At 70.7% G+C, this 56,718-nt stretch carries 54 protein-coding genes and 1 pseudogene (1 of these 55 only partly in view); 38 read left to right on the forward strand and 17 right to left on the reverse strand.

Annotated features, from left to right (window positions below):
* Nucleotides 1-594 (forward strand): lytic transglycosylase domain-containing protein (locus ABZS51_RS15365; RefSeq protein WP_355440631.1); only part of this gene is annotated, 594 nt, incomplete at its 5' end.
* On the opposite strand, the gene ABZS51_RS15370 is transcribed toward ABZS51_RS15365, so the two are convergent.
* Nucleotides 585-1,547, reverse strand: a complete 963-nt coding sequence (locus ABZS51_RS15370; protein ID WP_355440634.1) for a ferrochelatase — start codon at nt 1,545-1,547, stop codon at nt 585-587. The genes ABZS51_RS15365 and ABZS51_RS15370 overlap by 10 nt on opposite strands.
* Nucleotides 1,548-1,646: 99 nt before the next feature.
* On the opposite strand from ABZS51_RS15370, the gene ABZS51_RS15375 reads away from it, so the two are divergent.
* Both ABZS51_RS15375 and ABZS51_RS15380 read left to right on the forward strand, forming a co-directional pair.
* Entirely contained in the window at nt 1,647-3,647 is a 2,001-nt protein-coding gene (locus ABZS51_RS15375) for an alpha/beta fold hydrolase (RefSeq protein ID WP_355440637.1), read from the forward strand.
* Nucleotides 3,647-4,435 carry an inositol monophosphatase family protein gene (locus ABZS51_RS15380; RefSeq protein ID WP_355440639.1) on the forward strand — a complete coding sequence of 263 codons (789 nt, stop codon included), beginning with the start codon at nt 3,647-3,649 and terminating at the stop codon, nt 4,433-4,435. Before ABZS51_RS15375 ends, ABZS51_RS15380 begins: the two co-directional genes overlap by 1 nt.
* 125 nt (nt 4,436-4,560) lie before the next feature.
* Here ABZS51_RS15380 and ABZS51_RS15385 read toward each other — a convergent pair whose 3' ends face one another.
* The gene (locus ABZS51_RS15385; RefSeq protein ID WP_310710934.1) at nt 4,561-4,725 is read right to left on the reverse strand and encodes a hypothetical protein; all 165 of its coding nucleotides are present in this window, start codon (nt 4,723-4,725) and stop codon (nt 4,561-4,563) included.
* Nucleotides 4,726-4,953: 228 nt separating this feature from the next.
* Between ABZS51_RS15385 and ABZS51_RS15390 the strand changes: the two genes are divergently transcribed.
* From ABZS51_RS15390 to ABZS51_RS15405, 4 genes are all read left to right on the forward strand, one after another.
* On the forward strand, nt 4,954-5,607 hold the full coding sequence (locus ABZS51_RS15390; protein WP_310710935.1) for a response regulator transcription factor: 654 nt from the start codon (nt 4,954-4,956) through the stop codon (nt 5,605-5,607).
* A 73-nt stretch (nt 5,608-5,680) separates the two neighbouring features.
* A complete protein-coding gene (locus tag ABZS51_RS15395; protein WP_310710936.1) occupies nt 5,681-6,997 on the forward strand; it encodes a HAMP domain-containing sensor histidine kinase in 1,317 nt (438 codons plus the stop codon).
* A 283-nt stretch (nt 6,998-7,280) separates the two neighbouring features.
* A complete protein-coding gene (locus ABZS51_RS15400) occupies nt 7,281-7,580 on the forward strand; it encodes a DUF4193 domain-containing protein (RefSeq protein ID WP_020542847.1) in 300 nt (99 codons plus the stop codon).
* 88 nt (nt 7,581-7,668) lie between these two features.
* A complete protein-coding gene (locus tag ABZS51_RS15405; RefSeq protein WP_355440644.1) occupies nt 7,669-8,541 on the forward strand; it encodes a hypothetical protein in 873 nt (290 codons plus the stop codon).
* On the opposite strand, the gene ABZS51_RS15410 is transcribed toward ABZS51_RS15405, so the two are convergent.
* Nucleotides 8,538-9,137, reverse strand: coding sequence for a TetR/AcrR family transcriptional regulator (locus ABZS51_RS15410; protein ID WP_355440647.1), 600 nt, complete (start codon nt 9,135-9,137; stop codon nt 8,538-8,540). The genes ABZS51_RS15405 and ABZS51_RS15410 overlap by 4 nt on opposite strands.
* 142 nt (nt 9,138-9,279) lie before the next feature.
* On the opposite strand from ABZS51_RS15410, the gene paaN reads away from it, so the two are divergent.
* Nucleotides 9,280-10,932 carry a phenylacetic acid degradation protein PaaN gene (gene paaN / locus ABZS51_RS15415; RefSeq protein WP_355440650.1) on the forward strand — a complete coding sequence of 551 codons (1,653 nt, stop codon included), beginning with the start codon at nt 9,280-9,282 and terminating at the stop codon, nt 10,930-10,932.
* 228 nt (nt 10,933-11,160) lie between these two features.
* The gene (locus ABZS51_RS15420; RefSeq protein ID WP_310710940.1) at nt 11,161-12,594 is read left to right on the forward strand and encodes a trehalose-6-phosphate synthase; all 1,434 of its coding nucleotides are present in this window, start codon (nt 11,161-11,163) and stop codon (nt 12,592-12,594) included.
* Here the strand turns inward: ABZS51_RS15420 and ABZS51_RS15425 are convergent.
* The gene (locus ABZS51_RS15425; protein ID WP_310710941.1) at nt 12,527-12,811 is read right to left on the reverse strand and encodes a DUF4235 domain-containing protein; all 285 of its coding nucleotides are present in this window, start codon (nt 12,809-12,811) and stop codon (nt 12,527-12,529) included. The genes ABZS51_RS15420 and ABZS51_RS15425 overlap by 68 nt on opposite strands.
* Nucleotides 12,812-12,890: 79 nt before the next feature.
* Here ABZS51_RS15425 and valS point away from each other — a divergent pair, with 79 nt between their 5' ends.
* The 6 genes from valS to ABZS51_RS15455 all read left to right on the forward strand — a co-directional run bounded on the left by valS (nt 12,891) and on the right by ABZS51_RS15455 (nt 19,165).
* Nucleotides 12,891-15,410: a valine--tRNA ligase gene (gene valS / locus ABZS51_RS15430; protein WP_355440655.1), complete on the forward strand. Its 2,520-nt coding sequence runs from the start codon at nt 12,891-12,893 to the stop codon at nt 15,408-15,410.
* An 80-nt stretch (nt 15,411-15,490) separates the two neighbouring features.
* A complete protein-coding gene (locus ABZS51_RS15435) occupies nt 15,491-16,726 on the forward strand; it encodes an AI-2E family transporter (RefSeq protein ID WP_355440658.1) in 1,236 nt (411 codons plus the stop codon).
* Between the two features lie 226 nt (nt 16,727-16,952).
* On the forward strand, nt 16,953-17,384 hold the full coding sequence (dut, locus tag ABZS51_RS15440) for a dUTP diphosphatase (protein WP_310711011.1): 432 nt from the start codon (nt 16,953-16,955) through the stop codon (nt 17,382-17,384).
* A gap of 56 nt (nt 17,385-17,440) precedes the next feature.
* Nucleotides 17,441-18,082, forward strand: coding sequence for a DUF3710 domain-containing protein (locus ABZS51_RS15445; RefSeq protein ID WP_355440661.1), 642 nt, complete (start codon nt 17,441-17,443; stop codon nt 18,080-18,082).
* Between the two features lie 29 nt (nt 18,083-18,111).
* Complete coding sequence (locus ABZS51_RS15450) at nt 18,112-18,495, forward strand: OB-fold nucleic acid binding domain-containing protein (RefSeq protein ID WP_310710945.1); 384 nt, start codon at nt 18,112-18,114, stop codon at nt 18,493-18,495.
* A 4-nt stretch (nt 18,496-18,499) separates the two neighbouring features.
* Nucleotides 18,500-19,165, forward strand: coding sequence for a DUF3159 domain-containing protein (locus ABZS51_RS15455; RefSeq protein WP_310710946.1), 666 nt, complete (start codon nt 18,500-18,502; stop codon nt 19,163-19,165).
* Nucleotides 19,166-19,224: 59 nt separating this feature from the next.
* On the opposite strand, the gene ABZS51_RS15460 is transcribed toward ABZS51_RS15455, so the two are convergent.
* Nucleotides 19,225-19,884, reverse strand: coding sequence for a TrkA family potassium uptake protein (locus tag ABZS51_RS15460; RefSeq protein ID WP_310710947.1), 660 nt, complete (start codon nt 19,882-19,884; stop codon nt 19,225-19,227).
* Nucleotides 19,884-20,549 carry a TrkA family potassium uptake protein gene (locus ABZS51_RS15465; RefSeq protein ID WP_355440665.1) on the reverse strand — a complete coding sequence of 222 codons (666 nt, stop codon included), beginning with the start codon at nt 20,547-20,549 and terminating at the stop codon, nt 19,884-19,886. Before ABZS51_RS15465 ends, ABZS51_RS15460 begins: the two co-directional genes overlap by 1 nt.
* Before the next feature lie 101 nt (nt 20,550-20,650).
* Here ABZS51_RS15465 and ABZS51_RS15470 point away from each other — a divergent pair, with 101 nt between their 5' ends.
* Together ABZS51_RS15470 and ABZS51_RS15475 are read left to right on the forward strand one after the other, a co-directional pair.
* A complete protein-coding gene (locus ABZS51_RS15470; RefSeq protein ID WP_355440668.1) occupies nt 20,651-22,693 on the forward strand; it encodes an APC family permease in 2,043 nt (680 codons plus the stop codon).
* Between the two features lie 57 nt (nt 22,694-22,750).
* Complete coding sequence (locus ABZS51_RS15475) at nt 22,751-24,013, forward strand: class I SAM-dependent RNA methyltransferase (RefSeq protein WP_355440671.1); 1,263 nt, start codon at nt 22,751-22,753, stop codon at nt 24,011-24,013.
* Nucleotides 24,014-24,027: 14 nt separating this feature from the next.
* On the opposite strand, the gene ABZS51_RS15480 is transcribed toward ABZS51_RS15475, so the two are convergent.
* Nucleotides 24,028-24,672, reverse strand: coding sequence for a suppressor of fused domain protein (locus ABZS51_RS15480; protein WP_355440674.1), 645 nt, complete (start codon nt 24,670-24,672; stop codon nt 24,028-24,030).
* Between the two features lie 125 nt (nt 24,673-24,797).
* Between ABZS51_RS15480 and ABZS51_RS15485 the strand changes: the two genes are divergently transcribed.
* From ABZS51_RS15485 to ABZS51_RS15515, 7 genes are all read left to right on the forward strand, one after another.
* Complete coding sequence (locus tag ABZS51_RS15485) at nt 24,798-24,941, forward strand: hypothetical protein (protein WP_355440678.1); 144 nt, start codon at nt 24,798-24,800, stop codon at nt 24,939-24,941.
* Nucleotides 24,942-25,073: 132 nt separating this feature from the next.
* Nucleotides 25,074-25,745 (forward strand): DUF6461 domain-containing protein, encoded by a 672-nt coding sequence (locus ABZS51_RS15490; protein WP_355440681.1) that lies wholly within the window; start codon nt 25,074-25,076, stop codon nt 25,743-25,745.
* Between the two features lie 43 nt (nt 25,746-25,788).
* On the forward strand, nt 25,789-26,694 hold the full coding sequence (locus tag ABZS51_RS15495) for a class I SAM-dependent methyltransferase (protein WP_355440683.1): 906 nt from the start codon (nt 25,789-25,791) through the stop codon (nt 26,692-26,694).
* Between the two features lie 219 nt (nt 26,695-26,913).
* Entirely contained in the window at nt 26,914-27,072 is a 159-nt protein-coding gene (locus tag ABZS51_RS15500) for a hypothetical protein (RefSeq protein WP_310710959.1), read from the forward strand.
* 168 nt (nt 27,073-27,240) lie between these two features.
* Nucleotides 27,241-27,651 carry a DUF732 domain-containing protein gene (locus tag ABZS51_RS15505; RefSeq protein ID WP_355440686.1) on the forward strand — a complete coding sequence of 137 codons (411 nt, stop codon included), beginning with the start codon at nt 27,241-27,243 and terminating at the stop codon, nt 27,649-27,651.
* A 24-nt stretch (nt 27,652-27,675) separates the two neighbouring features.
* Nucleotides 27,676-28,518 (forward strand): helix-turn-helix domain-containing protein, encoded by an 843-nt coding sequence (locus tag ABZS51_RS15510; protein WP_355440689.1) that lies wholly within the window; start codon nt 27,676-27,678, stop codon nt 28,516-28,518.
* Between the two features lie 74 nt (nt 28,519-28,592).
* Entirely contained in the window at nt 28,593-29,204 is a 612-nt protein-coding gene (locus ABZS51_RS15515) for a dihydrofolate reductase family protein (protein ID WP_355440692.1), read from the forward strand.
* 62 nt (nt 29,205-29,266) lie between these two features.
* Here the strand turns inward: ABZS51_RS15515 and ABZS51_RS15520 are convergent, their stop codons facing one another.
* From ABZS51_RS15520 to ABZS51_RS15530, 3 genes are read right to left on the reverse strand one after another with little or no spacing between them, the layout of a single operon-like run.
* Complete coding sequence (locus ABZS51_RS15520) at nt 29,267-31,726, reverse strand: polynucleotide kinase-phosphatase (protein WP_355440695.1); 2,460 nt, start codon at nt 31,724-31,726, stop codon at nt 29,267-29,269.
* A complete protein-coding gene (locus ABZS51_RS15525; RefSeq protein WP_355440698.1) occupies nt 31,710-33,188 on the reverse strand; it encodes a 3' terminal RNA ribose 2'-O-methyltransferase Hen1 in 1,479 nt (492 codons plus the stop codon). The genes ABZS51_RS15520 and ABZS51_RS15525 overlap by 17 nt, the downstream gene beginning before the upstream one ends.
* A 42-nt stretch (nt 33,189-33,230) precedes the next feature.
* Nucleotides 33,231-34,145 carry an LLM class F420-dependent oxidoreductase gene (locus ABZS51_RS15530; RefSeq protein WP_355440701.1) on the reverse strand — a complete coding sequence of 305 codons (915 nt, stop codon included), beginning with the start codon at nt 34,143-34,145 and terminating at the stop codon, nt 33,231-33,233.
* Nucleotides 34,146-34,261: 116 nt separating this feature from the next.
* Between ABZS51_RS15530 and ABZS51_RS15535 the strand changes: the two genes are divergently transcribed.
* The 10 genes and pseudogenes from ABZS51_RS15535 to ABZS51_RS15580 form a co-directional block, all read left to right on the forward strand.
* Nucleotides 34,262-35,443: a hypothetical protein gene (locus ABZS51_RS15535; protein ID WP_355440704.1), complete on the forward strand. Its 1,182-nt coding sequence runs from the start codon at nt 34,262-34,264 to the stop codon at nt 35,441-35,443.
* 109 nt (nt 35,444-35,552) lie between these two features.
* A complete protein-coding gene (locus ABZS51_RS15540) occupies nt 35,553-36,743 on the forward strand; it encodes a histidine kinase (protein ID WP_355440707.1) in 1,191 nt (396 codons plus the stop codon).
* Nucleotides 36,740-37,966, forward strand: a complete 1,227-nt coding sequence (locus ABZS51_RS15545; RefSeq protein WP_355440710.1) for a histidine kinase — start codon at nt 36,740-36,742, stop codon at nt 37,964-37,966. The genes ABZS51_RS15540 and ABZS51_RS15545 overlap by 4 nt, the downstream gene beginning before the upstream one ends.
* Nucleotides 37,967-38,060: 94 nt before the next feature.
* On the forward strand, nt 38,061-38,660 hold the full coding sequence (locus ABZS51_RS15550; protein WP_310710969.1) for a response regulator transcription factor: 600 nt from the start codon (nt 38,061-38,063) through the stop codon (nt 38,658-38,660).
* An 81-nt stretch (nt 38,661-38,741) separates the two neighbouring features.
* Nucleotides 38,742-40,142, forward strand: coding sequence for a sugar porter family MFS transporter (locus ABZS51_RS15555; RefSeq protein ID WP_355440713.1), 1,401 nt, complete (start codon nt 38,742-38,744; stop codon nt 40,140-40,142).
* A 73-nt stretch (nt 40,143-40,215) separates the two neighbouring features.
* Nucleotides 40,216-40,716, forward strand: coding sequence for a G/U mismatch-specific DNA glycosylase (gene mug, locus ABZS51_RS15560; protein ID WP_355440716.1), 501 nt, complete (start codon nt 40,216-40,218; stop codon nt 40,714-40,716).
* 186 nt (nt 40,717-40,902) lie between these two features.
* On the forward strand, nt 40,903-41,379 hold the full coding sequence (locus ABZS51_RS15565; protein WP_355440719.1) for a hypothetical protein: 477 nt from the start codon (nt 40,903-40,905) through the stop codon (nt 41,377-41,379).
* Nucleotides 41,376-41,897, forward strand: coding sequence for a hypothetical protein (locus ABZS51_RS15570; RefSeq protein WP_355440722.1), 522 nt, complete (start codon nt 41,376-41,378; stop codon nt 41,895-41,897). Before ABZS51_RS15565 ends, ABZS51_RS15570 begins: the two co-directional genes overlap by 4 nt.
* Before the next feature lie 712 nt (nt 41,898-42,609).
* Nucleotides 42,610-43,134 (forward strand): hypothetical protein, encoded by a 525-nt coding sequence (locus tag ABZS51_RS15575; protein ID WP_355440724.1) that lies wholly within the window; start codon nt 42,610-42,612, stop codon nt 43,132-43,134.
* Nucleotides 43,135-43,608: 474 nt separating this feature from the next.
* Nucleotides 43,609-43,713, forward strand: a pseudogene (locus ABZS51_RS15580) (mismatch-specific DNA-glycosylase); the annotation flags it as partial.
* 106 nt (nt 43,714-43,819) lie between these two features.
* On the opposite strand, the gene ABZS51_RS15585 reads toward ABZS51_RS15580, so the two are convergent.
* Together ABZS51_RS15585 and ABZS51_RS15590 are read right to left on the reverse strand one after the other, a co-directional pair.
* Nucleotides 43,820-46,552: a PQQ-binding-like beta-propeller repeat protein gene (locus tag ABZS51_RS15585; protein WP_355440726.1), complete on the reverse strand. Its 2,733-nt coding sequence runs from the start codon at nt 46,550-46,552 to the stop codon at nt 43,820-43,822.
* Entirely contained in the window at nt 46,510-47,289 is a 780-nt protein-coding gene (locus ABZS51_RS15590) for a hypothetical protein (protein WP_355440728.1), read from the reverse strand. Before ABZS51_RS15590 ends, ABZS51_RS15585 begins: the two co-directional genes overlap by 43 nt.
* Nucleotides 47,290-47,553: 264 nt before the next feature.
* Here ABZS51_RS15590 and ABZS51_RS15595 point away from each other — a divergent pair, with 264 nt between their 5' ends.
* Complete coding sequence (locus ABZS51_RS15595; RefSeq protein WP_355440730.1) at nt 47,554-47,946, forward strand: hypothetical protein; 393 nt, start codon at nt 47,554-47,556, stop codon at nt 47,944-47,946.
* Between the two features lie 32 nt (nt 47,947-47,978).
* Here the strand turns inward: ABZS51_RS15595 and ABZS51_RS15600 are convergent, their stop codons facing one another.
* Both ABZS51_RS15600 and ABZS51_RS15605 read right to left on the reverse strand, forming a co-directional pair.
* Nucleotides 47,979-48,380, reverse strand: a complete 402-nt coding sequence (locus ABZS51_RS15600; RefSeq protein WP_355440732.1) for a peptidase inhibitor family I36 protein — start codon at nt 48,378-48,380, stop codon at nt 47,979-47,981.
* A gap of 151 nt (nt 48,381-48,531) precedes the next feature.
* Complete coding sequence (locus tag ABZS51_RS15605) at nt 48,532-49,092, reverse strand: TOPRIM nucleotidyl transferase/hydrolase domain-containing protein (RefSeq protein ID WP_355440735.1); 561 nt, start codon at nt 49,090-49,092, stop codon at nt 48,532-48,534.
* Nucleotides 49,093-49,264: 172 nt separating this feature from the next.
* On the opposite strand from ABZS51_RS15605, the gene ABZS51_RS15610 reads away from it, so the two are divergent.
* A complete protein-coding gene (locus ABZS51_RS15610; protein ID WP_355440738.1) occupies nt 49,265-51,100 on the forward strand; it encodes a glycoside hydrolase family 15 protein in 1,836 nt (611 codons plus the stop codon).
* Nucleotides 51,101-51,115: 15 nt separating this feature from the next.
* Here the strand turns inward: ABZS51_RS15610 and ABZS51_RS15615 are convergent, their stop codons facing one another.
* Together ABZS51_RS15615 and ABZS51_RS15620 are read right to left on the reverse strand one after the other, a co-directional pair.
* A complete protein-coding gene (locus ABZS51_RS15615) occupies nt 51,116-51,601 on the reverse strand; it encodes a DUF1707 domain-containing protein (RefSeq protein ID WP_355440741.1) in 486 nt (161 codons plus the stop codon).
* A gap of 55 nt (nt 51,602-51,656) precedes the next feature.
* Complete coding sequence (locus tag ABZS51_RS15620; RefSeq protein ID WP_310710980.1) at nt 51,657-52,409, reverse strand: PadR family transcriptional regulator; 753 nt, start codon at nt 52,407-52,409, stop codon at nt 51,657-51,659.
* A 317-nt stretch (nt 52,410-52,726) separates the two neighbouring features.
* Between ABZS51_RS15620 and ABZS51_RS15625 the strand changes: the two genes are divergently transcribed.
* Both ABZS51_RS15625 and acnA read left to right on the forward strand, forming a co-directional pair.
* Nucleotides 52,727-53,455, forward strand: coding sequence for a metal-dependent hydrolase (locus ABZS51_RS15625; protein WP_355440744.1), 729 nt, complete (start codon nt 52,727-52,729; stop codon nt 53,453-53,455).
* A gap of 313 nt (nt 53,456-53,768) precedes the next feature.
* A complete protein-coding gene (gene acnA / locus ABZS51_RS15630; RefSeq protein WP_355440746.1) occupies nt 53,769-56,537 on the forward strand; it encodes an aconitate hydratase AcnA in 2,769 nt (922 codons plus the stop codon).
* 50 nt (nt 56,538-56,587) lie between these two features.
* On the opposite strand, the gene ABZS51_RS15635 is transcribed toward acnA, so the two are convergent.
* Nucleotides 56,588-56,718 carry the 3' end of an ABC transporter permease gene (locus ABZS51_RS15635; protein ID WP_355440749.1) on the reverse strand. It continues 670 nt past the right edge of the window, so only the last 131 of its 801 coding nucleotides appear in the window; its start codon lies beyond the right edge, outside the window; it ends in the stop codon at nt 56,588-56,590.

Below are 56,718 nucleotides of genomic sequence, written 5' to 3' on the forward strand. Positions count from 1 at the left end.
AGCGCCGGACGCGGCCAGGAGCTGCGGATGGCGCGCGGCGTCGCGGTGCTGCTGCACGGCAAGGGCGGCGCGATCAGCCAGGCCCGCGTGCGCCGGCTGCTCGGCGCCGGCTCCCAGGTCGTGTCCCTCGTTCCCGAGAAGGCCCGGGAGAAGAAGAAGCCCCAGGCCCCGGCCACGGCCGCGACCGCCGCCCCCACCGCTCCGGCAAGGGGCCGCCCCGCCAGCTACCTGGACCTGTACAAGCAGTCGGCCACCCGCTGCCCCGGCCTGTCCTGGACGGTGCTGGCGGCCATCGGCCAGGTCGAGAGCTCACACGGCCGCAACAACGGGCCGTCCAGCGCCGGGGCGCTCGGCCCGATGCAGTTCATGCCCGCCACCTGGAAGGTGTACGGCGTGGACGGCGACGCCGACGGCAAGGCCGACATCTGGAGCCCGTACGACGCGGTGCCCGGAGCCGCCAACTACCTGTGCGCGAACGGCGCCGGTAAGGGCGGCGAGAAGCTGCGCAAGGCGATCTGGTTCTACAACCACTCCTGGGACTACGTGAACAAGGTCATGGGCGTCGCCGAGGGCTACGCCCGCGCCTACACCTGAGCCCGGGCCGGTCCTGGCCGGACCGGGGAGGGGCAGCAGGTCAGCGGGCACGGCACGGGCTCCGGCTCGTCCATCAGCTCGCGCACCATCCGCACGAACGCGGGATGGGTGCCGGCCGTCGCCGCCCGCTCCATCGGCAGCCCCAGCTCGGCGGCCACCTGCCGGGCCTCGGTGTCCAGGTCGTAGACGACCTCCATGTGGTCGGAGACGAACCCGATCGGCACCAGCACCACCGCCGGGGCCTCGACCTTGCGCAGGTGGTCGCACACGTCGGGCTCCAGCCACGGCACCTGCGGCGGGCCGCTGCGCGACTGCCACACCAGGTCCCACGGCTGCGTGCGGCCCAGCGCCCGGTTGACCAGCTCGGCGGAGCGGCGCAGCTGCGCCTCGTACAGGCCGCCCTCGGGGCCGGCGGTGCGGGCCATGCTCAGCGGGACGCTGTGCGCCGTGAACACCAGGCGGGCGTCGTCGCGGCCCAGCCGGTCGAGGGCCTGCCGGGTGTGGTCGGCCATCGCCTCGACGAAACCGGGATGGTCGCCGTAGTGCCGCATCTTGACCAGCTCGGGGCCGTCTTCGAGGGAGATGCGCTCGATGTCCTCGTAGTACTGGCGGCAGCTGGAGTAGCCGGCGAACGCCGAGGTGGCGAACACCGCCGCCCTGCGGACGCCGTCCTCCTTCATCCGCCGCACCGTGTCCTCGCCGAACGGGTGCCAGTTGCGGTTGCCCCAGTACACCGGCACGCCCGCCACCGGGCGCAGCGCCGCGACCAGGTCGCGGTTCTGCTGGTTGATCGGGCTGACCCCGCCGAAGCCCAGGTAGTGCTCGGCCACCGCCAGCAGCCGCTCGCGCGGCACGCCGCGGCCCCGCACGACGTTCTCCAGGAACGGCATGACGTCGTCGGGACCCTCGGGGCCGCCGAAGGACAGGACCAGAAGCGCGTCGTAGTTCCCCACGTGCCAACCCTATGCCGGAGTCCGCGCGGCCCCCTGCGAGGGATGTGAGTGACCGAGCCGCCGCACGTGGTGCGGTCATGAACAGGTAGGTTCGATCGGGTGAGCGCATTCAACGACATACGTGATTACGTGGCCATCCCTCGGGTTCTCTCGCTGAAGCTCGCGCCGGACGGATCCCGGCTCGTGTCCGTCGTGCAGTCGCTCAACCCCGACGGCAAGTCGTACGGCACGGCGCTCTGGGCGGTCCCCGTCGACGGTGAGCCGTACCGCCTGACGCGGTCGTCCAAGGGCGAGAGCGCGGCCGCGTTCACCCGCGCGGGGGACGTGCTGTTCACCTCCGCCCGCCCGGACACCACGGCCAAGGACGCCGGCGAGGAGGTGCCGGCGCTGTGGCTGCTGCCGCGCGCGGGCGGCGAGGCGCGGCAGGTGGCCGCGCGGCCCGGCGGCATCTCGTCCTTCCGCACGGCGGGCGACGTCGTGGTGTTCGCCTCCGACGTGCTCGGCGGCGAGGAGGCGGCCGAGGAGGAGCGCCGCAAGGCGCGCAAGGACGCCGGCATCAGCGCGATCCTGCACGAGGGCTACCCGGTGCGCTACTGGGACCACGACCTGGGCCCCGGCCGCACCCGGCTGTTCGCCGCCCGCCTCGGCGATGACCGCCTGGAGGACGTGCGCGACCTGACGCCCGACCCGGGCGAGGCGTTGCGCGACGCCACGTTCGACCTGACGCCCGACGGCGCGACGCTGGTGACGACCTGGCGGGTTCCGCTGCCGCGCGGCGAGGTGCGTACCGAGCTGGTCGCGATCGACGTGGCCACCGGCGAGCGGCGCGTGCTGTTCGGCGACGACGCCCACGACTTCGGCGGCCCGATCGCGGTCTCGCCCGACGGCGCCCGCGTCGCCTGCTCCCGTGAACGGCTCACCGCGCTCGACGTGCCGGCCCGCTCCGAGCTGTGGATCGGCGACCTGGCCACCGGCGAGGGCCGCGTGTACGCGCCCGATCTGCTGTTCCACATGGACGTGGAGTGGGCGCCCGACTCCTCGGCCGTCTACGTCGCGGCCGACCACCAGGGCCGCCGCCCCGTCTTCCGCGTCGCGGCCGGCGAGGACCCCGCGGAGCCCGTCCGGGTCACCGAGGACGACGCCTCCTACCTCGGGCTCAACGCCTCGCCCGACGGCCGGTTCCTGTACGCGCTGCGCAGCGGCGTCGGCATCGTGCCCGGACCGGCGCGCATCGACACGGCGCAGGGCGGCGCGGCGGCCGAGATCGCCGCTCTGCCCTCGCCCGCGCCCCGCCCCGAGCTGCCCGGCACGCTCACCGAGATCTCCGCCACCGCCGACGACGGCGTGCCGATCCGCGGCTGGCTCGTCCTGCCGGAGCACGCCTCCGCCGACGACCCCGCGCCGCTGGTGGTGTTCATCCACGGCGGCCCGCTCGGGTCCTGGAACGACTGGCAGTGGCGCTGGCAGTCGTGGATCATGGCGGCGCACGGCTACGCGGTCCTCATGCCCGACCCGTGCATGTCCACCGGCTACGGCCAGTCCATGATCGACCGCGGCTGGGGCGACTGGGGGCCGCGCACGATGGCCGACCTCGACGCGATCGTGGACGCCGCCGTGGCCAGGGACGACATCGACGCCGGGCGGACCGCCGCGATGGGCGGCTCCTACGGCGGCTACATGGCCAACTGGATCGCCGGCCACAGCGACCGCTACAAGGCGATCGTCACCCACGCCTCCCTGTGGAACCTCGAACAGTTCGTCGGCACGACCGACGCCGCCATGTACTGGCAGCGCGAGTTCGGCCCGGCCGGCTCCGAGCGCTACGCCAAGCTGTCGCCGCACCTGTCGCTGGGCGAGATCCGCACCCCGATGCTCGTCATCCACGGCGACAAGGACTACCGGGTGCCGATCGGCGAGGCGCTGCGCCTGTGGTGGGATCTCCAGCGCACCGAGGTCGAGGCGAAGTTCCTCTACTTCCCCGACGAGAACCACTGGATCCTCAAGCCCGGCAACGCCGTCGCCTGGTACGAGACCGTCCTGGCGTTCCTGGCCCAGCACGTGCTGGGCGAGGAGTGGAAGCGGCCGGAGTCGGTGGCGTGATGAACGAGTTCGCGAGGCTGGCCGAGGAGATCGCGCGCGAGGCGGGCGACATGCTGCTCGCCAAGCGGCCGACGATGTCCGAGGTCGTCGAGACGAAGTCCAGCCCCACCGACGTGGTGACCACGCTCGACACGGCGTCGGAGCGGCTGATCCGCGCCCGCATCCAGGAGGCCAGGCCGGGCGACCGCGTCCTGGGCGAGGAGGGCGGCGAGGCGGGCGGCGACTCCGGCGTGCGCTGGATCGTCGATCCCATCGACGGCACCGTCAACTTCCTGTACGGCCTGCCGGAGTGGGCGGTGTCGATCGCGGTGGAGGTGGACGGCCAGGTCGTCGCCGGCGTCGTCAACGTGGTGCCGCGCGGTGAGGTGTTCACCGCGGCGCTCGGCGAGGGTGCCTGGCTGGGCGCCGAGCGGCTGCGCTGCAACACCGGGGTGCCGCTGGCGCAGGCGCTGGTCTCCACCGGGTTCGGCTACGACGCCCGGCGGCGAGCCGTCCAGGGGAGGGTGCTGGCCGAGGTGCTGCCCCGGGTGCGCGACATCAGGCGCGGCGGCTCGTGCGCGGCGGACCTCTGCTCGGTGGCGGCGGGCCGCGTGGACGGCTACTACGAGCGGGGCGTCAACCGCTGGGACTACGCGGCGGCCGGGCTGATCGCCGCGGAGGCGGGGGCGCGGGTGGCGGGCCTGAACGGCAAGCCGGCCTCTTCCGAGCTGCTGCTGTGCGCGGCGCCGGGGCTGTTCGAGGAGCTGCACGACCTGCTCGCGCCGCTCGACCCCGAACGCGACGCCTGACCGCTCCCGGCCGGCCCGCGCAGACGTGGAACGGCCGGCATCGTGGACACGTGAAACGGCCGGGCCCCCTTCAGGAGGGGCCCGGCCGTTCCTACGCGTGATCAGCGGGTGTGTTTCGCGCCTGATCAGCAGGGCAAGGGAATGCCGTGATCGTCCGCCAGCCGGCGCAGGTCCTCGATCTCGGCGGTGAGGGTGTCGGCGAGGTAGTCGTCGCCGGCGCTACGGGCCTGCTGGAGGCCCTGGTAAGCCTGGTCGAGGCGGCGTTCGATCGTCGTGGTGAACTCGCCCATCTCACCTACTTTCTGCGGGGTTCGAGCTTCCCAGGGAGAAGCGGCACCCATACGAGGCCGTGCCCTCATGGCACGTCGATGGATGTCCCGCTGGCATACCCAGGGCCCTCGCTGTCCGAAACATGAATTCTCGGATGCGTTGCGGCAGGTTGTCGGCGCATGCCTTACCGTGCGCTTATCGAAGGCGTGTGCAGAATGAGTGCCGAGAATGGAGAGGGGTGCACGGGCGTGCGAGTGCTGGTGGTTGAGGACGAGCGGGTGCTCGCCGACGCGATCGCGACCGGCCTGCGGCGCGAGGCCATGGCGGTCGACGTCGCCTACGACGGCGGCGGCGCGCTGGAACGCACCTCCTACATCGACTACGACGTGATCGTCCTGGACCGCGACCTGCCGGTCGTCCACGGTGACGAGGTGTGCCGCCGCCTGGTGGAGCAGCGCTCGGCCTCGCGGATTCTCATGCTCACCGCCTCGGGCGACGTGGACGACAAGGTGGAGGGGCTGGGCCTGGGGGCCGACGACTACCTCGCCAAGCCGTTCGTGTTCATCGAGCTGGTCGCCCGGGTGCGGGCGCTCGGCCGCCGCTCGGCCCCGGCGCTGCCGCCGGTGCTGGAGCGGGCCGGTGTCCGCCTCGACCCGGGCAAGCGGCTGGTCGAGCGCGACGGCCGGGAGATCATGCTCACCAAGAAGGAGTTCGCGGTCCTGGAGGAGCTGATGCGCGCCGAGGGCGCCGTCGTCAGCCAGGAGGACCTGCTGGACAAGGCATGGGACGAGAACATCGACCCGTTCACCAACGTGGTGCGGGTCACCATGATGACGCTGCGCAAGAAGCTGGGCGACCCGCAGGTGATCGAGACCGTGCCCGGGGTGGGGTACAAGCTGTGAGCCGTGCCCTCCCGGGCGGTGTCGTCACAGGGCCGGTGAAGGGGCGGGCGAGGGGCCCGGCGGAGGGGGCTGTGTGACCGAGAGGCAGGAGCGGCGCGAGAATCCGGTGCCCACGCACCCCATGATCAGCCCGCATTCGGAGCGCAAGGCCACCCGGCCGAACGAGGCGCCGCCACCGAGCGGCCCGCCGGTCTGGGACGGCCCGCCGCCGCCCAGCTACGCGCCCGTCCAGCGGTCGGCGCGCGAGCTGGTGAGGGAGCTGCCCGGCAGGGTCAGCATCCGCTGGCGGCTCACCCTCACCTACAGCGCGCTGTTCCTGGTGGCGGCCGGCGTGCTGCTGTTCTCCATCTACGCGATCGTCGGGCGGGCCATCGACGAGGCGTGGCTGCCGCTGGACCTGAGCGGCGTCGATCCGATCGACGCCGCCATCACGCAGCGCCGATGGGGCATCGCGCAGCAGCAGGCCGTGCAGACGGCGCGCGACGTCCTGCTGAGCAGCTCCGTACTCGCTCTGGTGGGCGTGGGCATCCTGGCCCTCATTCTCGGCTACTTCGTCGCCGACCGGGCGCTGCGCCCGGTGACCCAGATGACGACCACGGCCCGCAAGCTGTCGGAGAGCAACCTCGCCCACCAGCGCATCGACCTGCGGGGCCCCGACGACGAGCTGAAGGAGCTGGCCGACACCTTCGACGCCATGCTCACGCGGCTCAACGTCGCCTTCGACACCCAGCGCCGGTTCGTGGCCAACGCCTCCCACGAGCTGCGCACCCCGCTGACCATCAACCGGACGGTGCTGGAGATCGCCCTGTCCGATCCGGAGGCGTCGGAGGACCTCAAGGCGCTGGGCCGTACCCTCCTGGAGGTCAACGCCCGCAACGAGAAGCTCATCGAGGGCCTGCTGCTGCTGGCGCGCAGCGAGCGGGAGCTGGCGGTGCGCAAGCCGCTGGACGTCAAGGACGTGGCCACGTCCGCCGTCGAGCAGGTGACGCCGTTCGCCGAGGAGCACGGGGTCACGATCACGACCGAGCTGGTGAGCGCGCCGACCGTGGGCGACCCGGTGCTCCTGGAACGCTCCGTGAGCAACCTGCTGGAGAACGCCGTCAAATACAACGCCCCCGAGAACGGGAAAGTCTGGATTCGGACGGGAATGGTGGACGGGGCCTTGGTTGTTCAGGTGGCCAACACGGGGCAGCACGTCCCGGCGTACGAGGTCAACAGCCTTTTCGAGCCGTTCAGAAGGCTCCACGCGGATCGCGTGGACTCGGCCAAGGGGGCCGGCCTCGGACTGTCCATCGTGCGCGCCGTGGTGCAGGCTCACGGCGGCAACGTGACCGCCGTGCCACGAGAGGGCGGAGGACTTGTGGTGACCATCCGGCTTCCGAGTCGCTGATCCGGCGTGTTGGTCGGGTGGGGGCGTCTCGTTCTTGCCGCACATGTGGTTGGATGTGCCGTCGAACACGGTGGTGCGGGACGCCAGGCTGTGGGTTTGGCCATATTTGGCTAACCATTGCCGATGGCAGAAGGCCCTGACGTGTTGGGAGGTTCAGTGTTCGTTCAACCGGGGTACCGATGCACAATCTCCCCACCGGAGCGGGCACAAGACACACCTGCCAGACGTTAGAAGACGCGCGACGAGCGCGAAGACATATGGATGAGGGGGATGGAGTAGCACCATGGCTACCGACTACGACAGCCCGCGCAAGACAGACGACGACCTCGGTGAGGACAGCCTGCAGGAGCTGCAGGCCAGGCGCACCGACAAGTCGTCCGGCAGCATCGACATCGACGAGACCGATCTCGCCGAATCGCTGGAGCTGCCCGGCGCGGATCTGTCCAACGAAGAACTCAGCCTGCGGGTGATCCCGCGCCAGGCCGACGAGTTCACCTGCTCGCGGTGTTTCCTCGTGCACCACCGCAGCCAGCTGGCCTCCGAGAAGAACGGCCAGCAGGTCTGCCGGGAGTGCGCGGCCTGACCACGGAGCGAGACAGCTCGCCCGCGGCGGCATGGAACGACGCCGCCTGGGCAACGAGCTGTCGCGACCAGAGGACGGAGGCTTCCGCGTGGCCCGACCGGACAGGCATCAGCGAGACAGCGACGAGCCGCACGACCACAAGGACGACCGACACCGGCAGGACGGGGACCGGCAGGACCGGGACCCGCGGCCGGACGACGAGCTCGCCGGCACCGATTCGGAGGTCGGCGAGCTCGTCGGCAAGCTCACCGAGCCCGGCCAGCTGGAGCCGGCCGAGCGGCGCAGGCTGCTCGGCCGTCTAGCCCGCAGCCTGAGCTCCGGCCAGTGGAAGGCGCGCGCCGAGGGCACCGGACGGGGCCGCTGGCTGGCCGACATCTTCCTCAGCATCGCGCCCCGCATCCCCATCCGCGACCTCCACACCCTCTCCGAGCACCACCACGGCCTGACCGGCGAGCAGCTCGCCGACGACCTCATCCGCACCGCCCAGAAGGCCACCATGACGGTCGGCGCCATCGGCGGAGCGCTCGCCGCGGCCGAGTTCGCCGCGCCGCCCCTCCTTCTGTCGGCCCCGGCCCAGCTCGTGGCCGAGACCATCGTGGTGGCCGCCATCGAGGTCAAGCTCCTCGCCGAGCTGCACGAGGTCTACGGCGTGCGCGTCCAGGGCACCGGCCCGCAGCGCGCCGCCGCGTTCACCGCCGCCTGGGCCAGGCAGCGCGGGATCGACCCCCTCGCCCCCGCGTCCGTCACCCTCGCGCTCGGCGCGGCCACCAAGACGGCTCTGCGCAACCGTCTCATGCGCACGCTCGGCCGCCACCTGACCACACTCGGCCCCTTCCTCACCGGCGCCGTGGCCGGGGGCACGCTCAACCGCATGGCCACCAAGAAGCTCGGCCAGGCCATCCGCGACGACCTGCGCGGCAAGCTGCCCCCTCCGCCGCCCCAGCGCGGGATCGGCCGCTAGGCGTCCGGACCGCGCAGGCCGTCGAAGGTCATCCGCACCAGCGTGTCCGCCAGGTCGTCCGCGGAGCCGCCGCGCGCGGGGCGGTACCACTCGGTGATCGAGTTGACCGCCCCGAACAGCAGCCGCGTCACCAGCGCCGGGTCCAGGTCGGGCCGGATCGCGCCCTCGGCCGCCGCCTCCTTCACCAGGTGGCTGACGAAGGCGTCGAAGGCGCGCCGCCGCTCCAGCGCCCGCCGCTCGGTCGCGCTGTTGCCCCGCACGCGCAGCAGCAGCGTCACGTACGGCAGGCGGTCCACCAGGATGCGGACACTCTCCCGCACCACCCACTCCAGGCGCTCGATCGCCGGCCCCGAGCCGGCCCGCTCGTCGGCGACCAGCTCCGACAGGCCGTCCAGCGCCCGGTCGAGCGCCAGCGCGAGCAGCTGCTCCTTGCCCGCCACGTGGTGGTAGATGGCCGACTTCGTGACCCCCAGCGCCCTGGCCAGGTCCTCCATGCTGGTGCCGTCGTAGCCGCGCTCGTTGAAGACGTCCACGGCGATCGCCAGGACGGACTCGGGATCGTGCCCCCGCCTTCCCTGGCGAGGTTGTACGGCCATGGCGCCATTATCCCCAGTCGCGTATCTCGGTTGCGGACCACCCGCTTCTGCCCCCGCCCGGATGTCTCGCTTGTCAACTGACCGAATGTTCGGTAAACACGTCAGCGTCTGCCCGAACCGCGGCAAGAGAGGTCGGAAAAGCATGTTCGACCAGCATCGCGAGACTCTCGACCGGGCCCTCGCGGCCATCGCCGGCCGGGGCTACTGGAGCGCCTACCCCGAGTCCCCGTCACCGCGGGTCTACGGCGAGGGGGCGGCCGAGCGGGGCAAGGCCGCGTTCGAGGCCCACCTGGGCAAGCCGTTCGAGCTGAACCAGCCGGGCACCGGCGGGTGGGTCGGCGCCGAGCGCTCGCCGTACGGGCTCGACCTCGGCGTCACCTACCCCGAGCCGGACGCCGGGCTGCTCGTCGAGGCGGCCGAGGCCGCCATGCCGGCCTGGCGCGACGCCGGGCCCGACGCCCGCGCGCTCGCCTGCGTGGAGATCGTCCACCGGATCAACCAGCGCTCGTTCGAGCTCGCGCACGCGGTGCAGCACACCACCGGGCAGGCGTTCGTGATGGCCTTCCAGGCCGGTGGGCCGCACGCGCAGGACCGCGCGCTGGAGGCCATCGCGTACGGCCACGCCGCCATGACCGCCTCGGCCTCCTCGGCCCGCTGGGAGAAGCCGGCCAAGGGCGACCCGCTGGTCATGACCAAGACGTTCACGGCCGTGCCGCGCGGCGTCGCGGTGGTGATCGGCTGCAACACCTTCCCGACCTGGAACGCCTACCCGGGGCTGTTCGCGTCGCTGGTCACCGGTAACCCGGTGATCGTCAAGCCGCACCCGCGGGCGATCCTGCCCCTGGCGATCACCGTGGGCATCGCCCGCGAGGTCCTCGCCGAGGCCGGCTTCGACCCGGCGCTGGTGTCGCTGGCCGTGGAGGAGGGCCGGGGCCTGGCCGTGACCCTCGCCACCCATCCCGGCGTGCGGATCGTGGACTTCACCGGGTCCACCGAGTTCGGCCAGTGGCTGGAGGCCAACGCCCGCCAGGCGCTCGTCCACACCGAGAAGGCCGGGGTCAACACGGTCGTCGTCGACTCGGCCGGCTCCTTCCGCGGCATGCTCGGCAACCTGGCGTTCTCGCTGTCGCTCTACAGCGGGCAGATGTGCACCACCCCGCAGAACATCCTCGTCCCCGCCGGCGGCATCGAGACCGACGAGGGGCACAAGAGCTTCGAGGAGGTGGCGGCGGGACTCGCCGGGGCCGTCGGGCGGCTGCTGGGCGACGAGGCGCGCGCGGTGGAGCTCACCGGCGCGATCGTCAACCCGGACGTGCTGGCCCGTCTGGAGGCCGCGCCGTCGCTGGGCGAGGTGGTGCTGGAGTCCCGGGCGCTCAAGCACCCGGCCTTCCCCGACGCGGTCGTGCGCACGCCCGTGATCGTCCGCGTGGACGCCGGCCGTGAGGACGTGTACGGGCGGGAGCACTTCGGGCCGATCGCGTTCGTCGTGCCCACGGCCTCGACGGAGGAGAGCCTGGGCCTGCTGCGCCGGGTGACCGCCGCGCGGGGCGCGCTCACGGCGGCGGTGTACTCGACGTCGCCCGAGGTGCTGGCGCGGGCCGAGCGGGCGGCCCTGGAGGCGGGGGTCAACCTGTCGTGCAACCTGGAGGGCGGAGTGTTCGTCAACCAGTCGGCGGCCTTCAGCGACTACCACGGCACGGGGGCCAACCCGGCGGCCACGGCCTCGCTCACGGACCCGTCGTTCGTCGCCGGCCGCTTCCACATGGTCCAGTCCCGCCGCCCGGCCGGGGGGTGAACGCCGCCCGTTGCCCGGATAGATGGGAAACGTCCGTTGTGTGTGATATGCGGCATTCACGTTTGTTTTAGCAGGTCCTGGGCAGGGTCTAAGGGCGCCGTTCCGTACGCGAGCTCGCGGCGACGCACGCTCCCGGCGCGAGGGCGGTGATGCGGCGGCGAGGCTCGGCGGCGGGCGCCGGAAGCCGTGTGTCGCGGCTCCCGCACAGGTGAGCCTAGGAGGACTTGGGTGAGTGGCCGTAGCTCGTTCCTGATCGTCGCCAACCGGTTGCCGGTGGATCGCACGGTCGAGCCCGACGGAACGGCCTCGTGGCGCAGGAGCCCCGGCGGGCTCGTGACCGCCATCGCGCCGGTGATGCAGCGCCGTCACGGCGCCTGGCTCGGGTGGCACGGCGCCCCCGACGAGAAGCTGGAGCCCCTGGAACAGGGGGGCATGAGCCTCATCCCGGTGCCGCTGTCGGCCCGCGAGGTCGAGCTGTACTACGAGGGCTTCTCCAACGCCACGCTGTGGCCGCTCTACCACGACGTGGTCGCGCCGCCGGTCTTCGACCGGGAGACGTGGGAGGCCTACCGCGCCGTCAACGAGCGCTTCGCCGTCGCCGCGGCCGAGGCCGCCGACGAGGGCGCCGTCGTCTGGGTGCAGGACTACCAGCTCCAGCTCGTGCCCGCCATGCTCCGCAAGCTCCGGCCCGACCTGCGGATCGGCTTCTTCCTGCACATCCCGTTCCCCCCGGTCGAGCTGTTCTGGCGGCTGCCCTGGCGCAAGGAGCTCGTCGAGGGTCTGCTCGGGGCCGACCTCGTCGGCTTCCAGCTGCCCGGCGGCGCCGCCAACTTCCGCCGGCTCTGCCGCCGCCTGCTCGGCCTGCCGTACAAGGGGAACGAGATCTTCGTGGAGGACCGGACCGTCACCACGCAGGCGTTCCCGATCTCCGTCGACTTCGGCGAGCTCGACTCGCTGGTGCGCGAGCCGCACATCATCCAGCGCGCCAAGGAGATCCGGGCCGAGCTCGGCGACCCCGAGCACATGCTGCTCGGCGTGGACCGCCTCGACTACACCAAGGGCATCGGCCAGCGCCTGGAGGCGTTCGGCGAGCTGCTCAAGGAGGGGACGCTCGCCCCCAACGAGGCGGTGTTCGTGCAGATCGCCACGCCCAGCCGGGAGCGGGTCGAGGAGTACAAGCGGCTGCGCGACGACATCGAGCTCCAGGTGGGCCGGATCAACGGCGAGCACGCGATGCTCGGCCTGCAGCCCATCCAGTACTTCCACCAGTCGTACGGCCGCGAGGAGCTGGCCGCGCTCTACCTGGCCGCCGACGTCATGGTCGTCACGCCCCTGCGCGACGGCATGAACCTCGTCGCCAAGGAGTATGTCTCCTGCCACCAGGACCTGCACGGCGCTCTCGTGCTCAGCGAGTTCACCGGGGCCGCGGACGAGCTGCGCCAGGCGTACCTGGTCAACCCGTACGACATAGAGGACGTCAAGCGGCAGATGATCGCCGCCATGCGGGCCACGCCGCACGAGTTGTCCCGGCGGATGCGCACGATGCGCCGCCGGGTCGCCACCTACGACGTGGACCGCTGGGCGAGCGAGTTCCTCACGGCACTCGAGTCACCTGCTTCACCGACCGCCACGCCTCATAGCGCTTCTTGGCAGTCCGATTGACCACGATCTGCGCCACCGACATGCCGACGCCCATGAGCACCGCGTAGCCGATGGCCTCGCCCATGCCGACCTCGGGGGAGTCGGGATCGACAGGCGGCTCCTTGCCCGTCGCCTTCACCCAGACGAACCCGAGGGCCTTGCGCGCCACCCACGCGGTCGCCAGTCCCATCAGCCCGCCGATGACCCGCCAGGCCAGGTCCGGCCTCTCATCTGCCATACGGACGTCTCCTTCCCCTCTGTAACGAACCCTAGTCTGCAACGCTGGCGTGACCCGCGAAGCCGTACCATATGGAGGCATGACTCAACAGCGACTACGCCATGCCGCCATGCCGGAAAAACCGTCTCTCGACGGCTTGGAGCAGGTATGGGTAGCCCGCTGGGAGCAGGAGGGCACCTACCGCTTCGACCGGTCGAAGACGCGTGAGCAGATCTACTCGATCGACACGCCCCCTCCGACCGTCTCCGGCTCGCTCCACGTGGGTCACGTCTTCTCCTACACCCACACCGACACCATCGCCCGTTTCCAGCGGATGCGCGGGCGTGAGGTGTTCTACCCCATGGGCTGGGACGACAACGGCCTGCCCACCGAGCGCCGCGTGCAGAACCACTTCGGCGTCCGCTGTGACCCCTCGGTGCCCTACGACCGCGACTTCACACCTCCCGCCAAGCCCGACCCCAAGCGGCAGGTGCCGATCTCGCGGGGCAACTTCATCGAGCTGTGCGAGCGGCTGACCACCGAGGACGAGAAGGCGTTCGAGGACCTGTGGCGCCGCCTCGGGCTGTCGGTCGACTGGTCCATGACGTACGCCACCATCGACGGCGCCGCGCGGGCCGCCTCCCAGCGGGCGTTCCTGCGCAACCTCGCCCGCGGCGAGGCGTACATGGCCGAGGCGCCGACGCTGTGGGACGTCACCTTCCGCACCGCCGTCGCCCAGGCCGAGCTGGAGGACCGCGAGTGGCCGGGCGCGTTCCACCGGATCTCCTTCTACGGCGAGAAGGGGCCCATCTGGATCGAGACCACCCGGCCCGAGCTGATCCCCGCCTGCGTGGCGCTGGTCGCCCACCCCGACGACGAGCGCTACCAGCCGCTGTTCGGCACGTCGGCGCTGTCGCCGCTGTTCGGCGTCGAGGTGCCGGTCCTCGCCCACCACCTCGCCGAGCCGGACAAGGGCTCCGGCATCGCGATGATCTGCACGTTCGGCGACCTGACCGACGTCACCTGGTGGCGCGAGCTCGGGCTGCCCACCCGGCCCGTCATCGGCCGCGACGGGCGGCTGCTGCCCGAGCCCCCGGAGGGCGCCGAGCGCGAGCCGTACGAGCAGCTGGCCGGAAAGACGGTCCACAGCGCCCGCGAGCGCATCGTGGAGCTGCTGCGCGAGTCCGGCGACCTCGACGGCGAGCCGCGGCCGGTCCAGCGCACGGTCAAGTTCTACGAGAAGGGCGACCGGCCCCTGGAGATCGTCACCACCCGCCAGTGGTACATCCGCAACGGCGGGCGCGACGCCGAGCTGCGCGAGCGGCTGCTCGGCCGGGGCTCGGAGCTGAGCTGGCACCCGCCGCACATGCGGGTCCGCTACGACAACTGGGTGCAGGGCCTGGCCGGCGACTGGCTGATCTCCCGGCAGCGCTTCTTCGGCGTGCCGTTCCCCGTCTGGTACCCGCTGGACGACGCCGGCGAGCCCGACCACACCCGGCCGCTGCTGCCGCCCGAGGACCTGCTGCCGGTGGACCCGTCGTCGCAGGTCCCCGACGGCTACACCGAGGACCAGCGGGGCAAGCCCGGCGGGTTCGTCGGCGACCCGGACGTCATGGACACCTGGGCCACCTCCTCCCTCACGCCGGAGATCGCGGGCGGGTGGGAGCGCGACCCCGACCTGTTCGCGCGGGTCTTCCCGATGGACCTGCGCCCGCAGGCCCACGAGATCATCCGCACCTGGCTGTTCTCCACCGTGGTCCGGGCCCATCAGGAGTTCGGCGCGCTGCCGTGGAGCGACGTGTCCATCTCCGGATGGATCCTCGACCCCGACCGCAAGAAGATGTCCAAGTCCAAGGGCAACGTCACGACGCCGCTCGGGCTGCTGGAGGAGTACGGCTCCGACGCGGTCCGCTACTGGGCGGCCAGCGGGCGGCCCGGCACCGACACCGCGTTCGACACCGGGCAGATCAAGGTCGGGCGGCGGCTCGCCATCAAGATCCTCAACGCCTCGAAGTTCGTGCTCGGCTTCCCCGAGGCCGACGTCGAGGTGACCGAGCCGCTCGACCTGTCCATGCTGGCCGGGCTGGCCGACGTGGTGGACGAGGCCACCCGGGCGTTCGAGGACTACGACTACACCAGGGCCCTGGAGGCGGCCGAGCGGTTCTTCTGGTCGTTCTGCGACGACTACCTGGAGCTGGTCAAGGCCCGCGCCTACGAGTCCGGCGCGGCCGCCGCCTCCGCCCACGCGGCCCTGCGGCTCGCGCTCGACGCGCTGCTGCGGCTGTTCGCGCCCTTTCTGCCGTTCGTCACCGAGGAGGTGTGGTCGTGGTGGCGGCCCGGCTCCGTCCACCGCTCCGCCTGGCCGGCCGTCGAGCGCGGGACCGGCGACCCGGCCGTGCTGACCGTGGCCTCCGAGGTGCTCCGGCGCGTGCGCAAGGCCAAGTCGGAGGCCAAGCTGTCCATGCGCGCCGAGGTGTCCCGCCTCACGGTGTCCGGACCCGAGGCCGGGCTCGTCCGGCTCGCGCAGGACGACCTGTGCGGGGCGGGCAACGTCGAGGAGTTCGTCCTGCGGGACGGGCCCGAGTTCGCGGTGGAGGTCGCCCTCACCGAGACCGCCTGACGTCCCTGGTGCCCCGGCGCCGGGTGCGCCCGATCGTTCAAGGGCGCGCATCCCGGCGCCGGACGTGCCAGTCTGGGGATGTGCTGAGAGACCGCCCCACCAAGCTCGTGCCTCCCGTGCTGGCCAAGATGGCCGCATGGTCAGGGTGCCTGATCCTCGTCGGCGTGGTGGTCTACTTCTTCGCGCAGGGCGTCGGGCGGCTCAGCTTCGTCGCCCTGCCCGTGGCGGTCGCCCTCCTGCTGACGGCGCTGCTGTTCCCCCTGGCCAGGAGCCTGCGCGAGGCCGGGATGCGGCCCATCTACGCCACCTGGATCACCATGCTGGTCGCGCTGGCCGTGCTCGCCGGCACCGGCTGGCTGGTCGGCGCCCGCGCCACCGAGGAGTTCCCCAACCTCGTCCAGCAGGTCCAGGCGACCTCGCGCGAGGTGCAGAAGTGGCTCATCACCGGCCCGCTGCACCTCAAGCAGGCGCAGATCACCGACTACGTCGACGAGATCGCGAACATGGTCAACACCCAGCGCAGCGCCATCACCGGCACGGTGCTGACCGCGGGCGCCGTCGCCTTCGAGGTGCTCGCCTCGATCGTGCTGCTGCTGTTCGTCACGTTCTTCCTGCTCAAGGACGGCGACCGGATCTGGTCGTGGTTCCTGCGGGCCTTCGGCGAGATGGCGCCGCGCGTCGACCGGGCGGGCCGCGCGGCGTGGACCACGCTCTCGCACTACGTGCAGGGCACCGTGGCCGTCGCCGCCGTCCACGGCCTCATCATGGGCATCGTGCTGGCCGGCATGGGCGTGCCGCTGTGGGCGCCGCTGGCCGTGCTCATCTTCTTCGCCAGCTTCATCCCCATCGTCGGCATCTTCTTCGCCGGCACGGTCGCCACGCTCGTCACACTGGGCGCCAAGGGCCCCGTCTACGCCCTGATCTTCGTCGGCGTCCTCGTGGTCGAGCAGCAGCTGGAGAACCATGTGCTCCAGCCGCTCATCGTCGGCCGGGCCCTCAACTTCCACCCGCTGGCCATCATCCTCGTCCTGGCCGTGGGCGGCATCCTCGGCGGCATCGCCGGGGCGGCGGTCGCCGTCCCGGTCGCGGCGGTGATCTACCGGGCGCTGCCCGAGCTGCGGCACGACCCACCGGCGGCCCTGCCACCGGGAGTGCACGCGGACGAGGACGCCGGGGGAGAGCCGCCCGGTGAGGACGGTGGCGCGGGAGAGCCGACCGGCGACGGCGAGCGTCCCGAGCCGCCGCGGGCGCTTCCCGGCGGCGCCCCCGCCGCGGCGGGAGTGCCAGGCGGCGAAAGGCCGGCCGACAGCGAGTAATCTCGTCACTCGTGACCCGTACCGCTCCACCGGCCTCATGGCCCCGCACGACACTCCACCCGGGCACCGGGTGTGACCGGATCACTCTCCGGAGGGCGTACCTTGAGGCTGAGGGGCGCATCGGCGCCCCGGAGCACCACGACGAGGTGAACCCGTGACCGCGACCGACCGCGACGCGGCGGGGCTCCGGCCCGGAACGCCCACGGACGCCCCGGCCGAGGCTCCGCTGGAGATCCTCATCCAGCGGCTCGACCCCGGCCTGCCGGCGCCCTCGTACGCCCATCCGGGCGACGCGGGCGCCGACCTGCGCGCCGCGTGCGACGCCGAGCTCGCGCCCGGCGAGCGCGCGGTGGTGCCGACCGGCGTCGCCATCGCGCTGCCCGACGGCTACGCCGCGTTCGTCCACCCGCGCTCCGGCCTGGCCTCCCGGCACGGCGTCACCCTGGTCAACGCGCCCGGCACGGTCGACGCCGGCTACCGGGGCGAGATCAAGGTGACGATGATCAACACCGACGCCAGGGAGCCGTTCCGGGTGCGGCGCGGCGACCGCATCGCCCAGCTCGTCGTCCAGCGGGTCGAGCGGGCGGCCTTCCGCGAGGTGGCGGAGCTGCCGGGGTCGGCGCGGGGCGCGGGCGGGTTCGGCTCGACGGGGCGCTGACCGGGGTCCGGCCGCCGACAGGGTTCACAGAGCACTGACCAGGGAGAGTGAGAGACGTGTTCCGACGCCGTCGTCGCGAGCATCCGCAGGGGCCGGCCGACTCGGCCAAGGCCCCGGCCGAGCCCATGCGCGAGTCCGGTCCGTGGGACTCCGACGAGCCCCACCCCGAGCACGACCGGGTCGACCTCGGTGGCCTGCTGCTTCCGCACAACCCCGACTTCGATGTACGGCTGGCCTCCGTCGGCGACCAGCACATCGGTGTCGTCGTCATCCACGACGACAGCACGCTCCAGCTCCAGGCGCTGGCCGCGCCCCGGTCCATGGGGCTGTGGGACGAGGTCAGGATCAAGATCACTCAGCAGGTGCCGTCCCTCCAGGAGCGCGAGGGACCGTTCGGCACCGAGCTGAGCGGCGAGATCACCGCCGACGGCCAGACCCGCCAGGCGCGCTACCTCGGGGTCGACGGGCCCCGCTGGTTCCTGCTCGCCGTCGTCCACGGCCCGGCCGCCGCCGACGAGGCCCTCGCCGCGCCGTTCCTCGACTTCCTGCGCGACGTCGTCGTCGTCCGCGGCACCGAGCCGATGGCGCGCGAGGAGCCGATCGCGCTGCGCCGCCCCAACGAGCACGGCGTCCCGGACGAGGACCGGACGGGCCTCAACCCGTTCCGGCGCGGACCTGAGATCAGCGAGATTCGCTGACGGCCTCCCATCGCATAGGCTGTTTCATCATGACTACGGCAGGGACTCCCAAACGGGGGTTGCGCGGGTTCTTCAGTCGGCTGGCCTCACCCCAGTCCGAGATCGAGGCGCAGATGCTGCGCCAGGACGCCGAGCAGACGGGCGCGACGCCGATCGCCTCGTGTGGCGGCAGACGCCGGTTCTGTGTAGCCGGTACGCTACGTACGGTGACGTTGCGGCCGAGGGGAGGAGCCCCCGCGCTCGAGGCGGAGCTGTACGACGGGTCCGACGTGATCGACCTGGTCTGGCTCGGCCGCCGCAAGATCGCGGGCATCGAGCCCGGCCGGATCGTCAAGGCCGAGGGCCTGGTGAGCATGCAGGACGGCCGCAAGGTGATGTTCAATCCGCGCTACGAGCTGCGCCCAGGGAGTTGATCAGGTGAAGGCCGAGGCCGGAGACGCCGCCCACGACACCGTGGAGGCAGCCGTTCGAGCCCAGCTCTCCAAGGCGTTCGGCGGCGTGCGGGGCATCATCGAGGCGGCGGTGCCGACGGCGGCGTTCACGCTGGCCTGGATCTCCACCGAGGAGCTGAAGCTGTCGCTCATCGTCAGCGTCTCGCTGTCGGTGCTGCTGCTGCTCGCGCGGGTCCTGCAGCGCTCGACTCCGCAGTTCGTCATCAACAGCCTGATCGGCATCGCGATCGGCGCCTTCTTCGCCAGCCGCACCGGCGACGCCAAGGACTACTTCCTGCCGGGCATCCTGTGGAACGGCGCCTACGCGGTGGCCATGCTGCTGTCCGTCGTCGCCCGCTGGCCCGTGGTCGGGTTCCTCATCGGCTCGGTGACCGGCGACCCGACGGGGTGGCGCAAGGACCCGGGCGTCGTCCGGCTCTGCTCCCGGCTGACGTGGCTGCTCATGATCCCGTGCGTGGTGCGGGTGGCGGTGCAGCTTCCGGTCTACCTGTTCGGCGGGGACGAGGCGGTGGCGGCGCTGGGCGTCACCAAGATCGCCATGGGGTGGCCGCTGCAGATAGCGGCCCTGACCGCCATGATCTGGGTCCTCGGCCGCGGCCGCACCCCGATCAACCCCGTCGCCCCGGTCTGACCCGCCCCCACCCCACGAGAAGCCGTGAGGGCCGGTCCCGCCGTGCCGGCGGGACCGGTTCAGTGCTGCGACAGCAGGTGGGCGAGCTCCTGCTCGACCTCCTGGGTGGCGACGAACAGCAGCTCGTCGCCCGCCTCCAGCGGGTCGTCGTCGGAGGGCACCAGCACGCTGCCCTCGCGCAGGATCGCCACGAGCGCCGAGTCGGCCGGCCACGGCACCGAGCCGGCCCGCTGGCCCACCACCGGCGCGTCCTCGGCCAGCGTGAGCTCCACCAGGTTGGCCTGCCCCTGGCGGAACGTCAGCAGCCGCACCAGGTCGCCGACGCTGACCGCCTCCTCGACGAGCGCGCTCAGCAGGCGCGGCGTCGAGACGGCCACGTCCACGCCCCACGACTCGTTGAACAGCCACTCGTTGTTGGGATGGTTGATCCGGGCGACCACCCTCGGCACGCCGTACTCGGTCTTGGCCAGCAGCGACACCACCAGGTTGACCTTGTCGTCGCCGGTGGAGGCGACGACCACGTGGCAGTTGTTCAGGCCCGCCTCGTCCAGCGAGGCGATCTCACAGGCGTCGGCCAGCAGCCACTCCGCCCGCGGCACGCTGTCGATCTTGATGGCCTTGGGATCCACGTCGATGAGGAGAATCTCGTGCCCGTTCTCCAGCAGCTCGGCGGCGATGGACCGGCCCACGGCCCCGGCCCCCGCGATCGCGACGCGCATCAGTCGTCCTTCTCCGGTGCGGCGGCGAGCACCTTGTTGATCCGGTCCATGTCGTTCTCGGCGGCCATGACGTGCAGGATGTCGCCCTCCTGGAGCACCGTGTCGTCCGCGACGACCAGCGACTCGCCCATCCGGTTGATGAACGCGGCCCGGCACCTCGCCCTGGGCTCCAGGTCGACGGCGCGCGTGCCGACCCAGGACGGGTGGACGGGCACCTCGGCCAGGACGACCCGGCCGGTCGGGTCGCGCCACAGCGGCTCGGCCCCCTCCGGCAGGATGCGCCGCAGGATCTGGTCGGCCGTCCAGCGCACGGTGGCCACCGTGGGGATGCCCAGCCGCTGGTAGACCTCGGCCCGGCGAGGGTCGTAGATCCGGGCCACGACGTTGTCCACACCGAACGTCTCCCGGGCCACCCGGGCCGAGATGATGTTGGAGTTGTCCCCGCTGGAGACGGCCACGTACGCGGTGGCGGACTCGATGCCGGCGTCGGTGAGCACGTCGCGGTCGAAGCCGATGCCCGTCACCCGCCGGCCGCGGAACCCCGCCCGCAGCCGGCGGAACGCCTGCGGATCGCGGTCGATGATCGCGACCGAATGGCCGCCGTCTTCGAGAATGTGAGCCAGGGTCGATCCGACCCGCCCGCATCCCATGATCACTATATGCATACTCCCCCGCATCTCGCGGTCGGCCGGTTGCTCGACACCAGTATGGCCTGATAGGGGAGCGCTCGGCTGCGTGGCCGAATCGGGGACTAGGCTCTGGTTACGTGGCGAAGGTGACAGATCTTCTGAAACGCGTCCTGGTAGGCCGGGCGCTGCGGAGCGGGCAGCTGCACGAGCAGCTGCTGCCCAAGCGCATCGCGCTGCCGGTGTTCGCCAGCGACGCCCTGTCCTCCGTGGCGTACGCGCCGCAGGAGATCCTCGTCATCCTCTCGCTGGCCGGCGTCTCGTTCTACAGCTACAGCCCGTGGATCGCGCTCGCCGTGGTGCTGGTCATGCTGACGGTCGTCGCGTCGTACCGGCAGAACGTCCACGCCTATCCCAGCGGCGGCGGCGACTACGAGGTGGCCACCACCAACCTCGGGAAGAATGCCGGGCTCACCGTGGCCAGCGCCCTCATGGTCGACTACGTGCTGACCGTGGCCGTGTCCGTGGCCAACGGCGTCGACTACGTGGGCGCCACCATCCCGTTCGTCGCCGAGAACAAGCCCGCGGTCGCCATCACCATCGTCATCCTGCTCACCGTGGTCAACCTGCGCGGCCTGCGCGAGTCGGGCGCCGCCTTCGCCGTCCCGACGTACGCGTTCATGGTCGCGGTGATCGGCCTCGTCCTGTGGGGCGGGTTCCGGCTGCTGGTGCTCGGCGACCAGCTGCACGCGCCCAGCGCCGACTTCGACATCGTCCCGGAGCAGAGCGACCTGGCGGGGTTCGCCGCCGCCTTCCTCGTGCTGCGGGCGTTCTCCTCCGGCTGCGCGGCGCTGACCGGCGTCGAGGCCATCAGCAACGGCGTGCCGGCCTTCCGCAAGCCCAAGAGCAAGAACGCCGCGACCACCCTGCTCATGATGGGCCTGGTCGCGATCACCATGTTCGGCGGCATCATCGCGCTCGGCCTGGCCTCCGGGGTGAAGGTGGCCGAGCCGTCCGTGGTGGCGACCGACCTGCTCAGGCCCGACGGGACGCCCGTCGGCCCCGGCTACTACCAGCAGCCGATCATCTCCCAGGTGGCCGACGCGGTCTTCGGCGGCGGCTCGGCGCCGTTCGTGGTGATCTCCGCGGTGACGGCCCTCATCCTGTTCCTGGCGGCCAACACCGCCTTCAACGGCTTTCCGGTGCTCGGCTCGATCCTGGCCCAGGACCGCTACCTGCCGCGCCAGCTGCACACCCGCGGCGACCGCCTCGCGTTCTCCAACGGCATCGTCCTCCTCGCCCTCGGCGCCTGCCTGCTGCTGTGGGGGTTCCAGGCCGACGTCAGCCGCCTGCTGAACCTCTACATCGTCGGCGTCTTCGTCTCCTTCACCCTCAGCCAGACCGGCATGGTCATCCACTGGACGCGCCACCTGAAGACCGAGACCGACCCGCAGGTCCGCCACCGGATGCACCGCTCGCGCACCATCAACTTCTTCGGCGGCGTCATGACCGGCATCGTGCTCGTCGTCGTGCTGCTCACCAAGTTCCTGGTCGGCGCGTGGATCGTGTGCCTGGCGATGCCGGTCCTGTTCCTCATGATGAAGGGCATCCGCCGGCACTACGACAACGTGGCGGCCGAGCTGGAGATCACCGGCGAGTACGACGCGTCGATGCTGCCCGCGCGCAACCACGCCATCGTGCTCGTCTCCAAGATCCACAAGCCCACCATGCGGGCCCTCGCCTACGCCCGCGCCACCCGGCCGTCCACGTTGGAGGCCGTCAGCGTGGGCGTGGAGGGCCCCGAGGCGCGCCAGCTCCAGGACGAGTGGGAGCGCCGCGGCATCCCGGTGCCGCTCAAGATGCTCGACTCGCCGTACCGGGAGATCACCCAGCCGATCCTCGACTACGTCAAGACGCTGCGCCGACGCTCGCCGCGCGACGTGGTGACGGTCTTCATCCCCGAGTACGTGGTCGGGCACTGGTGGGAGCACCTGCTGCACAACCAGAGCGCGCTGCGGCTGAAGGCCCGGCTGCTGTTCAAGCCCGGCGTGATGGTGACGAGCGTGCCGTGGCAGCTCCACTCCTCCGACCGGCTCAAGGGCCGCCCGGAGCCGTACGCTCCTGGCTCGGTGCGGCGCTCCTGGGACGACGTCGCCAAGGACAAGGAGATCCAGACCGGCTGACGGCCGGCGGGGCCTTCGACGTGCGGGACCCGCGCGGGCGGGGCATAGGGTGTCGATGTGGAAGTGGAACAGGCATCTTTGGAGCTCACGGTCGGCCCGGTCGCGCACGGAGGCTGGTGCGTCGCCCGGCACGAAGGGCGCGTGGTGTTCGTCCGGCACGCGCTGCCGGGCGAGCGCGTCGTCGCCGCCGTGACCGAGGAGACCTCCCGCTTCCTCCGCGCCGACGCCGTGGAGATCCTGGAGCCCTCCCCCGACCGCGTCGTGCCGCCCTGCCCCTACGCCGGCCCCGGCCGGTGCGGCGGCTGCGACTGGCAGCACGCGACTCTGGAGGCCCAGCGCGCGCTCAAGGCCGAGGTGGTGGCCGAGCAGTTGCGCAGGCTCGCCGGCATCGACCGGAAGGTCGTGGTGGAGGAGGTGCCGGGCGCGCCGGACGGCCTCGGCTGGCGCACCCGTGTCCAGCTCGCCGTACGACCGGACGGGGCGCCGGGCTTCCGCAAGCACCGCTCCCACGACATCCAGCCCGTCGACGCGTGCCTGATCGCCCACCCGGAGGTGGAGGCGGTCGGCGCGGAGCTGCATGAGTGGCCCGGGGCGGCGGGCGTCGAGGTGATCGCCTCCGCGGGCGGCGACCGCGCCGTGGTGGTCAAGCCGCGCCCGCGCCGCACGGTGCCCGTGCCCGACCTCGACGCGCCGGCCTCGATCCTGCTCGACCAGGGCAAGGGCCGCACGGTGCCGCGCCACGGCTCGGGCGTGCTGCGCGAACGGGTCGGCGACCGGGAGTTCCGGGTGTCGGGCAGCGGCTTCTGGCAGGTCCACCCCGGCGCCGCGGAGACCCTGCTGGACGCGGTCCTGACCTTCGCCGCCCCGGAGCCGGGGGAGTGGGCGCTCGACCTCTACTGCGGGGTGGGCCTGTTCGCCGCCGGCCTGGCCGAGGCGGTGGGACCGGAGGGAGCCGTCTTCGGCCTGGAGTCGGACGCGGCGGCGGTCCGCGACGCCCGCGCCAACCTCCGCGACCTCCCGCAGGCGCGCGTGGAGCGGGGCCGGGTCGAGGAGGCCCTGGACCGCTTCCAGATCGAACGCGCCGACGTGGTCGTGGTGGACCCGCCCCGCGCCGGCCTCGGCCGCGAGGTGGTGGACCGCGTCGCGGGCCTGGAGGCGCCACGCATCGTCTACGTCTCCTGCGACCCGGCCACCCTGGCCCGCGACCTGGCCTGGCTGGACGAGCGCGGCTACGGCCTCACGGACCTGCGCGCCTTCGACGCCTTCCCGATGACCCACCACGTGGAGTGCGTGGCGCTACTGGTGAAGAAGGCGGTCTAGCCTCTGGTCGAACGTCACAGCGCGCTGGGGCGGCCACGGTCAACGATGTGAAGGGGAACGTCCTGCTCGATCCGGGCCAGGACAGCCAGCGCGTTGCCGCCCTGGGCGGCGGCGTACTCCGCCTCCGTCAACGCCGCGACCTGAAGGAACGTGAGCGCGCCGTTCGGTGTTTCGATGGTGCCCAGTTCCGGGTCGACAGCGAAGGCCAGGGCCGCGAGCTCCGTCGGGGTGTTCTCAGGCAGGCCCGGATGGTCGTTGAAGAAACCGGGGGCGACGTGGATGGTGTGCCCGGGGGAGAAGGGGCGTTGGACGATCACGTATCTGGCCAGTTGCTGGAGGATGACGGCCGCCCACATCGGAGGTGCGGCGTCCTCGGGGTCCTTGGCCACGCGCAGGCTGAACTCGATGCCCCAGCCCGACAGCTCGGCTATGTCGCTGGTCTTGTCGTACAACTCTGACAAGCCGCAGCCGACCATGTGCCAGTGAGGGCGTGGGTCGTCGTGGTCGTAGTTGCGAATGGCGTCCAGGGGGTCAGGGCCGCCCAGGGAGTAGGGGCGTTCCGGCGCCCAGTCGGGCCATTGAGTGTCGCGGCCGTAGTGCTCACGGAGCACGGCGTTGATGGCATCCCAACCATTGATCGGTTGCGCAGTATTGATCATCGACCGAATATTACTGGCGAGTCTCCAACTTCGTGGCCATCAGCGCCAAGTCGGGCATCCGGCGTCGCCTCTCCGGGGATCGACCCGATCTTGCTCTGGGTCAAGAAATGAGACAGCATCCAGTCATGATCAAGCGATGGCTGGAGATGACCCGGGCCGACAACCGGCCGGTAGCCGTGTCCACGCGTGTCGTGGTCCTCGTGGTGATCGCCATCGCGTTGGCGCTGCTCATCCTCGGCAACGTGCCGCCCGACCCGGCCTGGCAATAGCGGCAGCAGCGCCCGTGCACCAGGCGAGGGAGATCTTGACGCCCTCGGCATGTCCGGGGTGGACACCCAGGCGCGTGGCCGGTTTTTGTCGGTGCTGTTCGGCATCATCGCTGCAACGATCAAGGAGTGGCGATGGCGACCGACCCCCTCGCCCCGTTCCGCTGGCTGGCGGTTCCGGCGGGGCACGAGGACAACCTGTTCGACGAGATCTTCTGCGTTTCCTTTCTCCGTGGACTTGAACCAGCCGAGGTGCTGCGCCGCTTCGCGAAGCCGGAGGCGCGGCAGGGGACGCCTCAAGGGCTGCCGCAGGGACGGCAGATGAGCCTGGACGAGTACGGTCATGCGGCGTTCGAGTTCGGCGACAGGTACTGCGGCGCGCTGGGCGGTGGACACGTGGGAGTCGTCCAGGCGGGGGACTGGTGCGTGTCCCTCGAACTCTTCGGCTGGGAGGCCGCCACGGGAGACACCCTGGCCAGACTGTCCTCCGGCTGTGAAGTGGTGGCCGTTCTACGCCACGACTACGCCAACCACCATGTCGCCTACGCAATCGACGGGGAGACCGTCACCGGTTTCAACCCGCGCTGGCCGGACAAGCGGTCGGGCTGTGATCCGGATCGGCTCAACCCGTTCATGCGCGAGGTCGGCCTTCCCCTGGAGCCGGCGACCGGCGGTGACGACCGGCACGACCTCTACGCCACCGCGATCGCGCGGTCGTTCCACCTGGCGGCGAGGATCACCGGTGTCGTGCTCACACCGGACATGCTGACGGGGCCGCTCCTGGTGGGCCCGGTACAGGGCACCTGAAATCGGATGGCGGTGCCGGGGTGGGTGTCGTTAGGGTCGCGGCGTGATCTACGAGGACCCTCTGGCGTACCTGCTCGGCATCGAAGGCGTCGCCCTGTTGCGCTCGTTCACCGGCCAGTCCGACCGCGGCTTCGTCGAGGCGCGCGTCGCCGAGATCCGCCGGCTGCTCGACGACGAGGCGCTGGCGGACGCGGGCGTGGAAGTCGCGCGGGTGGACGCGGTGGAGGGCTATCGCATCTGGTCGCGCACCTATGACGGGCCCAACGGGCTGTTCGCCATCGACGAGCCCGTCGTCGGGCAGATCCTCGACGCGCTTCCGGCGGGCGTCGCCCTGGACGCCGCGTGCGGCACCGGCCGGGTGGCGGCGTCCCTGGCCGGGCGAGGCCATCAGGTCATCGGCGTGGACGGCTCGCCCGACATGCTGGCGCGGGCACGGGACCGGGTCCCGCAGGGAGAGTTCCTGGTCGGCGACCTGCTGGGCCTGCCGGTGCCGGACGACGCCGTGGACCTCGTGGTCTGCTCCCTGGCGCTGACGCATGTCCCGTCGCTGCGACCGGTGATGGCCGAGTTCGCCAGGGTGCTGCGCCCGGGAGGACACCTGGTGGTCTCCGACATGCATCCCGAGGGAGTCGCCCGGGGCTTCGTTCCGCCCGTACGGCGGGAGGACGGGCAGCCGGGGCGGATAGCCACCTACCGGCACCCCCTCGGCGACTACCTGCGCGCCGCCCTGGCGGCGGGGCTGCAGGTGCGCCGCTGCGAGGAGCCCCGCCTGCCGGAAGCGGAGCACCCGCGGCCGGCCGAGACGCCGTCCACGGCGCAGGCGCTGGAGACCTGGGACGTGTGGCCGTGGTCCCTGACGGACCTGGTGCCCGAGGCCGCGAGGGCCGCGCATGGCGACGTGCCGGCGATGGTCGTCTGGCACTTCCAGCTGTCCCCGGCGGGAGACTGAGCCGCGAGTTTCTCCCGAGGCGCATAGATGGCCCACCAGGGCGGGCATGTCTCTACCCGGCCCCGCAGGTGCGGGCCGCCCGCCATCGGCCCGGATGGCAGGCTGACTCCCGGTGGCCGGGCCCTTACGGAACGGGGCGGCGCGGGCGGCTGCGAACGTCTCCCGCGTAGACCCCGGGCACGGCCACAGGCAGGCAGTCTCCCCTCGGAAGGAGCACGAATGAGCAACCGTGTCGTCGCGCGAAGGCTCAACGACCACGTCGAGATCCACCACGTCGACAGGCCGGACGTGGTGCTGGAGGTCCCGCGCAAGGACTTCGCCGACCTGATCGCCGCGGTCACGCCGCTGGAGGCCGAGGTCACGGAGTCCGCGGCCTGACGCCAAGGACCACCTGCCGGAGCCCCCGCCGCCCACGCGGCGGGGGCTTCCGCCTGCCTGCGCCCGTGACTCCCTGCCAGGTAAGGGGTGGCCCTTCCCGGCTGTTTCGGTCATCCATTCGGCGGAAAAGCGGATGGCGGTGGTCATGTGGGGCGTACGGTGCGCCACATGCGCCGTCAGCCGACCTCCTCCAAGACGCCGGAACCGCAGGCTTTCGCACCCGCCGAGACGGGTGGAGGACAACGCAGGACGCGGGTCCTCGCGGTGGCGGGCACGGCGCTCGTGGCCGGCGTGAGCGTCGTCCTGGTCGTGACGAGCCTCGCCCCCGAGACGGCCGGGCCTGACCAGGCGTACCTGCACCGCCTTGAGCGGATCGCCCCATGGCTGGCGCCCGAGGAGGGCGCCGCGCTGAGCCGGGCCCGCGCCACCTGCCGCGACATCCTGGACGGCAAGCCGGGGGAGGAACTGGCGAGCGACGCCCAGGAGCGCTTCACCGACGTGACCCGGGAGCAGGCCGCCCAGATCGTGGAGGCGGTCAAGGAGTGGTGCCCTCCACCGGCGACCTCCTTCGTGAACTGAGCTCTCGTCCGCCACACTGAGCCCATGGAATACGTCGGCCGGGTGCCCGCCCCGCCGCTCGACCGGTTCATCGACGACATCTACTGCCTGACCGGGGTGCCGCGCCACCCCCGGATGAACGTCCCGCCGATGCCGTCGGCACACCTGTTCGTCAACCTGGGCGAACCCGCCCGTCTGTGGGATCGCGACCCTTCAGCGCTGCCGGCGGTGCTCACCGATGGGTGGTTCATGGGTGTACGGACCAGGCGTTTCCTCCTCGAGTACCCCGCACGGGTGCGGCTCGTCGGGGTGCACTTCAAGCCTTGGGGACTTTCGCCGTTCGTCGACATGCCGGCGACCGAGCTGCGGGACCGATGGGTGCCGGTCGACGCCGTCTGGCGACGGTCCTCGGACCGGATCCGCAACCGGCTCGGCGACAGCGCATCGGCCACCGAGACCCTGCGGGTGGTGGAGGAGGAGCTGCGGTCGCGACTGGCCGAGGCGCCGTCGCGCGGTCTCGACCTGGTCCAGCACGCGGGCGGGCGGTTGGCGACCTCGCACGGCGCGCTCCCGGTCGGTGCGCTGACCGACGCAGCCGGGGTGAGTGGCAATCACCTGGCCACGCAGTTCAAGTCCCATGTCGGGATCACCCCCAAGCGGGTGGCGCGGATCTACCGCTTCGCGCGGCTGATCCTTTCCGTGGACCCCCTGCGTCCGGTCGACTGGTCGGAGCTCGCCCAAACGGCGGGCTACTTCGACCAGGCCCACTTCAGCAAGGAGTTCAAGGACTTCACCGGCCACACCCCCACGGAATACCTGGACCTGCGGCGCCGATTCCCCGCCGAGCGAGGGTTCCCGCCGGACAGCGGCCCGATGCCCGCTGATTGATTTTTTACAAGCCCGGCAGCCCCCCGGCACGACAGGATCGGAGGCGAACGCGCAGGACGACTCCAGGAGGACCCGTGGGCACAGTGATCATGCACAACGTGGTGTCGGTGGACGGCTTCATCGCCGACGAGAAGGACGACGTCGGATCCCTCCACGACTGGTACTTCAGCGGGGACACCCCGATCACCGAAGGCGGCGACCAGGAGTACGACCATTCCGGAACGGGAAACCGCCTCAAGGTCTCACGCGCGTCGGTGGAGTACGTCCGGCCGATGTGGGAGTCGATCGGTGTGATCGTGATGGGCCGCACCCTGTTCGACCTGGTGAACGGCTGGGAGGGCAAGCCGCCCGCGGGCGACCACGTGGTCGTGGTGTCCCACCGGCCCAAGCCCGAGGGCTGGCACCCCGAGGCGTCGTACCATTTCGTCGATGACGTGACGGCAGCGATCGACAAGGCCCAGGAGCTCGCCGGGGAGCGGACCATCGGTGTGAACGCCGGCGAAGTAGGCGGCCAGATCCTCGCGGCGGGTCTCGTGGACGAGGTGGCGATGGACGTGGTGCCGGTGGTGTTCGGGTCGGGCAAACGCTTCTTCGGCAGCATCGAGGGGCAGCATCTCCTGGAGGACCCGCACGTGGTCATCCAGGGCGACCGGGTGCTGCACCTGAAGTTCAAGGTACGCCGATAGGCCGGTGGGCGCCCACGGCCGACCCGATTCCACCAGGCGGCTCGACCCGGGCGCCGCCCGGCCTACAGGCGGGGGTCCACCGGCTCCGACTCCAGGGCCAGGACGGCGAAGACCGGCTCATGGACGCGCCAGGCCGCCTCGCCCTCGCACAGCCGGGCCAGCGACTCCAGCCCCAGCGCGTACTCCCGCAGCGCCATCGCCCGCTTCTTGCCCAGGAAGCGCCTGCGCAGCACGTCCAGCGACTCCGTGTAGTCCGGCCCGTAGATGATGCGCAGGTACTCGCGGCCCCGCACCTTCACCCCCGGCTGGACCCGTCCCGGCGTGTACGCGGCCGGCTTGACCACCATGCCCTCGCCCCCGGCCGCCGTCAGCGACTCCCACCAGGCCACCGCCTCGGCGCGCGACTGCGCCGAGTCCAGCGACACGAACAGGTGGCGCGTGTGCGTGATCAGCGGCGAGTCCAGCCGCGCCAGCGTGGACAGGTGCCAGGCGTGCGGCTCCAGCGCCGTGGCCCGCCCCTCGCAGGCGAGGATCTGGAACGGCGCCACCCGTACCCCGTCCAGCCCGTCGACCGGCCAGCAGTAGCGGGCGTAGGCGTCGCGGAACAGGGCAGCGTTGGTGGAGCGGCGCCGGGTGCGGGACAACAGTCCGCCCACATCCGCCCCGCGCCCGGCCGCCGCTTCGAGCGCCGACACGGCCTCGGGCAGCGCCACCCGCGCCGCCGCGCCCACCGAGGCGTACTGCGTCCTGATCAGCTCGCCCGCCTTGGCCGACCAGGGCAGCAGCTCGCAGTCGAGCACCACCCAGTCGGAGCCGAGCTCCGCCCACAGCGGCGCGCACGCCTCCCGCAGCCTCTCGACGAGCGGCCCGTTGTCGTGGAAGAACGGGCGTCCGGTACGCGTGTAGACGGCCCCCGTGCTGCCGTCGGTGACGCCGAACCTGTCCCGCGCCACCTCCGGCGTCCTCGCCAGGACGGCCACGGCCCGCGAGCCCATGTGCTTCTCCTCGCACACGACCTCGCCCACCCCGGCGGCGGCGAACTCCGCGAACGCCTCGGCCGGGTGCTCCAGGTAGCCGTCCAGCGTGGACGTCTCCGGCGGCGCCATCGTCGGCGGCAGGTACACGAGCCAGCGCGGGTCCACCGTGAACCGGCTCATCACCTCCAGCGCGGCCGCGGCGTTCTCCTCCATCACCTTGACCCGCGCGCCGAAGCGCGTCTCGACGTACCGGGTGCCCCGCACGTCGTCGACGCTCAGCATGTTCGGCTCGCGTGCGGGGCCGCCGAGCGGCTTGACCGGCTCGTACCAGACCTTCCGGGCCGGCACCTGCACCAGCTCCCGCTCCGGGTAGCGCAGCGCCGTCAGCTCGCCGCCGAACACGCAGCCCGTGTCGAGGCAGATCGTGTTGTTGACCCACTCGGGCCGCACGGTCGGGGTGTGGCCGTAGACGACCATGGCCCGGCCCCGGTAGTCGTCGGCCCACGGGTAGCGCACCGGCAGGCCGTACTCGTCGGTCTCGCCGGTCGTCTCGCCGTACAGGGCGAAGGAACGGACCCGGCCGGACGCGCGCCCGTGGTACGCCTCCTTCAGGCCCGCGTGCGCGACGACGAGCCGGCCGCCGTCGAGCCGGTAGTGGCTGATCAGCCCGTCCATGAACGCCCGCGCCCGCTCCGCGAACTCCGGCGGCTCGGCGGCGAGCTGGTCCAGCGACTCCTGGAGACCGTGCGTCGCCCTGACGTTGCGGCCGTTGAGCGCGCGCACCAGCTTCTGCTCGTGGTTGCCGGCCACGCACAGCGCCGTGCCCGCCTCGACCATGTCCATGACCAGCCGCAGCACGCCCGGAGTGTCGGGGCCGCGGTCCACCAGGTCGCCGACGAACACCGCGGTCCGCCCCTCCGGGTGCCGCACCCCCTGCCAGCCGAGCCGCGCGAGCAGCTCCTCCAGCTCGGCGCGGCAGCCGTGCACGTCGCCGATGACGTCGAACGGCCCGGTCAGCTCACGCCTGTCCGACCACGCCTTCTCGTACGTCACGGTGGCGCTCTCGACGGCGTCGAGGCCGCGCAGCACGTGGACCTTGCGGAAGCCGTCCCTGGAGATCTTGGACAGCGAGCGGCGCAGCTCCTTGCGCTGCCGGATCACCACGCCGGCCCCGAAGTCACGGTCGGGACGGGTGGCGTTGCGCTGGATGGCCGTCTCCTCGGGCACGTCCAGCACGATGGCGTCGGCCAGCACGTCGTGCCGCTTGGCCAGGTCGATGAGGGCCTTGCGGGCGCCGTACTGCACGTTCGTCGCGTCGACCACGGTGAGCAGGCCGCGCGACAGGCGCACGCCGACGATGTGGTGGAGCAGCGCGAACGCCTCCGACGTGGCGGACTGGTCGTTCTCGTCGTCGGAGACCAGGCCGCGGCAGTAGTCGGACGAGATGACCTGCGTCGGCTTGAAGTGCCGGGCGGCGAACGTCGACTTCCCGCTGCCGGACACGCCGACCAGCACCACCAGGGACAGCTCAGGAACGCTGATCACGGGTGAACACTCCCATCTGCGTCGGCGGGCCGACCTCGGGGTCGTCCTCGCCCACGGGCCGCAGGGCGACGGTGTAGCCGTACCGGCCGGCCACCTCGGCGGCCCACGCGGCGAACTCGGCCCGGGTCCACTCGAACCGGTGGTCGGGGTGACGCAGTCCGGTCAGGAACTCGTAGCGCACGTTGTACTCGATGTTCGGGGTGGTGACGAGCACGTGCCGGGGCCGGGCGTGACCGAACACGACCCGCTCCAGCGCCGCCAGGCGCGGCGGGTCGACGTGCTCGACCACCTCCATGAGCACGGCCGCGTCGTAGCCGGCCAGCCGCTTGTCGGTGTACGTCAGGGCGCCCTGGAACAGGGTCAGCCGCTCGCGCCTGGCGGCGGGCATCCGCTCCAGCTTCAGCTTGCGCGCCGAGACGGTCAGGGCCATGGGGGAGACGTCCATGCCGCCGACACGGGCGAACCGGGGCCGGGCCAGCAGCTCGCCGACCAGCTCGCCCTGGCCGCAGCCGAGGTCGATGACGCTGGTCGCGCCCAGCTCCTCCAGGGTCAGCAGCACGGCCTCCCGCCGCTTCCCGCTGAGCGACCGCGGCCCGGCGGCCTCCGCCGGAGCCTGCTCCTGCTGCTCTTCCTGGACGGTGGCGTCCGGCTGCTCGCCGTCGGGGGCCGGCGTCGCGGTCGGCCCCTCCTCCGGTACGGCCGGCTCCAGCGCCTCCTCCGTCTCGTCGCCCAGCTCCGCCAGCCGCGCCAGCGCCGTACGGGCCAGCGCCCGGCGGCGGCCCAGGTAACGCCGCGTGATCAGCCCCCGCTCCGGGTGCGTCCCCAGCCAGCCCTCACCGGCCCGGATGAGCTTGTCCACCTCGTCCGGCGCGATCCAGTAGTGCTTGGCGTCGTCGAGCACCGGCAGCAGCACGTACAGGTGGTTGAGCGCGTCGGCCAGCCGGACGCTCCCGGTGAGGACGAGCGTCACGTACCGCGAGTCGCCCCACTCCGGGAATCCCTCGTCCAGCGGCACCGCCTGCGCCGACACTTCCCAGCCGAGCGGCTCGAACAGCCGTCGCGCCAGGTCGGGGCCGCCCCGGCAGGGCAGCGCCGGCAGCCGGATCTCCAGCGGCAGGGGCCCGGCCGCCAGCTCCGGCCGGGCCGCGCACCGCCCCGCCCGCGCCGTGCGGAACACGTCGGCGAGCGCGACGGCCAGCAGGGACGAGGCGGCGTAGGGCCGGTCGTTGACGTACTGCGACAGGCTGAAGTCCGGCGAGCCCTTCCCGCGCGAGCGGGCCAGCGTCACCGGGTCGACCTCCAGGAGGAGGGCGGCGGTGCAGCGCTCCTCGCCCGCCTCCGGGTAGAACACCGTCGCCTTGCCGGACGACTGCCCGAACTCCTGCACCCGGTCGGGATGCTTGTGCAGCAGGAAGCCCAGGTCTGTCGCCGGTCTCGCGGTCGTCGAGATCGTCAGCAGCACGCGCCAAGTGTGCCGCAACCGGGCGAAACCGCGCCACGGCGTTTACACGTGCGGCAGCACCTCGGCGGCGATCAGCTCCAGGTGGTCCGAGTCGGCCAGGTCCATCACCTGGAGGTACACCCGCTCCGCCCCCAGCTCCGCCAGCGCGCCCAGCTTGTCCAGAACCTCGGCGGGGGTGCCGGCGAGCCCCTTCTCGCGCAGTTCGTCCAGACCCGTGCCGATCGCCGCGGCGCGCCGCTCCAGCTCGGCCTGGTCACGGCCGACGCACACGGTCTGCGCCGCCGACAGGATGAGCGTGCGCCCGGCCTCGTCTGCCGCCCGCCGTACCCGGTCGAACGCCGCCCCCGTCTCGGCCGGGGTGTGGAACGGCACGTTGTACTCGTCGGCGTACGTCGCCGCCAGCCGCGGCGTCCGCTTGGCGCCGACCCCGCCGATGATGATCGGCGGGCGCGGGCGCTGCGCCGGCTTCGGCAGCGCGGGCGAGTCGGCCAGCCGGTAGTAGGCGCCCTCGAACGAGTACGGCCCCTCGGCGGTCCAGAGACCACGGATGATCTCCAGCTGCTCCTCGAACCGGCCGAACCGCTCACCCACCGGCGGGAACGGGATGCCGTACGCCGCGTGCTCGCCGTCGTACCAGCCGGTGCCGAGCCCCAGCTCGACCCGGCCGCCGCTCATCTGGTCGACCTGCGCGACGCTGATCGCCAGCGGCCCCGGCAGCCGGAACGTGGCCGGCGTCACCAGCGTGCCCAGCCTGATCCTGGAGGTCTCCCTCGCCAGACCGGCCAGCGTGATCCACGCGTCCGTGGAGCCGGGCCCCGGATCGCCGGCGCCGATGCGCTGGTAGTGGTCCGACCTGAAGAAGGCGTCGAAGCCCAGCCGCTCGGTGGCCTGGGCGACGGCGAGCAGGTCGGTATAGGTCGCGCCCTCCTGGGGCTCCGTGAAGATCCGCAACTTCATACCGCCATTATCGGCATGGACCGGACAGCATCCGGAGAACACCCCCGGTGCTGCCCCCAGGCTTGCTAGCGTCGCGTCAACGCTCTGTGTGATCGGCCGACGACTCGGGGTGGCGCATGTCTGGTTCGCGGCTGTCCGGCTCGCGGTGGTCCGGAGGGCGGTCCTCGCGCGAGCGGTCCTCGCGCGAGCGGTCTTCTGCTGCGCGGCCGGGCGGGTCCAGGCGCGGGCGGGAGGCCGGCACGCTTCCGCGCCCGCTGGCGCTTCTCGCCGCCCTGGGCCTGGCGGCCGCGACAGGGATGTCGCTCACGCTGTTGCCGGCCCGCGCCATGCCCGACCTCGTCCCGGCCGCCACCTCGCCGGCGCTCGCCCGGCCCCGGCCTCCCGACGTTCCCGGAGCCGCCACGGCTGGGCCCGCGTCCTTCGTCCGCTTCGCCGAGCCCGGCCGCGACCCCGGCTTCGACCTCGCCGCCGACGCGCGGCTGACGGGAACGCGCTGGTACGCCCTCGGCCACCTGGTCGCCGGCCCCGGCACCTGCGCCTCCGCCTGGACCACCTCCTCATCGGCCACCCCGTTGACGGACACGGACGAGGCGCTCGTCGCGGGGATCCGGGCGTTACGGGAGGAAGGGGGCGGTGCGGGCGTCGTACTCGGCGGGTCCCGGGGTCGTGAGCTCGCGGCCACCTGCGCCACACCCGAGAGCCTGGCCGCCGCCTACGGAGACGTCGTCGCCCGCCTCGGCGCCGCGTACCTCGACATCGAGCCGAGCGCCGTCGAGCCGGGCGGCGGCGGGTCGGACGACGGCGGGTCGGACGACGGCGGGTCGGGTGACGGCGCCGACCGGGCCGTGGTGATCCGGCGGGCGCGCGCCCTGGCTCTGCTGCAGCGCGAGCGGCGGCTGCCCGTGACCTTCACGCTGCCGCTCCGGTCGGACGGCCTGGCCGAGCGTGACGTCGCGATGCTGCGCCTCACCCGCGCGCACGGCGTCGACGTCGCCACCGTCAACCTGCTGTCGCCGATCGAGCCGTCCGGAGCGCCCCCGGGCAGGCTGCGCCGCGTCGCCTCGGCCGTGCGCGCCGCCGTGCGGCAGGTCGCCGAGATCCAGGGCCTGGACGGCCCGGCCGACGCGTGGCACCGGGTCGCGCTCACGCCCGTCCTGGGCGCCGCCGCCGACCTGAACGAGACCGACGCGCGTGCGCTGGCCGCGTTCGTGGCCCGCAACGACCTGGCCTGGCTGTCCCTGCGCGGCGCCGAGCCCGAACCGGCCGTGGCCCGCGTCCTCTGGCACACCCTCGCCTGAACGACACCGCCGGGACCGATCCCCTTGAGCGACCCCACTGGCACACTCCCGCCCGAACTATAGGATTTCGGCGAAGCGACGACGACGTAGCCGGCGAGGGGGAGAGGCGGTGGCGGGCCAGGCGCGCACGGCGCGGAAGATCCTCGTCTACTGGATGGACGGCACGGTCGCCCTGCTGGCGCTCTCGTTCGTGGCCATGGTCGCGGCGATGACCGTTGAGGGAAAGATGACCGTCCCGCACGCCGTCGTCGTCGGCGTCTGCCTGCTCGGATCGTGCGCGCTCTACCCGTTCCTGCTGCGCGAGGCCTTCGACACCCGGCCGCGGCCGACAGCCAAGCTCGTCGTGGCCGGCCTGCTGGCGGCGGGCGCGGTGGCGCTGCTGCCCACCGCATCGGGCACCGGTACGAGCGACGGGGCCTGGGCCATGGTGATGTACCTGTGGCTGTCGGGCGCGGTGCTGTACCTGCCGATGTGGGCGGGCATCGGCACCGGCGCCGTCGTGCTCGGGCTGACCGTGACCGCCGTCGTGGTGATCACGCACCAGCCGTGGCAGCCGGTGCTGATCGTGCAGGGGACCATGGCCGTGATGATGTCCGTCGCCCTGTGGCTGTGGCGGTGGCTGTGGTGGACGATCAGGGACGCGCACGACAGCCAGGAGGCCAAGGCGAGCCTGGCCGTGGCGGAGGAGCGGCTGCGGTTCGCGCGGGACCTGCACGACCTGCTCGGGCACAGCCTCTCGGTGATCTCCCTGAAGAGCGAGCTGGCCGCCAAGCTCGCCACCCGCTCGGACGCCGGGGCCGGCAAGGCGGAGCGGGAGATGGCTGACGTACGCAGGCTGGCCGCGGAGGCGCTGGCCGAGGTGCAGGTCGCCGTGGACGGCTACCGGACGCTCGACCTGGACGAGGAGCTCCACGGGGTACGGGCGGCGCTGGAGGCGGCCGGCGCCCGCTGCGTGATCGACGCCGCCACCGCCGACCTGTCGCCCGCGGCCCGCGCGCTGCTCGCCTGGGCGGTCCGCGAGGGCGCCACGAACATCCTCAAGCACAGCACGGCCACCCGGTGCTCGATCACGATCCGCGACGGCGCCCTGGAGATGCGCAACGACGGCGTACGCCTCCCGGCGCCCACGGCCGCGTACCCGCTGGAGACCGTCGGGGAGGCGAGGAGCCGGGCGGGCGGGGAGCGCGGCGGTAGCGGCCTGCGCGGGCTGTCCGAGCGGATGGCCGCCGCGGGCGGGACGTTCGCGGCGGGCCCGGATCACGGCGGCGAGTTCGTGCTGAGGGCGGCGGTGCGGGCATGAGCGGGCGAGCGGGCCGGTTCCCGGCCAGGCGGGGGACGAAACTGGACACGGTCCTCCGGATCTGGCGGGCGACGAACCTCGACAAGGTCCTCAGGTTCAGGCGGGCGACGAACCTCGACAAGGTCCTCAGGTTCAGGCGGGCGACGAAGCTCGACAAGGTCCGGTGGCTCATCGTCTACTCGATCGACTTCCTCCACCTCACGTCCCTGAGCGGCTTCTTCTCGCTGTACGCGATCTGGGAGCAGGGGTTCCCGGCGCCACTGGCGGTGGGGGCCGGTGTGCTGCTGGCCGTCCTGCTGGTTCTCGCCTGCCGGACGTTCCGGCTCGCGGTCAGGGGCGGCAGCCGGCCGACGGCCGTCCTGTGGGTCTCCGGCGTGATCGCGCTCGTGCTGTCGCCGGTCGCGCTGCTCTGGGGCCCCGCTCTGTGGCTGGGCATGTTGGCGCCGTTCACCCGCAAGCGCACCGTCGTCGCGGCGTCCGCCGCGTCCATCGTCGTCGTGAGCGTCTACCTCGCGCTGCTCACGGGGGCCGTGCTCTGGCCCGTGGTCCTCCTCCAGACGGTGCTCACCGTGCTCATCGTGGGCTGCGTCGGCGTGAACCTGTGGCTGTGGCGGCTGGCCAAGGCGGCCCACGAGGGCCAGGAGGCCAGGGCCAGGCTGGCCGTCTCCGAGGAGCGGCTGAGGTTCGCCCGCGACCTGAACGACCTGCTCGGGCAGAGTCTGTCCGGCATCTCGGCCGGAGCCGAGCGGGCCGAGGAGCTGCTCCGGTCGGACCCGGAGGCCGCGGCGGCCCGCATGTACGAGGTGCGGGACACCGCCCGGCAGGCGCTGCGCGAGGTGCGCCTGGCCGTACAGAGCTATCGGACGCTGGACCTCGACGAGGTGCTCGCCGGCGTGCGCGCGGTCCTGGAGGCGGCGGGCGTGCGCTGCGCCGTCGAGGCGGACACCGCCGCACTCGGGCCCGAGACCCGTACGCTCCTGGCGACCGTCGTCCGGGAGGGCGCCACGAACGTGCTCAAGCACAGCAAGGCCGAGCGCTGCTCGATAACGATCAAGGATGGGGTGCTGGAGATGTCCAACGACGGGGTGACCGGCCCGGTGGGCGACCACGCGCCGGACGGGCTCGGCGGCCTGTCACGGCGGGTCAGCGCCGCGGGCGGCACGCTCCAGGCGGCGCCCACCCGCGAGGGCGCGTACGTCCTGCGCGCGGCGGTGCCCGCGTGACCGCGTCCGCGCCGGGGAACGGCGGGGGATCGTTCGTGTCCGGGGACGGTCGATCGTTCGTGTCCGGGGACGGTCGCCGGAGAGGGGACGCGGCATGACGACGCGTGTGCTGCTGGCCGACGACGAGCACCTGATCCGCGGCGCCCTGGCCGCGCTGCTCGACCTGGAGGACGGCATCGAGGTGATCGCGCAGGTCGGCCGGGGTGACGAGGTGCTGGCCGCCGTCACCGAGCATCGCCCCGACGTGGCCGTGCTCGACATCGAGATGCCCGGCATGGATGGCCTGAGCGCCGCCGAGCAGATCAGCTCCCAGTGCAAGATCGTCATCCTGACCAGCCTGGGACGGCCCGGGTACCTGCGGCGGGCGATGGCGGCCGGCGTCAGCGGCTTCCTCGGCAAGGACGCCTCCGCCGAGGAGCTGGCCATGGCCATCCGCAAGGTCCAGTCGGGCGGGCGCTACCTCGACGCGGAGCTGGCCGCCGCCGCGATGGCAGCCGGCGACAGCCCGCTCACCGATCGGGAGCGCGACGCGCTGCGGCTGGCCGGCGACGGCGCGACCATCGCGCGGATCGCGGCGGAGCTGCACCTGACCGAGGGCACGGTGCGCAACTACCTGTCGAGCGCGATGACCAAGCTCAACGCGCAGAACCGGCTGGAAGCCATCCGCACGGCACAGCGCATGGGCTGGCTGTGAGCCCGCACGTCAAGATTGCGTAAGCCCGACGATATAGGTGCTTTCTGAGGGGTAGATGCCGGTCTCATAAGGAGGGACCGCATGGCTGCTCAGCCCGCTCACCAGGAGAACCTGGGACATGTCGTCTTCATCACGGCCGCAGCGGCCATAGGTGGGTTCCTGTTCGGCTACGACAGCGCGGTGATCAACGGCGCGGTCGTCGGCATCCAGAAGTTCTTCGCCGTCGGCGCCGTGGAGATCGGCATCGTGGTGGCCATCGCGCTGCTCGGCTCGGCCGCCGGCGCCTGGGTGGGCGGCAACCTGGCCGACCGTTGGGGCCGTACGCGGACGATGCAGGTGGCGGCCGTCCTGTTCGCGGTCAGCTCCATCGGGCAGATGCTGCCGTTCAGCGTCTGGGACCTCGGAGCGTGGCGGTTCCTGGCGGGTGTCGCCATCGGCATGGCATCCGTGCTGGGGCCGGCGTACATCGCGGAGGTGGCGCCGCCCGCCTACCGGGGGCGGCTGGGGTCCTTCCAGCAGCTCGCGATCGTGCTCGGCATCGCGGTGTCGCAGCTCGTCAACTACATGTTCGCCCGGCTGGCCGGCGGCAACGTGAACAACCATCTGTGGGGGCTGCAGGCCTGGCAGTGGATGCTCGGCGCCTGTGTCGTGCCGGCCCTGCTCTACCTGCTGTTCGCCTCGACGATCCCCGAGTCGCCCCGCTACCTGATCATGGCGGGCCGCACCGAACAGGCCCGGCGGGTGCTGCGGGAGGTCGAGGGCGACGAGATCAACCTGGACGACCGGGTCCACGAGATCCAGCACGTGCTGCGCACCGAGGCCCGGCCCACCATGAAGGACCTGCGCGGTCCCGCGGCCGGGCTGCTGCCGATCGTGTGGGTCGGCATCGTCCTGTCGGTGTTCCAGCAGTTCGTCGGCATCAACGTGATCTTCTACTACTCGTCGGTGCTGTGGCAGTCGGTCGGCATCACGCAGGCCAACTCCCTGCTGATCAGCTTCTCCAGCTCGGTGATCAACATCATCGGCACGTTCATCGCGATCGCCCTCGTGGACCGGATCGGACGCAAGCCGCTGCTGCTCATCGGCTCGGCCGGCATGGCGATCGCACTGGGCACCGCCGCCTGGGCGTTCAGCTCCGCCCGCACGGTGAACGGCGCCGTATCACTGCCGGGCGCCCAGGGCGTCATCGCGCTGATCGCGGCCAACGTGTTCGTGCTCTTCTTCGCCCTGTCGTGGGGCGTCGTGGTCTGGGTGCTGCTGGGCGAGATGTTCCCCAACCGCATCCGCGCCGCCGCCCTGGGCGTGGCCGCCGCGGCCCAGTGGATCGCGAACTGGGCGATCACGGTGTCGTTCCCGTCCCTGGCGGAGTGGAACCTGCCGATGACGTACGCGATGTACTCGTTCTTCGCCGTCCTGTCCTTCCTCTTCGTCGCCAAGTGGGTCAAGGAGACCAAGGGCCGCAAGCTGGAGGAGATGGGCTGACCTTTTCGGAGCGAAGTCGCCCCTCACCGCTCGGGCGGCTCGTGCACCGTACGGATCGGCTACCCTCCAGGGCGTGATCGACGACGTGCTCGGGCCCTCGCTGGACGTGCTGTTCTGCGGCATCAACCCCGGCCTCATGTCGGAGGCCACCGGCCACCACTTCGCCCGCCCCGGCAACCGCTTCTGGCCCGCCCTCCACCTGTCCGGCTTCACCCCCCGCCTCCTGTCCCCGTCGGAACAGCACCTGCTCCCGTCGTACGGGCTGGGCATCACGAACGTGGTGGCGCGGGCGAGCGCCAAGGCGTCGGAGCTGACGCGGGAGGAGCTGGTGGAGGGCGGCCGGCGGCTGGAGGCCTTGGTGGCTCGCGTCCGTCCCAAGGTGCTGGGTGTGCTGGGGGTGTCGGCGTACCGGACGGCGTTCGCCCGGCCGAAGGCGGCGGTGGGGTTGCAGGAGGATGCGGTCGGGGGTGTGCCGGTGTGGGTGCTGCCGAACCCGAGCGGGTTGAACGCGCACTGGACTTTGGCGGGGATCGCGGACGAGCTGCGCCGGGTACACGAGCACATCGGCCGCTGAGTCGGCGTCCATGGTGCACCCTGTGGTGATCAAGAGGGGTAAGTCACCATCCGTGATCTTTGTATGACTTAAATTCGATCTTGTCGTCGTTTTGGGCGGAAGTTACGCTTCGTCTGTCTAACCTTATAGGTTGCCAGTAGTGGCAATGGCATCTACTCAAAGGCTTGCCGAGTAAGGTTTGATTCAATGAAGGTGTATAACGTAGTTATACGCACGGTGGTCGCTCTCTCGTTTGCTCTTCTCATCTCTGGATGTTCGGGAGAGGCCGAGCCACTTGAAGTTGATACGCATGTTCTCGGTGATATGCGAAGCGTCGGAAGAGTGCTGGCAGAGACTGAAACCGAGGCCATATCCGATGGCTCCAGCGTAATCACTCGACTGATCATTGTCGATGTCGATGGCTCAGGTGTCGAGTCCGAGCTGGCCGCCGCAAGCGCCCGTTTGCAGGGTCAAGGCTGGAAAGTCGCCGATGAACGCCCGTCTCAGTGGATCGAAATGCATTCCAATGAATGGAGAAAAACGAGGATAACAATATTCAGTTCGGGCTTCTTCCAGTCATCTGGGCGATATGAATCGTCTGTCGAAAGGGCCCTGCGTAGCGCGCGCTCTGAACATGGATCGGATGGTTTCTTGGTGCTGGATGCGCATAGAACGGACGGGTGAGTTTGGGCATATTGGGCGTGCACTCTAGAGCGTCGCAAATCGGCCTGCCAGTAAGAGGGCTTTTGGCGGGAAGTGTTCTAGGGATCCTGCTTATCGGAACAGCCCTCCTTGCCGTCCGTGGCGAGTTGTTTCCCGCTCCCGTTCACCAGGTTCCCTCCGCTGCGCTCGACGATGTGCGCCGTATCGGCAAAGTGCAGGCGGAGGGCAGCGACGAATTAAGCCATGACGGCCAGTCTGATATTGCTTACACGTTTATCATCGATGTCCGAAGCGCGAGGCATCAGGGGGCGGCGGGGAAGGCGACGAGCCTTCTCCGCGGGCAAGGATGGGAGGTCATAGGGCAGGGGCGGCTTGGTGTGGCGATGAAATCTGCTAGATGGCGTGCAGTATTATCTGTGGATCGGTTCGATCCTGCGGCCCTTCAGTATAAACCTGATCTCCTGAAGGTGTTGCAGGGCAAAGCTGTTTCGGATGAATCTCTTGTAATCGTCAAGGTTGATGCTTATCGCGAGGAATGACGGATTGGTTCAACGACGTTTTAGAACCTAATTTCGGCTCGAGGTCGATCAAATCTCGCGGCCCTTAGAGGGGTGACTCCGACCTTTCGTGCCTTAATGTCTTTCTCGGTATAGCAGAGGCGGCCAAAAAGTACGGCACCTTCGAGGATGCGTTGACGGCCGTTCTTCTCTACGAAGGGAGGCGTGGAAAGAGCAGGTCGGTGGCCGGTTTCTCGGCGACCTGGGATCGTACGCTGTAAACAAATTCGTGAAGCTCAACGGAGGTGCGGCCGCGTCGGTTGGTGTCGCTCAGCTGGAGATGCACAAGGCTCGCATGATGCTGATCAAGCTCGGTGGTAGTAAGTATGCCAATACAAATAAGTATGGTGCTGGCGCCATTGGGTTCATGCTGGTTGGCAGCGCCCGCGTTTCCATCCATTTGGCTGCAGCATGGATGGACCATCTGAGGAAAATGTATCGTATAACGGAAAAGATAAACTTAGCTCATGGGAAGCGGCCGTCGCCTATTGCGGCTGCTCGGGGGGTACCATTGACCTCAAGGAATACAAAGCGGCGTTGTCGAATGGAGGCATCCCTCCGCCACACTCTGACAAATCCAAAAGTGGATGAAAGGTGACGAACTCACCACTACAAATTCAAAAGTTGCGTTAGCTCGACGAGATTATCTCGAAGAAGCCTGGGCGATCGGAGGGACGACTGGCAAGTACTGGGCATGTGTCAGGTCGAGCCGCCGAACGTGTCGTTGAAAGCAGGTGCTCGAGGAAGAATGTGGTCTGAAAATAAATGTAATGGAATGGAGCGCAATGTACTGGCACTTATTCTTTTAAGTTCATGTCTTCTCTTCTCTGCCTGTGGGCCAACGAGATTCCAGGTTGATCCGGGTGTTCTTGATGATGTGCACAGCATTGGCAAGGTGGTTGTTGAGGCTACCAGTGAAGGAGACGTAGATGGAGACATCGATGTCATCAACACGGTAGTGATCGTCGTTTCCTCAAAAGCCGGGAATACGGTCGATGGGGCTGTGGCGGCTCTAGTGCGCCGCGGATGGAATATCTCTGCGGATAATCGGCCAACACAGGTGATGCTGAATTCCGCCAGTAGGCCAGATGTCCATTTGGCCATAACTCCATTTTATGCTGCAGATTTTGAGAACGACCGGCAAACTTTGGAGCGAGTAAAGGGGTCGCTGGTGAACCCGGGAGAACTGGTTGTCGTGCAGGCGCTCGCGAGCGGATAGAGAAATCGCTGCGTCGTCAGCGCCGGTTCATAAGCATGTGGCTGTTGAAGCCGGCGGATTTCGACGGGCGAGTCCTTAGTCTGGTGCACAATGATTGCCTTGCAGAGCTGTCTGGCCTTGTGTGGGCAGCGTCGCAGTTTGTGGAGGACGCGTCCTTTACCAGCGCTTCGGCACTCTCGCTGGGCTGTTGAGTCGAGCGCAGTTGGCCTGTTTCTGCGAGCGGGATTGTTGCGGCTTGGCCGGGGTGACGATCCGGCCTTTCTCGCCTTGGTAGCCCTTCTCGGCCCTGATTAGGCTGCCAGCCCCTCTTCGATCCGCCCAGGATGTCCGGGATGCGGGTGGCAGGTCGCGAGTCGACGCGGCGGTCAGGTTGTTTGGAGCTGTTGACTAAACGTGGTAGCGCGGGCGAGCGCGAAGGCGTCGGAGCTGACGCCGGAGGAGCTGGTGGAGGCCGGCCGTCGGCTGGAGGAGCTGGTGGCTCGCGTCCGGCCCAAGGTGCTGGCGGTGTTGGGAGTGTCGGCGTACCGGACTGCTTTCCCCCGTCCTAAGGCGGTTGTTGGGTTGCAGGCTGAGTCGGTGGCTGGAGTGCCGGTGTGGGTGCTACCGAACCCGAGCGGGCTCAACGCGCACTGGTCTCTGGCGGGGATCGCGGGGCACCGCGTCGGGTACGCGAACACATCGGCCGTTACGGGCCTGCCGTGGGGCGGGCGTAGATGTTCCCGTTGGAGCTGCCGACGTACACGAAGCCGTCTGCCACGACAGGGTCCGTCTGGGCGTTGCCGCCGGTCCGGAACCTCGATCGCACCGCACCGGTGGCGGGGTCGAGGGCGTACAGCGTTCCCTCGCGGTCGGAGACGTAGACGGTTCCGTCCGCTGCCACGGGGCCGGTGTCGCGGCCGCCGGGCAGCGGGAGGCGCCGGCGCGTCCGGCCCGTCGCGGTGTCGAGCGCGTACAGCGTACGGTCGCGGCCGACGGTGTACAGGAGTCCATCCGCCACCGCGGCGCTCCATGCGAACATGGGCTGGTCGCCCTCGGCCTGGAAAGCCCACAGGGGCGCGCCGGTCGCGGCGTCCAGCGCGTGCGTGGTGCCCTCGTCGTCGCCCACGTACACAGTCCTGCCGGCCACCACCGGACGGACGGAGATGGTGCCGGTGATCCGTGACCTCCATCGGATCTCGCCCGAGACGGCGTCCACGGCGTTCACGTCGCCGTTGCTGCTGGTGGCGTAGACGGTCGTGCCGGCCCGTAGCAGGAGGATGCGGTCGTGTTCCGTGCCGAGTCGGTAGCGCCGTTGCTCGGTTCCGGTGGCGGGGGAGAGGGCGTACATCACGCCGTGGTCGCTGCCGGTGAGGACGACGTCGCCGGCCAGCACGGGCTTGGGGGTCAGCATGTCGCCCGCCGGCTGGAAGCTCCACAGCTGCTTGCCGGAGGCGGCGTCGAGCGCGACGAGTTCGGCCTTCGAGGACCAGGCGGGGTGCCTGGTCCAGAGGTAGAGGCGGCCCGCCGCGACCACGAGGCGACCGAACACGGTGATCCTGCGGCTCCATCTCGGGCGGCCGGTGCCCGTGTCCAGCGCCACCAGCCTGCCCGTTCTACTGGCCGCGTACACGGTGCCGTGCGCCACCACGTGGCCGTCCTCCACGGGACCGCCCGTCCGGTACCGCCACCGCACCGCGCCGGTGGCGGCGTCCAGCGCGGACACCGTGCCGTCGCCGCTGGTGGCGTAGACGACGCCGCCGGTCACCACCGGCTCGGTACGCACGGCCGCGTCCGTCGGGAAACTCCATCCGCGTTCGCGCACGGGGGTGGGGGCGCGAACGCCCGGCTTGTACCGGGCGAGCAGATGGTCGCGCAGGACCGGGGAGAGGAGTCGCACCGCCTGCCGTGAGGACGAGGTCAGCCGGACGATGACGGGGCCCACGTTGATGATCGTCGCGCCGTAGAAGCCGTTCGTCTCGGCCTCGGTGTAGGTCAGGAAGCCCGGGGCCTCGGTGGTGGGATCGATGTCGCCGGTCTCCTCGACGGCGGCCGCCTCGGCGGTGTACAGCTTGCGCGCGCTCGCGTCCGACGACGACACCCATTCCACGGACAGCGAGACGACGGCGCCGTCGTCGGCCGGCGGTATCCAGTCGCATTTCGCCGCGCCGTCCGCTGCCGGGGCCGGGCGGTAGCCATCCGCGAAGGCCGCCAGGTCGCGGCCGGTCAGCAGGCCGCAGGCGTCCGGCCAGGCGGTCTTCGGGCGGGCGGTCCCGTAGATCAGCTTGTACGCGGTGAGCCGCCCGTCCCCGGGGACGTCGCTGAACACGAAGGCCATGTCCCGGATTTCCCCGGCAAGGGAGACCAGGTGGGCGGGCAGGTCGATCGGTAGCCCGCCGAGCCGCCCGGTGCCGGGGTCCATGGAGATCAGGTAGGCGGGCAGCGGCCAGGTGGAGTTCCGCAGGGCGCGGCCCTGGTCGTTCGCCACGGTGGAGGAGCCGGCGTACAGGGGCGGGTTCCAGCGGTCCGGATCCGTGACCTTGACGGCTTGCGAGCCGGTGGACAACAGGCGGCCGTCGGGGTCGAGGAAGAAGTCGTCCTCGCCCGCCCTGGCCTGCACGTACCCTTCGGCGTTGGCCGTGAGCATGATAGACGGGGCCCCGTTCTTCGGGGAGGACGACGACGGCAGCACGCGCGTCCATCCCTGCCGCAGGGTGCGCGGATCCATCGAGGCCAGCCGCAGCTCGTTCCCCTGGCAGTAGCTGAGCAGCCGCACCGATCGGGCCGTCGCGGCGCCGGTCAGCCGGCAGCTTCGCGGGTAGGTCACCCTGGCCGTGGGCCTTCCGGTCCGTGCATCGAGGGCCTGGATGTCGAGGGGCTCGTCTGCCTGCTCGAACACCACGATGCCGTGCTCGGTCGCCATGATCCGCGGGCCGTAGTACGAGCCGGTGTCGCTCAGCCGCGGCTGACGGAGGGCGGTGACGACCGTGCGCCGCCACAGCTGCGCGCCCGTGGCCAGGTCGTGGCCGTACAGGGTCTGCTCGGCGCCGTCCGGCTCTCCTCTGGCGACGACGAGCGTGTCGCCCGCGATCCAGACGCCGGTGATGGGCGCGGGCTGAGCCGGGTCGGCGGGTACGGTGCGCCGGAGCGCGCCCGTGCGCGGGTCGTGGATTCTCACGGTGCCCTGCCGCGTCGCCACGGTGACCGCCCGGGCGGACACGGCGTGGCCCGCGGCCTTCAGGAACATGACGCCGTTCTCGGCGTCCGCGGGCACCGACCACGACGCACGCCACTCGACGGGTACGCGGGGCAGCCTCGTGACGTTGTCCAGGGCCGCGGCCGAGCAGGTCGCCAGGATGACCACGAGCAGCATCGCGGCCGACCGGCGCCTGCGCGCGGTCAGCACTTCCCGGCCTTGGCGAGCTTCCGTTCGATCGCGCACGCGCCGCTCCTGGAGATCGGCTGCCAGCCGCCGAGCGGAGAGATCGTGTAGTAGGCGTGGTAGGTGCCGGAGGTACCGGTGACCCGGAACGGGGTCCTGTCCGGCCCCTGGATCGTCATCTGCTCGGTCCGGTCCCCCGCGAGCACGGTGATCACGAGGTCGAAGGCGTAGTAGGCGGCCGTGCCCTTGACCGTCATGGACAGCGTGACTTGTTCGTCCTGTCTGAGGTCGATCTGCTTCTTTCTGAAGTACGAGATGTCCGGGGTTTTGGGACTGGTGAAGCGGGGTGCGGGTTCGTCGAGGTCGGCGGAGAGTTCGATGGTGGCGACCTCCCCGCCGGAGGTGTAGACGAACAGCGCGCCGTCCGAGACGGGCTTGCGGTCGAGGACACGCGGCTGGATGTCGACGATGCGCACGCTGCTGCGGTTGCCGACGAGGGTGACGGTGAGGTCGGCGGTCTCGAGCGGGGCCCGGTCGTGGCGCGTCATGACCGTGTCGCGTCGCGAGCCGGACGCGCTGCCCTGCAGGATCGCCCGCTCCGCGGGGTCGGTCACCGCTTCCCTCAGGGTGGTGTCCTGCGCGGCGTAGTCGACGGCCACGTGGCCGACCTTGATCGGGGGCTCGCCGCTGATGCTCTCGACGGTGTCGGAGCCGCGCGCGTTGAACCAGGCGGCGAACACGACCCCGACGGCCGCGACGATCACGGCGCTGACAATTCCCGCCAGCCACGTCCGCATGGCTTTCCATCCTCCGGCCTCCTCGGTACGGGGGGCGGAGGGGGCACGCCTTTTCTGGCGCGTTCTGGCCATGGACGTACCCTTCGTTGGCGGTGCAACGGCAGCTGATATATAGCTGATGGGGACGCCGCGTGGCCGCAGTGTTGACGAATTCAGTCTGGAGTTCTGAATTCGACAGGGCGGATCGGGCACGAAAGATTACGAATAACGGTTCAGCCGATAAAGCAGGCTTCGGCAAGGTGGCGTTGACGACCGTGGTGCCAAGTGACCTGCGACTCCAGGCCCGTCGCGGTGAATGGCAAGGCGCTACGCGGCGCTCGCCTGGCCGAGCACGGCACCGTGCATCTTCTGGCCGCCTTCGATCACCAGTCCGGGCTGGTGCCGGCCCAGGCCGACGTGGCCGGCACAACGAACGAGCCACACGAGGATCGCCTGCGGGAAAGAGCGAGCGCATTCATGGTGGGGAGAAATGGCTGGATGCGCATCACCGTGCGGTTGTGGAACACTCTCCACGGCGCTCATCTGGAGGGGTGCTGGGGCAACCTCCTGGGAAAAATCCAGGAAATGGAGCCGAATATCCTGCTGCTTCAGGATTGCCGGGGTCGGCCGGCCGACGACAGGAACAGGCCGTCAAAGCGAAATACGACCTGGACATGAGAGTCCAGGTCGTCCCATCGTCGCCTACCGGCCTAGGAGCAGTCCATGTGCAGCGAGGATGCCTCGTTGTCGAACCCGTTGTTCGTCAGGTCGGAGTCCTCGGACTTGCCCTCCGCGAAGTAGTAGTCGCCCTCGCCGTACGAGTAGGCGTCGTAGAGCCATACCGCACAGAGGGTGTCGTTCTTCATCGAGCTGGCGCCGTTGTTGACCGGGCGTGACGTGCCCTGCCAGTAGTTGTTGGACAGATTGTTGTCCTTCTTCTGCTGCTTGTAGGCGCCTTCCGTGATGCACCACTTCCCGCCCTTGTAGTCGTCGTGCTCGTAGAGGCAGAAGTAGTGTGTGGCTGCCTCGGTGTCGGCCTGGGCGGGGGACGCACCCGGGAGAATGCCCAGGACAAGGGATGCGAGCAGCGCGACAGATGCCGGTTTCCGCAAGACGTTTCTTCTTTCACAGGGGGGAGTTGGCAACAACAAGATCACGTTAGCCGGTCGGGGTTCCGACTGTCCACTTCCGATCAGTTGGCCTGTCCCAAACGACCCTGTCACCAGGCCGGCCAGGTCGGGCAGCACCCGGTGAGCGGCTGCCTCACAGGTGGGCGAGCAACATCTCCAGCGGTCGCGGCACGCGATCGGGATCGAGTGCCGCGACGAGCGGGCCGGCGTAGCGGATCTTGCGGCCACTGCCTGATCCCATGAACCGGCGAAGCTGGTCGTGAGTGGTTCTCCCACGCCATGCGGGTTGCATCTGGAGCGTCCGAAATGAGCTGAGGTCGCCCTCGGCATCGACGACGCGCTCGACCGTGTCGGTGCCGAGCGCGCGGATCAGCTCGTCTTCCAGGTCGGCGACGCACACGAAGAATCCGAGCGCCTCCAGATCGCTCTGGCTGAGATCGGAGCCGAGGCCGGCGCGCTCGAGAGCCCTCCGGTAGTCGCCTTCCTCCCCGACGTCGCACAGACCGGCCAGCCGGAGATCGCGGCCGTGAGGGCCGAACCTGCCGACATACGTCCCGATGTTCGTGGCACCGCCCATCGCGACAAGGGAGACGCCTTCGGCCGCCAGGTTCCGGCCATGGCGCTCGGCCAACGCTTCGATGGCCGACTTGTCGCTGTCGCCCTCGACCAGGACCACGGTCTGCGTGTCGCTCACGAGCCCAGCCTGGCACCGAATCTGGCGAGGTTCATCCCCTTTTATGCGCGGAAGGCCGCCTGCCGCAGCGCCGCGGGGGGTGTTCGGACGAACCGGGCGGCCGGTGACGGCCCGTGACGGGCGGCGTAGCACCATGGACAGGGGACAGCCGACGTCCGGGGAGGTCGCCGCGATGGCCGTGACATTCGATCACCAGGGCCCGTCCAGGGCCTCCCGCTACCTGCCCATCGCCGAGCACGGCCTGATCGGCGACCTGCGGACCGTCGCCCTGGTCGGCACCGACGGCACCATCGACTGGTACTGCTGCCCGTCCTTCGACTCGCCCAGCGTCTTCGCCTCCATCCTGGACGCGGACCGGGGCGGGGCGTTCGAGCTGTGCGCCACCGTCCCCGCGCGGACCAAGCAGTTCTACTTCCCCGACACGAACGTGCTGATCACCCGCTTCTTCACCGGGGACGGGGTGGGCGAGATCCAGGACTTCATGCCGATGACCGGCGGTGAGACGGAGGCCGACCGGCACCGTCTGATCCGCCGCGTCCTCTGCGTACGCGGGCAGATCCCCTTCCGGGCGCGGGTGGCGCCCCGGTTCGGCTACGGCGCCGAGCCGCACGACTTGACCCGGCGCGACGGCCTCGTCGTTTTCTCCTCCGCCGCCCTGTCGCTCGCGCTGACCGCCACGGTCCCCGTCGAGTGCGACGAACGCGACGCGCACGCCGACTTCACGCTGCAGGAGGGCGAGTCCGCGGTGTTCGCGCTGGACCGGGTCCGCACCGACGTGTCGCCGCGCGGCTGCCCGCACGAGGAGGCGGAGCACGAGTTCAACGCCACGGTACGGTTCTGGCGGCGCTGGCTGTCCGCCTCGCGCTACCGCGGCCGCTGGCGGGAGATGGTGCACCGCTCGGCGCTCACCCTCAAGCTCCTCACGTACGCGCCCACGGGGGCGATCGTCGCCGCGCCCACGACCAGCCTGCCCGAGCAGCTCGGCGGCGAGCGCAACTGGGACTACCGCTACCTGTGGGTACGCGACGCCGCCTTCGCCGTCTACGCGCTGCTGCGGCTGGGCTTCACCGGCGAGGCTGAGGCGTTCATGAGCTTCCTCACCCACCGCGTCTGCCGCCGCGAGGACGGCCCGTCCGGGCCCCTCCAGATCATGTACGGCATCGACGGCCGCACCGAGCTGCCCGAACGCGAGCTGACCCACCTGGAGGGGTACCAGGGCTCGGCCCCCGTCCGGGTCGGCAACGCCGCCGCCGACCAGCTCCAGCTCGACATCTACGGCGCGCTCATCGACTCGATCTACCTCTACGACAAGTGGGGCCAGCCGATCTCCAGCGACCACTGGGACGACGTCTGCGCCCTGGTGGACTGGGTGTGCGCCCACTGGAACCAGCCGGACGAGGGCGTCTGGGAGACCCGCGGCGGGCGCAAGAACTTCCTGTACTCACGGCTGATGTGCTGGGTGGCGATCGAGCGGGCCATGCGGATGGCCCGCCGCCGCGGCCTGCCCGCCGACATCCCGCGCTGGCGCGACACCCGCGACATGATCTACCGGGAGCTCATGCGGCGCGGCTGGTCGCCCGGGCGGGGCGCGTTCGTGCAGCACGAGGACGACGACGTCCTCGACGCCGCCGTCCTGATGATGCCGATGGTCAAGTTCATCTCGCCCACGGACCCGAAGTGGCTGTCCACCCTCGACGCGCTCACCGCCGACCTGGTGTCGGACTCCCTCGTCTACCGCTACGACCCGGAGGCCAGCCCCGACGGGCTGCGGGGGGAGGAGGGCACGTTCTCGATCTGCTCGTTCTGGTACGTCGAGGCACTCGTACGGGCGGGCCGCGTGGAGGAGGCCCGGCTGGCCTTCGAGAAGATGCTCACCTACGCCAACCACGTGGGCCTGTACGCCGAGGAGATCGGCCAGAACGGCGAGCAGCAGGGCAACTTCCCCCAGGCCTTCACCCACCTGGCCCTGATCAGCGCCGCCTTCAACCTGGACCGCGCCCTCGGCTGACTCCAGGACCACGGGTCACTGGCGGTTGTTGCGGCGGTGGATCAGGGAGAAGACCATGCCGACGATCCACACCACGAACAGGACCTTGAACACGCCCCACCCGCCGAAGATCATGCCCAGGATGAGGAACACCGCCAGCACCGGCAGGAACGGTTTCGGGCCGTGGCGGCGGCCCTGGTGGCGCATGTCACGGTAGGCGCGGCGCATGTCGCGGTGGGCGTGGCGCCCCTGCTCCATCTGCTGCCGGTGGGCGTGCATCGCCGCCTTCCAGTCGTCCATGCCCGGGATCGGCGTCGCGGGCGGGCCGGGGTGGACGGCGGGGGAGCCGGGCAGGTCGGCCGTGACCTGCGCCAGGTCGCCGGCGGTGCGCGCGGCCAGCGCCCGGTCGAGGCGCTCGTCGAGCTCCTCGTGGTCCAGGCGGCCCTGCGCGAAGTGCTCGCGCAGGGCGGCCATCGTCTGCTCGCGTTCGGCGTCGCCGATGCGGAGATCCTTGGGGTCCATGGGAGGGGCCTCCCTCTCTCCGAGCCGGCTGTCCGTTGCGAAGCCGGTCATGCGGTCACTCCTCGCCCGGGTCGCCGTCGGCCAGGATCTGGTAGAGCTTGCGCCGGGTCTCTACCAGAGTCTTACGCGCTTCGCGGATCTGTGCGTCGGTTCCGGTCTGGAGAACCTGAACCATCGCGAAAGCGGACTGCCGGGCGATGTCCCACAGATCGGCCGCATTGTCGTCGATGTCGGGGCGCATCTCGTCCCACGGGGTGCGGACCTCGTCGCCGTGGGCGTCGATGTACGCGCGGCCCTCGTCGGTCAGGCGGAAGGTCTTGCGGCCCTCGTTCTCCTCGGCGACGACCAGGCCCTCATCGGTGAGCTGCTGCAGCGCCGGGTAGACCGCGCCGGGGCTGGGCTTCCAGCCGCCCTCGCTGCGCTCGGCGATCTCCTGGATGATCTGGTAGCCGTTGCGCGGCTCCTCGGAGAGCAGGGCCAGGATCGCGGCGCGCACGTCGCCCCGCTTGGCCTTGCGGCCCCGGCCGCCCCAGCCGCGGTGGCCGCCGAACGGCCCACCGGGACCGAACGGCCCGCCAGGACCGAACGGGCCGCCCGGACCCCAGGGGCCCCGTCCGAACTCGGGCGGGAACGGACGCCGGGCGCGCGACCTCTCCTCGTGCGGATGGTGGTGATCGTGGTGGCGGCGGTGTCCCGCCTCCTCCCAGGCTCCTGCCGTGGCCCTGAGGGCTCTGACGGCCTCGCGGGCCGCCCGCTTGAACTCACGCGCGTCGGGCCACTGCCCGCCGGCTGCATGTGCTGTGGTCATGATATTTCCTCCTCTGAGATACCTCGCGACTGTTCGCGATGCTTCAACGATATATCGGAAGTATGTCGTCTGCAACGCTCCCGGCGGAGTGAGACACATCACGAAAAAGTCGCGGAATTCGGGAACAGGATCCGGAACGGGGTCGTTGTTCAGTGCAGACGAGGTCGTTCCGCGTCGGCAGGGCTGGGGGGTGCTGTCGCCGTGGAGACGACCTCGTCTGCGTTTCCGGACTGGTTCGTGGACGTATGACGTACGGGTACGGGACCGTTCCCGTACGGCACGCTCACCTGTCGTCGCTTTGCCGTACAGTCCGGATCATGATGGGGCACACGCACGCGATGACGGGGGCCATCGCATGGCTGGGGCTGGCGCCGGGGCTCGCGGCGCTGCCGATGGTGACGGAGTCGTCCCGGTTCATCGAGACCGGGATCATGGCCAACGCGCTGACCCCGGCGGAGCTCATCGCCGGCGCGCTCGTCTGCGCGGGCGCCGCGATGCTGCCCGACCTCGACCATCCCAGCGCGACGATCGCGCAGACGTTCGGCCCCGTGACGTGGCTGCTGAGCAAGGCGGTCTGCTGGGCGAGCGGCGGGCACCGGGGCGCCACGCACTCGCTGGTGTTCGCGGTCGCGCTCGGGTTCGGGGCGCACTGGCTGGCCGGCGCCTACCCGATCGGGCGCGACATCATGGTGGTGCTGCTCGTCGGGCTCGCCTTACGCGCCATCGGCATCGGCATCCCCGGTAACAAGCTCGGCTCGGCGCTGGTCAACATCGGTCTCACCGCCGGCCTGTACGCCGTCTTCCTCTCCCAGGGCGTCGGGTACGCGTGGCTCGGCATGGCCGTGGCCCTCGGCTGCCTGATCCACGTGGTGGGCGACTGCATGACCGAGCGTGGCTGCCCGGTGCTCTGGCCGATGTCGGTGAAGTTCGTGCTGCCGTGGAAGATCGGCATCAAGACCGGCAAGAAGTTCGAGCAGAAGATCCTCGCGCCCGTGCTGTCGGTCGCCATCATCGCCCTGCTGTTCCTGCGCCTCGCGCCCGTGTAGCCCGCCCGATTCCCCTCGCGGCCATGCCGGAGTCCCCGTGCGGCCCGCCCGGAGTCCCCGTGTGATCAGGCCGGACGCCTCTCCTCGGCCTCCACTCTCTCCGTTTAACTTGATGTCGAGATACTTTTCGCGATATCTTGACGTCGAGACACCGCTGCAACCGCCGGTTAGGGTCACCTAACGTGCTGATCAGTCCCGGGGTGCGGCAGGATTCAACTGGGAGCGAATCCGGCATAGCGCGCGGAATGCCGCGGGCAGGCAGCCGCGAGCGTCCCCACGATCACGCACTGGTCTATGGAGGAGGCGAATCACCGTGTCCGCGAACAGCTTCGGCAGCCGTGACACGCTACGCGTCGGCGACGCGTCGTATGAGATTTTCCGGCTGGACGCCGTCGAGGGCGCTGCCCGCCTCCCGTACAGCCTGAAGATCCTCCTGGAGAACCTGCTCCGCACCGAGGACGGCGCCAACATCACCGCCGACCACATCCGGGCGCTCGGCGAGTGGGACCCGAGCGCGGCCCCCAGCGTCGAGATCCAGTTCACCCCCGGCCGCGTCATCATGCAGGACTTCACCGGCGTTCCGTGCGTCGTCGACCTGGCCACCATGCGCGAGGCCGTGCGCGACCTCGGCGGCGACGCGGCCCGCATCAACCCGCTGGCCCCCGCCGAGATGGTCATCGACCACTCGGTCATCGTCGACTACTTCGGCCACCCCGACGCCTTCCGGCGTAACGTCGAGCGGGAGTACGAGCGCAACCGCGAGCGCTACCAGTTCCTGCGCTGGGGCCAGACCGCCTTCGACGAGTTCAAGGTCGTCCCGCCCGGCACCGGCATCGTGCACCAGGTCAACATCGAGCACCTGGCCCGCGTGGTCATGACCCGCGACGGCAAGGCGTACCCCGACACCTGCGTCGGCACCGACTCCCACACCACGATGGAGAACGGGATCGGCGTCCTCGGCTGGGGCGTCGGCGGCATCGAGGCCGAGGCCGCGATGCTCGGCCAGCCGATCTCCATGCTGATCCCGCGCGTGGTCGGCTTCAAGCTGAGCGGCAAGCTGCCGGCCGGCGCCACCGCCACCGACCTGGTGCTGACCATCACCGAGATGCTGCGCAAGCACGGCGTGGTCGGCAAGTTCGTCGAGTTCTACGGCGAGGGCGTCTCGTCCGTGCCGCTGGCCGACCGGGCCACGATCGGCAACATGAGCCCCGAGTTCGGCTCCACCTGCGCGATCTTCCCGATCGACGGCCAGACCGTCGACTACCTGCGCCTCACCGGCCGCTCCGAGGAGCAGATCGCCCTCGTCGAGGCGTACGCCAAGGCGCAGGGCCTGTGGCTGGACCCGTCCGCCGACGAGCCGGTCTTCTCCGAGTACCTGGAGCTCGACCTCGGCACGGTCGTCCCGTCGATCGCCGGCCCGAAGCGCCCGCAGGACCGCATCGCGCTCTCCGAGGCGAAGAGCGCCTGGCGCGCGGCCGTCAAGGACTACGCGCCGAGCGTCCTCGGCCCCGCGGACGAGGCGTCCGACGAGTCGTTCCCGGCCTCGGACTCGCCCGCGATCAGCCACGACGGCGACGGCGACCAGCCGCACGCCGCCGCGCTCAACGGCTCCCGCCCGCACAAGAAGGTGCCGGTGACCCTGGCCGACGGCACCTCGTTCGAGATCGACCACGGCATCGTCGCCATCGCCGCGATCACCTCGTGCACCAACACCTCCAACCCGTACGTCATGCTCGGCGCCGCCCTGCTGGCCCGCAACGCGGTGGAGAAGGGCCTGACCCGCAAGCCGTGGGTCAAGACCTCGCTGGCGCCCGGCTCGCAGGTCGTCACCGGCTACTTCGAGCGCTCGGGCCTCCAGCCGTACCTCGACAAGATCGGCTTCAACCTCGTCGGCTACGGCTGCACCACCTGCATCGGCAACTCGGGCCCGCTGCCCGAGGAGATCTCCGAGGCGGTCCAGGCCAACGACCTCGCGGTCACCGCCGTGCTGTCCGGCAACCGCAACTTCGAGGGCCGCATCAACCCCGACGTCAAGATGAACTACCTGGCCTCGCCGCCGCTCGTCGTGGCGTACGCGCTGGCCGGGACCATGGACATCGACCTCGACAACGAGCCGCTCGGCACGGGCGCCGACGGGCAGCCGGTGTTCCTGCGCGACATCTGGCCGTCGCCGGAGGAGATCTCGGCCGTCGTCACCTCCTCGATCGGCCGCGACATGTTCGAGCGCGACTACGCCGACGTGTTCAAGGGCGACGACCACTGGCGGTCGCTGCCGATCCCCACCGGCGACACGTTCGAGTGGGACCCGTCGTCCACGTACGTCCGCAAGGCCCCGTACTTCGACGGCATGCCGGAGAAGCCCGAGCCCGTCACCGACATCGCCGGCGCCCGGGTGCTGGTCAAGGTGGGCGACTCGGTCACCACCGACCACATCTCGCCGGCCGGCTCCATCAAGGCCGGCACCCCGGCCGCGCAGTACCTCCAGGCCAACGGGGTCGAGGTCAAGGACTTCAACTCGTACGGCTCGCGGCGCGGCAACCACGAGGTGATGATCCGCGGCACGTTCGCCAACATCCGCCTGCGCAACCAGATCGCGCCGGGCACCGAGGGCGGCTACACCCGCGACTTCACCCAGGCCGACGCCCCGGTGTCGTTCATCTACGACGCCTCCGTCAACTACGCCGCCGCCGGCACGCCGCTCGTGGTGCTGGCCGGCAAGGAGTACGGCTCGGGCTCCTCGCGCGACTGGGCGGCCAAGGGCACGGCGCTGCTCGGCGTCCGCGCCGTCATCGCCGAGTCGTACGAGCGCATCCACCGCTCCAACCTCATCGGCATGGGGGTGCTCCCGCTGCAGTTCCCCGAGGGCGCCACGGCCGAGTCGCTGGGGCTGACGGGCGAGGAGACGTTCGACATCACCGGTGTGGAGGAGCTCAACAAGGGCGGCATCCCGCGGACCGTGCACGTGAAGGCCGGTGACGTCGAGTTCGACGCGGTGGTCCGCATCGACACGCCGGGCGAGGCCGACTACTACCGGCACGGCGGCATCATGCAGTACGTGCTGCGCTCGCTGCTCGCCAAGTAACGCGCGTCGAGGACGCCGCCCCCGCGATCCGGGGGCGGCGTCCTCGCATGTCAGCGGTCCATGGTGCGGTAGCGGTGCACGGCCAGCGGCAGGAACACCACGAGGATCCCCACCGACCAGACCAGGCTCGCGGTCACCGGATGCTGCAGCGGCCAGGCCGGGGAGACCGAGGTGGGGTTGC

It is taken from the genome of Nonomuraea sp. NPDC005501 (assembly GCF_040605905.1).
Lineage (GTDB): Bacteria > Actinomycetota > Actinomycetes > Streptosporangiales > Streptosporangiaceae > Nonomuraea.

Bases quoted from the DNA above. Each gene is read 5' to 3' on its own strand.
- valS (WP_355440655.1), top strand. From the start codon at position 12,891: ATGACTCAACAGCGACTACGCCATGCCGCCATGCCGGAAAAACCGTCT.
- ABZS51_RS15590 (WP_355440728.1), bottom strand. From the start codon at position 47,289: ATGCGGACGTGGCTGGCGGGAATTGTCAGCGCCGTGATCGTCGCGGCC.
- ABZS51_RS15500 (WP_310710959.1), top strand. From the start codon at position 26,914: ATGAGCAACCGTGTCGTCGCGCGAAGGCTCAACGACCACGTCGAGATC.
- ABZS51_RS15510 (WP_355440689.1), top strand. From the start codon at position 27,676: ATGGAATACGTCGGCCGGGTGCCCGCCCCGCCGCTCGACCGGTTCATC.
- ABZS51_RS15485 (WP_355440678.1), top strand. From the start codon at position 24,798: ATGATCAAGCGATGGCTGGAGATGACCCGGGCCGACAACCGGCCGGTA.
- ABZS51_RS15555 (WP_355440713.1), top strand. From the start codon at position 38,742: ATGGCTGCTCAGCCCGCTCACCAGGAGAACCTGGGACATGTCGTCTTC.
- ABZS51_RS15380 (WP_355440639.1), top strand. From the start codon at position 3,647: ATGAACGAGTTCGCGAGGCTGGCCGAGGAGATCGCGCGCGAGGCGGGC.
- ABZS51_RS15490 (WP_355440681.1), top strand. From the start codon at position 25,074: ATGGCGACCGACCCCCTCGCCCCGTTCCGCTGGCTGGCGGTTCCGGCG.
- ABZS51_RS15505 (WP_355440686.1), top strand. From the start codon at position 27,241: ATGCGCCGTCAGCCGACCTCCTCCAAGACGCCGGAACCGCAGGCTTTC.
- ABZS51_RS15535 (WP_355440704.1), top strand. From the start codon at position 34,262: ATGTCTGGTTCGCGGCTGTCCGGCTCGCGGTGGTCCGGAGGGCGGTCC.
- ABZS51_RS15460 (WP_310710947.1), bottom strand. From the start codon at position 19,884: ATGCGCGTCGCGATCGCGGGGGCCGGGGCCGTGGGCCGGTCCATCGCC.
- ABZS51_RS15400 (WP_020542847.1), top strand. From the start codon at position 7,281: ATGGCTACCGACTACGACAGCCCGCGCAAGACAGACGACGACCTCGGT.
- ABZS51_RS15450 (WP_310710945.1), top strand. From the start codon at position 18,112: ATGACTACGGCAGGGACTCCCAAACGGGGGTTGCGCGGGTTCTTCAGT.
- ABZS51_RS15575 (WP_355440724.1), top strand. From the start codon at position 42,610: ATGTGTCAGGTCGAGCCGCCGAACGTGTCGTTGAAAGCAGGTGCTCGA.
- paaN (WP_355440650.1), top strand. From the start codon at position 9,280: ATGTTCGACCAGCATCGCGAGACTCTCGACCGGGCCCTCGCGGCCATC.
- ABZS51_RS15610 (WP_355440738.1), top strand. From the start codon at position 49,265: ATGGCCGTGACATTCGATCACCAGGGCCCGTCCAGGGCCTCCCGCTAC.
- ABZS51_RS15620 (WP_310710980.1), bottom strand. From the start codon at position 52,409: ATGACCACAGCACATGCAGCCGGCGGGCAGTGGCCCGACGCGCGTGAG.
- ABZS51_RS15480 (WP_355440674.1), bottom strand. From the start codon at position 24,672: ATGATCAATACTGCGCAACCGATCAATGGTTGGGATGCCATCAACGCC.
- ABZS51_RS15625 (WP_355440744.1), top strand. From the start codon at position 52,727: ATGATGGGGCACACGCACGCGATGACGGGGGCCATCGCATGGCTGGGG.
- ABZS51_RS15565 (WP_355440719.1), top strand. From the start codon at position 40,903: ATGAAGGTGTATAACGTAGTTATACGCACGGTGGTCGCTCTCTCGTTT.
- ABZS51_RS15550 (WP_310710969.1), top strand. From the start codon at position 38,061: ATGACGACGCGTGTGCTGCTGGCCGACGACGAGCACCTGATCCGCGGC.
- ABZS51_RS15425 (WP_310710941.1), bottom strand. From the start codon at position 12,811: ATGGCAGATGAGAGGCCGGACCTGGCCTGGCGGGTCATCGGCGGGCTG.
- ABZS51_RS15385 (WP_310710934.1), bottom strand. From the start codon at position 4,725: ATGGGCGAGTTCACCACGACGATCGAACGCCGCCTCGACCAGGCTTAC.
- ABZS51_RS15410 (WP_355440647.1), bottom strand. From the start codon at position 9,137: ATGGCCGTACAACCTCGCCAGGGAAGGCGGGGGCACGATCCCGAGTCC.
- ABZS51_RS15530 (WP_355440701.1), bottom strand. From the start codon at position 34,145: ATGAAGTTGCGGATCTTCACGGAGCCCCAGGAGGGCGCGACCTATACC.
- ABZS51_RS15545 (WP_355440710.1), top strand. From the start codon at position 36,740: ATGAGCGGGCGAGCGGGCCGGTTCCCGGCCAGGCGGGGGACGAAACTG.
- ABZS51_RS15615 (WP_355440741.1), bottom strand. From the start codon at position 51,601: ATGGACCCCAAGGATCTCCGCATCGGCGACGCCGAACGCGAGCAGACG.
- ABZS51_RS15465 (WP_355440665.1), bottom strand. From the start codon at position 20,549: ATGCATATAGTGATCATGGGATGCGGGCGGGTCGGATCGACCCTGGCT.